This is a genomic window from Bartonella sp. ML70XJBT (assembly GCF_028618425.1).
In the GTDB taxonomy this organism is placed as follows: domain Bacteria; phylum Pseudomonadota; class Alphaproteobacteria; order Rhizobiales; family Rhizobiaceae; genus Bartonella.
Genome location: NZ_JAQISX010000001.1, coordinates 1 through 57,671 on the forward strand (window position 1 = coordinate 1; position 57,671 = coordinate 57,671).

The window sequence follows — 57,671 nt, forward strand, 5'->3', positions numbered from 1 at the left end:
GTCAAAATACAATTTTACAAAACGCGCATTTAATGGTAAAAAATAACCATAAAAACAACAAATTACCACCTATTCCTAACTAATCCCACCTCTTCCCACTTAGTACAAAACCTACTGTCAAACTACACAGAAAAAATGGTCATTACTTATATGAAAGTGATTTAAGCGGCATTTCTCTAAGAAATCATTGTAATTTGCTAGATCCTTCGTGTAAAATAAGCTTGAGACAATTCCCACTGGTTTATGACGCTATTTGGCAACGATAACTTGTAACTTTGCTAGGATTATTTTTCCCAAAAGTATTTTCCCAACAATATTTTGTATTGCCTCTTACCATCCTGAAGATAATTTTTTAGTTTTAGTATTGGCAGCAGATCTTTTGCGGACTTGGTTATAGAAGCTTATGCAAAAGAATTTTGGATTGCCTTTAAGCCAACGGACTTTTTACAGCCCCAGTATTAACAGATCAATAAGAAATGATAAGGAAAACAAATGTTAGACAAGTCAAAAGTTGACTTATCATTAGAGAATAATTTTGTTCAAAGGTGCGTTTTTTACCAAAATTGTGTCCTCAAATGCAGGTTATTGATTTTTCAAATGGCGTATCTTCTGTTAATTCAACATGTGCTTCAGACACATTCAACATTATCTCTGCTAAAAATTTACAAGAAACTATACCTGTAGACCAAGAAAAATCTATAATCGATTCCTTTAATGCACAAAAACAACCTTTAGCTTGGTGGGTTGGACCTCATTCGTCTCACTATAACATCAATGAAGTTCTCTTGTCTGTGGGCTTAGAGCATGTTGAAACAGAAGTAGGAATGGCGGCTTTAGCGCAAGATATAAACTCACATGTTACTTCTATGCCGGATAACTTCAAAATCAAGGAAGTTGAATTACTTCAAGATTTCAGAGATTACGGAAATGTTATGGCATCCGTCTTCGAGCCTTTTGATGAAGAGGCGGTAAGATTTTATGAAACCATAGGTCATTTTTATAAAAAAGATCCCAATGTAGAGATGTTCGTTGGGTATATAAATAACAATCCTGTAGCCATATGTTTTTGTATAAAAGCGGATGGCATGGATGGTGTGTATGATATTGTCACCAATACAGATTTTCAAAAAAGAGGTATTGGAACATTCATGACAAAAATTGCTATTAAGCATTTATAAAAAATTAGGTTTTATAAACTTTGGTGAATTTAAAGTTTGTTCCAATAAACACATGGTCATTTAACGGAAGACTCTTTTTTACGCATCACTTAAGAAAATTTATTACTTTCAGCAGAAATCAAATATAACCAACCAATCGATCAATAGCAAATATGATGGGATAAACGAGCTCTCGCCTTGTAAAAAGCCTTACCCTCTACCCTTTTTACCATCAAATTTTGACTTATAAGAGTCTCACACTCTCTTTTTTCACTTAAAGTTGCCTTTTATACACGATATATTAATCGTAAAAATATGTATATATGTATAAAAGCAATAAATATAACTTTTCTCTCTCATTTTTCTAAATACAAAGCAACTGTTAAGTTACAATACGCTAACATTTATCAGTCATAAATCGCAAACAGGATATAATGACGAAATAAATCTACAGAGTGAAAATTTTCACAATAAACTGTTGTATCAATCTTTCCACAATGCATAAAAATGGTGAAGTGGACCTCGTCCTTTCCCTACTTTTAAAGCATTTGAGGCCGTTAAAGCGCCATGTAAATAGTTCTTTGCTTGTTTCACAGCGCAGTCTAAAGGCTGTGTAGGCAATAAAGCTGCAATGGCAGCAGAAATGGTACACCCTGTCCCGTGATCATGTGTGGTTGAAAAACGAGAAGCTTCAAGCATAACAAGATTTTCACGATCACAATAAAGATCTGGACTAGAATAATCATAATTTTCTATCCTATTTCTGGTAAGCCTATTCAAATGTCCACCTTTTAACAAAACCGCATGACACCCTAGCGCCAAGAGTCGTGGAGCATATTGATACATAGCCTCTAAAGACCATTGCACGTCACATCCCAATAACAGTGCAGCTTCAGGCAAATTTGGCGTGATCAAAGTTGACATCGGCACAAGAATATCACGCATAATTTCAATGGCGTCAGACTTTAAAAGAACATCACCACTTTTTGCAACCATAACCGGATCAAAAACAATGAAACGCGCTTTATGATAAGCAAGACGTTCTGCAATAACCTTTGCAATTTGGGCATTTGCAACCATACCAACTTTAACGGCATCAACGTGGATATCTTCAAAAACAGAATCAATTTGATCTGCAACAAAAGAAGCATCTAATGCCTGAAAAGAACGCACACCCTGAGTATTTTGTGCAACAACAGCTGTAACCACACTCATACCATAAGTTTTCATAGCTGAAAAAACCTTCAAATCCGCCTGCATTCCAGCGCCACCAGAAGGATCTGTTCCCGCAATAGATAAAATCCGTGGAATAAAAAGTTCACCTTTTTGTAATTCCATCAACCTCTTTCCTTCTGTTTTTAAATATCAGAAAATGAACTACCGAAAAAATAGATGCTCGAAAAAAACATAAAGAAGATGTTTTCTTCTGTAAATTATATTATATACGGAGTCTTCTTATAGATATAAAATGGAAAATATAGTGCTTATCCTTCGTTCTATTCTTTTTACATTCGCTTTTTATACCACAACTTTTATACAAATGATTCTTTACGCTCCCGTTTATTTTTTCATGCCCCGAAAAAAGGCATGGATTGTCCCTAAAACATGGGCGCGCGTTACACTCTTTTTGCAAAAATACATCGCGGGTACACGTTATGAAATCGAAGGATTAGAAAATCTCCCCAAAGGGGCCTATATCATTGCTCCAAAGCATCAATCTGCATGGGAAACTTTCAGCCTTGTTCCCTATTTTGATGATCCCACTCTCATTTTAAAACGTGAATTGATGTGGATTCCATTGTTTGGCTGGTATATGGCCAAAACACAAATTATCCCCATTAACCGTACAACGCCCATAAAAGCCTTAAAAACAGTTATACAAAAAGCAAAAGAGAAAGTAAAACAAGGGCGCCAAATCCTCATTTTTCCCGAAGGAACACGCCGACAACCCGGTCAAGAACCAGATTATAAGTCAGGAATTGTCGCACTCTATAATGAATTAGAACTTCAAGTGGTTCCGATTGCGCATAATGCCGGTCTATATTGGCCCCGCAATAATTTCCGCCGCTATCCTGGAACAATTCGTGTTCGTATTCTTCCTCCAATAGAAGCTGGTTTAAGCAAACGTGACTTTCTAAATAAACTGATCCAAAAAACTGAAGAAGCGTGTGATGAACTGCTTCTCTTAGCAGCTCAAGATTCTAATCCTCCACCGTTACCCGCTTGTGCTATTAAAAGGCTTCAAGCACTGAAATATCACGATAAAAATATTGATTGATAAAATAATAATCGCTTTTTAGATGAAACTCAAAGTAACAAATACAGGGGCATTTTTTCATCTTACTTAACCTATAAGGAAACACTAAAAATTTGCTTGCAGCTTATTCCAGAAAAAGAGAGTAATGTGTGAAACACAAAATATTGTTTAATATACTGGTTATAAACCGTATCAAGAGAAGAGCAGTTGCAATATTAGAAGTTAATAAGTAGAATACGGTGGTTATCTATACATCTATAAGCATAAATATAAGCACAAAAATTGTAATACCTAGTAGACTATAGATAATATATTACAAGCTGTGCAAAGAGATGGGGTGGGAGACAAGATAAAAAAATCTCTTTAAAAGAAATGCGTAGCTAAACAATAGCATGCTCTTTTTCAATGAAGAACATGATCAACGAATAAGGCATAGCGCAATATCCATGATTGAAAAGATATTGCATGAGGGGCTTTTGCAAGCCACGAAGTTGAACACAAAGGGGAAAATTAAAGAATGATCGTCTTTTTATCTCAGCAAAAAACGCATACGGCATTAACCATCTACCCTCTTCTATCATAGACTTAAAAGCTTTTTGTACTAAATTAAAACAGTTCTAAATCACTGATAAGAAGGTATTGGATTTAAACTTAATGCAACGGCTCTTTATTAATCTTTTTTTGTCTCTTATTTTGATCTTTATAAGCACTTTTGCTCTGTCTCAGCCTTTTATTTCTGTTGATGTTACAACGGGACATATCTTAAAACATAATCAAGCTTTTGAACGTTGGTATCCTGCTTCCTTAACAAAATTAATGACCGCTTATGTTATTTTTCGTGCCATGAGTCGAGGAGAAATTTCACCCAACAAACCTATTACCATCAGTACATATGCCGCAAAAGCTCCAGCATACCGTTCAGGCTATAAAGCTGGTTCTGTTCTCACACTTGATACAGCCTTAAGCATCACCATGGTTAAATCGACTAATGATTTGGCTATTGCCATGAGTGAAGCCGTTGCTGGTTCACAGAAAGCTTTTGTGCGCAAAATGAATAGCGAAGCTAAACGTTTAGGCATGTTTGGCACCCATTTTGCAAATGCAAGTGGGTTACCAGACCCTCAAAACTACTCCACGGCACGTGATATTGCTCTTTTAGCTGTCCAAATACGTCGGGAATTTCCACAATATGCTCATTATTTTTCTATTCCAGCCATTGATTTTGGTAATAACCGAAAAATCCAGCATAACTCAAACAACCTCATTGGCCGCTTTTATGGAATAGACGGTATGAAAACAGGCTTTATTTGCGCCTCTGGTTTTAATCTTGTTGCATCAGCCACCCGCAATAAACGTACAATTATTGCTGTCATTCTAGGGGCAAACAACATAAGTGAAAGGGAAGAAAAAGCGGCGCAACTTCTTGAAATAGGTTTTTTGCATCAAGGAAGCGCCCAATTAACACTAGCAACATTAAAACCTTATGGGAACAACATAACACAAGCCAACAATATGAGACAACAAACATGTACTCCTGAAGCCATAAAAATGCATGCCAATTCATATGATGATCAAGGAAATATTATTCTCACCTCACCTTTTATCACTGCTCCACCTTCTTTTTCTCATCCTTTAGTAGTACATCTCATTCATACGCCACAAGCACCTAAAATAACAGTAAAACCACTAAAAAAACCCCATAGTCCGCATAAAAAACGCACAAACTATCCTATAAAAAAGCCGTAAGCCATAATTTATGATTAATTATTTTGCCCCATTTTCTCAAAACCACAAATATCGTAAAATTCTCTCATTTCAAATCCATCGCTGTTAAATCGATTAAAATCTATCTCTTTCACGTCACAAAGTGGATAAGCATATATAGATAAAATAATTAAAGTAAGGAATTTAAGGAATTAAAACTCTTCCTATAAGGGCTTTCAAGTGCCAAGAATGATCATAAATACAAGCACTAAAAAGTAGTATGATTACACCCGCTCTCACCTTTATAAACTTAAAAGTGGTGATAAAATAGATTTCATAGGCAATTGTCCATCACATATCTTTCACGAGCCCCATTATAAATGGGGATTGACGTCATAAGGTATGTTTCCTTAAAATAGAACTGCAGTTGATGATTAAAATGAAAATGAAGCGCATTCCTCTCACGCTTATTACTGGTTTTTTAGGCTCTGGTAAAACAACTTTGCTCAACCGTATGCTACAAGACCCTCTCTTAACGGAATGTGCTGTTATCATCAATGAATTCGGCGAAATTAGTATTGACCACCTTCTAGTTGAAAAGGCGACAGAAGGAATTATTGAGCTTGCAAATGGTTGCTTATGCTGCAATTTACGCAGTGATCTCATTGATACATTAATGGATTTAATCAATCGCATCCAGACAGGACAAATCAAACAACTCAATCATATTATCATTGAAACAACAGGAATGGCTGATCCCGCCCCTATTTTACAAATATTTTTAAGCCACCCACTGTTTATTCAAACACTGTCCATAAATGCTGTTCTTGCAACATTTGATACATTAAGCACTCTTTCCATATGCGAGCGCTATCCTGAAATATATAAACAATTAATCCTTGCTGACAAAATCATTCTCACCAAAACAGATCTCACAGCCCCACAAACCCTTTCAAATAAGCTCCTTAACACACTCAAAAGAATGAATCCTACAGCACAAATCATTGATGTCCACTCTGAAGATTTCTGCTCAAATATATTAATAAATCACACATTATGGAATGAAACAGGAGAAAACACACACTTTAAGCAAAATCTTACGACGGCTCTACATGATCACCCTCCCCATAAAACCATTCGTACCTTTTCACTAGACTGTGAAGATCTTGTTGATTATGCCACAATTGAAACTTTTTTAGATCTCCTACAAAACCGTTATGGTGCAAAGTTACTCCGTATTAAAGCAATTATTGCATTGCGTGATGATCCTCATCGCCCACTTGTATTACATGGCGTACAAACATTTTTCCATCCCCCTATAAGGTTGCCAGCATGGACAAAAGGAATAAAACAAACACGTTTTGTCATCATTGCCGATGGTGTTGAAAAAGAAGCGATACAAAAACTTCTCAATGCTTTTTTTAATAAACCAGCAATAGATACTGCCGACAAAACAGCTCTCTTAGAAAACCCTCTCATCATTCCAGGAATAAAGTTTTAATGCTTCCCTTTAATGACATAACATTAAATCCATTGAGCCATAACTTCTTTACGCTTTAAAAAAACAAAAAAGCTCCACCATAGATTTTTCCATCCCCCAATTTTTAGTAGCTCTTAGCACGTGAGAGGATTTCATTAGAGGCATTTTTATTGATTAAAGATAAACAGATTTTCAGATAAAAGATCTCATGATATTCAAGCTCTTATTCAAATGGAAAAAAGTTATAAATTATTATTATAAATTAAATTGTTATGATAAATTTTTTTAATATTTACTAATCTGTAATTAGGTTGTTTTTTCTCAACATAAACTTCATCTGCAAATAACTTCATGTGATTCATTTCACAATCCCATTGGACACATTTTTAGTTTTAAATATTCCGCTAAACTCTATATTTCCCGAGCTAATTGAAACAAAATCCTCTTAAGTTTAAGCAAAAAACTAATATCAAACAGAAATATCGTCTTTTTAGATGTATGTATATATCTTATAACCCAAGCAGGATAAGATAATATTTTACAGCATGAAATAATAAAACCATAAAATATTATCTTATTGAAAATAAAAAGAGAGGTGCGTTTTATATTAACCTACTCTCCACTAAAAAAACCAAATTGCCCCCATATAGGTCTGCAAACAACCCACCTTCTCTGAGCCAATTGCTCTTAGTCCTCCCACACTTTATTTGATTTACTGACATAAAACTCTATAAAAAACTCAGCACTTTAAAGTATGGACGCCCCCTTAAACATTCCATATATAAAGTTTTGCATATCCTATACGGCCATCATCATAAGCAATGATGTTTCACAATATAGACGAATAAAATAATACTCACTTCATTAAAGAAACTGAATTTTTATCAATATCGCGATTAAAAATGTAACGTTTTTCATACACTTCAACGACTGGAGGTTGACGATTTTCTTCAAAAAAATCATAACCTTTCTTAAGCATAACCCAAAATGGGTAATGAGGATCATTGCTATGACGTAACATGTTATCCTTGGTCATGCGGAAAGGAAAAGCCTGCAATTGGAATGCTCTTTGTCCTCCTTTAAAAGCATCCCGCGCAAAAGCATAAATTTGAGCCATATTCTTATCACTCATAGAATAACAACCGGCAGAAAAGCAAGAACCATGCACCATAAGATTGCTCCCTGTCCGACCATTTTCCTGATCATAAAGGTTAGGAAACCCTATATTAAAAGAAAGATAATATTTTGAATAAGGATTCATTTGCTTTGCTGTAATCGTATAAAAACCTTCTGGTGTCTGAAGATCCCCTTCTTTATATTTAGGTCCAAGCTTACCAGACCACTTACAAATACCATAGCGTGCAACCAAGATAAAAGGACCGGAACGAGATTGCTTCCAAACTTCAGCAAGATTTTCTTCTTTGAAAAAGCGCATTACAATTGGTGCATAAGGATCAATATCATACAAAGCCATTCTATTCTGGATTTCTTGCGGAAGAGGCTGCTCAACTTTAGCGCGAATAGAAGCTGGTAATCTCCCTTCACAGGCTGTCAATATTCCCATTACAAACAACACACACACAGCAAGGAATCTGTTAAATGTCATCGAAAAAACTCCAATCCAACACCCCTCATAAAAAACAACTTATGTTAATGACCGACCAATTTGAAGATACTTTTCCCTTCGCTCTTGTTTAAGAACTTCACCATCTTTTCCAGCCATAGCTTTTAAAGCCTCTGAAATAATTTCACCTGTTGCATCAATGGCAATCTCTTTATCACGATGTGCTCCTCCTAAAGGCTCTGAAATAATGCCATCAATAATCTTTAAGCGAAGTAAATCTTGAGCGGTAATACGCATATTCATTGCAGCATCTTTTGCACGCGCTGGATCACGCCATAAAATAGAAGCTGCTCCTTCTGGAGAAATAACCGAGTAAATCGCATGTTCCAACATATAAACTTTATTGGCAGCCGCAATTGCTATTGCCCCCCCAGAACCACCTTCTCCGATAACAACGGATACAACAGGAACCTTTAGGCGCAAAGTTGCGGCTGTTGATTGAGCAATTGCTTCTGCTTGCCCACGTTCTTCAGCGCTTACCCCAGGATAAGCACCCGCCGTATCGACAAAAGTAAGGAGTGGCAAACCAAATCGGTCAGCCATTTCCATAATACGAACAGCTTTACGATATCCTTCTGGACGTGCAGAACCAAAATTATAGCGCAAACGTGTTTGCGTATCGTGACCTTTCTCTTGACCAATGTAAGCTACTGCTTCCCCCTTAAAGCGTGCAAACCCAGCTTGAACAGCCTCATCTTCAGCAAACTTTCGATCTCCTGCCAAAGGTGTAACATCACTCAATAAGCGTTTAGAATAGTCCATAAAATGCGGACGGTCAGGATGACGAGCAACTTGTGTTTTTTGCCACGGCGACAATTTTTTATAGAGATCGCGCAATGCCGTTTTGGAACGTGTTTCAAGACGTGCAATCTCGTCACTCATATCAAGACTGCCTTTTTCCTGAGAAATTTTTTTTAATTCAAGAATTTTTCCATCAAGATCAGCAACTGGTTTTTCAAAATCAAGATAATTATGCATTCTGTACCAACTCATTCAGTGTCACTTATACACTTATAATTTTCTTTATAAAGTCTTTTCTAAAACATCACCTTTTCTTTAGCGAGCCTTTTGCACATCGGCAAGTGGATGATGCTCATTAACGAGACGATAAAGTCCTTCTTCTAACACATGGGTATAAATCTGAGTGGTAGAAATATCAGAATGACCTAACAAATGTTGAACGGCCCGCAAATCAGCACCATTTTGCAAAAGATGGCTAGCAAAAGCATGACGCAACACATGGGGAGAAAAGCTTTCACTTTTTATTCCAGCCCTTTTAGCAAGATTCTTCAATTCTCGCGCAACAACTTGACGTGCAATATAGCCTGTTTTTGAATGGGCTGGAAAAAGATAAAGACTTTTCGCATCTTCTCCCTGATCACGTAAATTCAACCACTGCAAAAGAACTTGATAGGCTTTTTTTGATAACAGCACCATTCGTTCTTTTTTTCCCTTACCGCGAACCAAGATACTGTATGCTTTCCCTCGAACAGCCTGCACAGGCAGACTCACCAACTCACTAATGCGTAATCCTGTTGCATAAAGCATTTCGCTCAATAGCTGAAGACGCAATGCGCGCAGATAATCCTTAGATCCATAATCTGCTTGATTAACCTCCACCTGCGCCAAATCAAGAAATTTTGTCACCGCATCTTCACTGATAATTTTGGGCAAAGGACGCCCTTGGCGAGGGGCATCAATATCATTGGAAGGATCATCTACTCTTAATCCCTCTGCATAAAGAAACTGATAGAATTGACGCAATGTTGATAAACGGCGTGCTTGTGACGTTGCAGTAAAACCAAACGTATGCATGAGCGACAAAAGAGCAATAAGGTCCTCTTTTTGTGCTGAAAGGAGCGAAACCGAATGCGAAGACAATTCCTCTTGCGCCCATTGTAAATCACGCTGATAAGCCGCAAGCGTATGAGCAGAAGCGCTTCGCTCAGCACTCATCATTTCAAGAAAACGCTCTATCACAATGTTACTTTTCATTAATTCATTCTCAAAGAAAGAGCCAGTGAATCCAAAGGGACATCAACAGACATATCCACAGTTACAGGTTCAACAAAAATGACAAGAATGATCATTATACTAAAAAGAATAGCAAGCAAAATGAAAAGAATCATCAAAAGTCTGGTTAATGTTGGCATAAAATAATAAACTTCCCCAAATACTCTATCTCTTATTTTATCCTATAAAGATTAACAGGAATTGACTTTAAAACAGATAAATGCCGAAATAAGCTATGAAAAGTAATAGACCCCAACATCAGCCTCTCTCACAAATAAAAAGACAAGTCTCATCATCTCTTGATAAACGCGCTCTTGTGTTTGTTGGTCTTATGGGAGCAGGAAAATCAGTCATCGGAAAACGCGTTGCCACTATGCTTGATTTACCCTTTTATGATTCTGATCAAGAAATTGAAAAAGCTTCAAAAATGACCATCACCGAACTCTTTAAAATTTATGGTGAATCAGAGTTCCGCGCTCTTGAACAGCGTGTTATTCTCAATCTTATAAAAAAAAGTCCTCTCATTTTAGCAACTGGTGGCGGTGCATACATAAATCAAAACATCCGAAAAGCCATTCATCAAAATGCTATATCTATCTGGCTCAAAGCCGACCTTGATATCCTCATGCAACGTGTCTCAAAGCGTAAAACGCGGCCCCTTCTCCAAACAGAAAACCCTAAAGAAACCATGCAAAAGCTCATGGACCAGCGTTATCCTATTTATGCAAAGGCAAACTTAACAATTCACACACATAAAGAAAGCTGTCTTACCGTAGCAAAAAATGTCATACGATCTATACATCACTATCTCGATACAGAAAAATAACCACAGGAACAACAAGCATGCAAACCAAAACCGTTACTGTTAAACTGGACAAGCGCTGTTATAATATCATCATTGGACCAAATCTCATTGCGCAAGCAGCTTTACAAATTAAGCATTCTCTTCAGAAAACGGATTTTCATCAAACGCGTTTAGCAATTGTTACAGATACAAATGTTGCACCTCTCCATTTGGATCCATTACAAGCAGAGTTAACAAAAAATAAAATTCACACTGTCCCTATTATTGTAGAAGCAGGAGAACAATCAAAATCATTTTCAACCTTGCAAACTGTTATCGACCAAATTCTTGCCGCACGCTTAGAAAGAGGTGACTGTGTGATTGCTTTTGGTGGCGGTGTGATTGGAGATCTAGCAGGATTTGCCGCAAGTATGATACGCCGCGGAATGAATTTCATTCAGATGCCCACAACGCTTCTTGCACAAATTGATTCTTCTGTTGGTGGAAAAACGGGCATCAACAGCCGATATGGTAAAAATCTTATTGGTGCTTTTTATCAACCGCAATGCGTTATTTCTGACACATCTGTTCTTGATACACTCCCACCACGCCAATTTCGCGCAGGTTATGCAGAAATGGTTAAATATGGTCTTATTAACCAACCTGAATTCTTTGCATGGCTTGAAAAAAACGGACAAAAAATTTTCTCCAATGGCCCCATGCGAACAGAAGCTATTGTCCGCTCATGCCAATTTAAAGCTGCCATAGTCGCCCGTGACGAATACGAAACAGGGGAGCGCGCACTCTTAAATCTCGGTCATACCTTTGGGCACATGCTTGAAACAGCAACCGCTTATGATTCCAAGCGCTTAATTCACGGTGAAGCTGTAGCAATTGGAATGATTCTGGCACATCAATTCTCTGCACAACTGAATCTATGTGACCCCACACTCATACATCGTATCGAAACACACCTTAAAGCTGTAGGTTTACCTATACGGTTAAAGGATATCCCAGGAGATCTACCAGATGCTGAAACATTGATGAATCTCATTGCTCAAGATAAAAAAGTTTCACAAAACAATTTGACCTTTATTTTAACACGGGGACTTGGCCAATCATTTATTGCAAAAAATGTTCCATCAGATGCAGTTTTATCCTTTTTGGAACAAAAATTAACAGAAATTCGTTAATTCATATTGAATATAATTGATTCGTTTTTATACTTCTATTAAAGGAATAGTTATGATGATGTCTACGTAGCTCAGTAGGATAGAGCACAGGATTCCTAAAGAAATTGGGCGCCTTGAGGAGAAATCCTCAAAGTGGATCTGCTCAAATTCGGGGAAAGCTTCATGGGCAAAACTATATGCCAATCCCGAGCCAAGCCTCTCTTAACATGAGAGGAAGGTGTAGAGACTGAACGGGCAGCACCTAAAAGGCGCAAGCTTTACGGTGAAGAGACAGTCCAGACCACAAACAGCTTTTAACGCTGGCGGTGAAAATCGAAGTGGTATGAATCCTGGGGTCGCAGGTTCGAATCCTGCCGTAGACACCATCTTATTAAGACAAATTACTTTTCATATAGGGAAGCATTATGAAAAAAACTCTACAAATTTTAGGATTTTTTTCCTCTTTATTATTTTTCAATGTTAGCAGCACCTTAGCTGCAGCTTTAGTCATTGAAGTGTCAGGTAATCCAGAAACACAAACCGTAACCTATCAATGTGATATGGGTACAAATAAAGAACGCGTTGAAGCAACTTATCACAACACTGACGATTTTTCATTGGTTGATTTCAAATGGAAAGGCGATCGTATTATCGCTGCGAATGTTATTGCTGCTTCTGGAGCAAAATATGTAGGGGAGCAGTATATCTGGTGGGAGAAAAATAAAGAAGTAACACTTTATGATCTTATCCAAGATCCAGAAGAAAAAAAGCCCATCCTCTGTAAGGATGAATCACTGTTATTATTTTAAATAACTGAGGAAATATCATGAAAAAAATTGCTTTTATTGTGGGATTTTTTATTTCTTTAAGCCTACCGCTATTCGGTTCACTTAATGCTTTTGCAGGCTCTTTAGTTATTGAAGTGCCAGATGATCCAGAGCCAACAACAGAAGTTACTACCTATCAATGTGAAACAGGTACAAGTAAAGAGCATGTTGAAGTAACCTATCTCAATGCGGGTAATATTTCGCTTGTTGATTTCAAATGGCAAGAAAAGCGCATCATCGCTTCCCGCAGCATAAGTGCTTCTGGAGCAAAATATATGGGAGGACCCTATATATGGTGGACAAAAGGAAACGAAGCCACACTTTCTGATCTCATTAATGATCCAGAAGAAAAAAATCTTATTCAATGTGTAGAAGAACAAAAAACAGAATAAAAAAAGCTTATAGTGTCTTAAAAATCGCTCTGGCTCGTGTCACGTGACATTTCGTCGGAAACAGAGGTTTTTTTTTCCCTCTGACGTGATAAAAGAGCCAGCGGTTTTTCTAATTTATTTTCTGAATAGTGTCGGTAAGCCGCTGCTTGCGATATCAACATAGAAGCGGCCGGTATAGTTACAAGTAAAAAAATCATCAACAAAAATTCATGAAAAACAAAATGATGATCTACAAAAATTGAATAAAGAAACGACGCAACAAGAATACTACCAGCGCCCCAACTTGTACTGAGTGAAAGCATATGTAAACGCTTATAAAAACTGGGAAGACGCACCAATCCTATCGTTCCAATCAACGTAAGACCCGATCCTAAGATCAAAAAAACCGTAACAGCAACAGCAACAATAAGCGATACATCATCCTTCATTCAATAATCTCCCCTCGCATGAGGAATTTTGCCAACGCAATACTTGATACAGGGCCCAATAAGCCAACAATGAGAGCTGCCACAAAATAAATAGTTGTGCCTGAACGGATATCAAATGTCAAAAATAAAAGAATAGTGATTATATAAAGAGCATCCAACCCCACAATCCGATCTTGCGCTCGTGGACCACGAATCAGCCGAAACAGTGCGAGAATCATTGCCAAACTTAAAAAAAATTGCGAAAGATAAAGCCCCCAATAAAGGATCACCATACTCATTAAAAAATCTCCAAAAGTAATTGCTCATAGCGTTTTTTGATCAATTTTTGGTAATCAAATCCATTTTCAAAATTTAAGACATGAAGCAAAAGTTCACTATTCTTTCTATTATAGGCAATCCAAATAGTCCCTGGAGTTGCTGAAAGAATACATGCCAAAACAGCTAAAGCTGTGCGACTTTCAAGCGAAATAGGCACCACAATAAAACCAGACTGCTGTGTTCGAGATCTTTTGGTTAAAACGAAGTAAGCCACAACAATATTTGAAATAATAGAATCAATAAACACACGAAAAAACAGCTTAAAAACGGCACGCCAACTTTTAATCGTTATTTTTTCCGGCTCAAGAAGCCGCATCATCCAGCCCCCAAATAAAGCAATGATAACGCCTAAAAGCAGTTGACCAAAACTAAAGCCATTTAAGATCAGCCACATAAAAATAATTGCTAAGCTAGAAAAAGAGAAAAAATAACGGTATTTCACTGATAAATTCCCCTATTTTCAAGAGAAAAATCATCTAAAACGCTGCCAATATAATTTTGAGGTTCATGCAAAGTTTTAGCTGTTTCAAGCATATAACGACTAACAGGACCAGCGATAATTGTAATAAGAAAACACAAAGCAAGTAGAACGGCAATGGGGGCAAATTCAATCACTTGCACCCGTGGAATCCTTCCTTCAAGAGAGATCCAAAAAGTTCGAATGCCCGTTCGTGTCATCGCAATAAAAGCCGCAAAACCAGAGAGATTGATAAAAGTTATAAAAAGCCAATCGTAATAAACGGGTAGAGAGGGAGAAATATTTTCTTTACTATGGTTTAAGAGTGCCACAAACATCATAAATTTAGCAACAAAACCAGAAAAAGGAGGCAGACCAATAATCAAAAGTGCACAAAAACCAAAACAAGCTCCAAGAATTGCCAAAGTTACGGGTAAATAAGTCCCTACTTCATCTTCTTCCTCTTCTTCATCGTCCCCATAAACTTCCATTGTCACCGTCAAAACATTAGCTGCGACATCTTGACAGCGTTCAACCAATTCCACCAAAAGAAAAAAAGCGCCCAGTGCTAAAGTTGAGGAAACAATATAAAAGAGTGCTCCTGCGATCAGTGCTGTATTACCGATCCCGATTGCGCTCAACAATGTCCCAGAAGAGATCAAAATGCTATAAGCTGCCAAACGTACCAAGATTTGGCTTGCCAACACCCCAATAAAACCAAAAGCCATAGTGGCAAGCCCACCATAAAACAAAACCGTCTGACCAAAATGGTTAAAATGTCCACTTTCTGGTCCAAACCATAACAATGTTAAGCGTAAAATAATATAAATACCGACTTTGCTTAAAAGTGCAAAAGAAGCCCCAACAGGTGCTACTGCTGCACTATAAGTTGGCATCAACCAAAAATTCAATGGCCACACCCCTGCTTTAATTAAGAAAGCAATTCCCAAAAGAGCAGCCCCTATTTCAAATAAAGTCATATCGCTAGAAGCTATATATTGCATTTTTACAGCCAAATCAGCCATATTGAGGGTACCTACGATTCCATAAATAAGTGCCGCACCAATGAGAAAAAACAACGAAGCAACCAGATTAATCACGACATAATGCAACCCAGCACGCACACGTAGCGGACCAGAACCATGCAACGCAAGCCCATAAGAGGCTGTTAACATCACTTCAAAAAATACAAATAAATTAAATAAATCACCTGTTAAAAAAGCGCCGTTTATTCCAACCATGAAAAATTGCATCAATGACTGAAAATGAGGACCCGCTTTATACCAATGAGCCCGGGCAAAAACCAACGAAGCACTGATCAACAAGCTAGAAAGCAAAAGCATCATAGCACTTAAGCGATCAAGCACCAAAACAATACCAAAAGGAGAAGGCCAACTACCAAGCCGATAAACATCCACAGCTGGTGCAACTTCAAGAGCACGCATCACCAGTAAAACAGCAATAACAACCAACAATGCGGCAGAAAAAATACTTATAAGTGATTTCAGTTTTGAACGACGTTCATCATAGAAAAGAAGAAGGGCTCCAGTACTTAACGGCAAAAGAATTGGCATGATAAGAAGGTGATGCACACAAGCTTCCATCACTGTACCTCACGTCCATCAACGTGATCTGAACCTGTTAAACCGCGTGAAACCAATAAGATAACCAAAAAGAGGGCTGTCGTTGCAAAACCGATCACAATTGAAGTTAAAACCAAAGCCTGTGGAAGAGGATCAACATAATTCGCCGGATTGATAGCCATCGTAGGATCAACAATTGGCGCTGCATTACTGCGTGGTCTACTCATTGCAAAGATGAAAAGATTAACACCATAGGATATCAAGGATAAACCAAGAATGACTTGAAAAGTTCGGGGGCGCAAAATGAGCCAAATTCCAGATCCAACAAGAACGCCAATGGCCAAAGAAAGAATAATTTCCATTAATTTTCCTTCTCTTTTAAAGTAGGTTTTTTACCGATTCGGTAACTACGAATGGATTGATGTGCAAGGGCAATTAAAATGAGAATTGTTGCTCCCAACACAAGAGAAAACACACCAAAATCAAACAAAAAAGCAGATGCTATAGGAATCTTTCCAATCAATGGCATATGAATATATTGGAAAAATGATGTTAAAAAAGGGTACCCAACAAACAAAGCCCCTGCTCCCGTGACAACCGATAGCAATAAGCCAAAGCCCATCCAGCGTAAAGGCAAAACTCTTAAATGATTTTCTACCCAACGAATATCCCGCGCAAGATACTGCAAAATAAAGCCTATCGCTAAAGTTACCCCTCCTACAAATCCCCCTCCAGGAAGATCATGTCCTCGCACAAATAGATAAAAAGAAAAAGCAATAATAACGGAAAAGAGCCACCCCATAATAACAGAAGGAATAGCGAGATAGTTTAAGATTGTATCCCCCACGTTTCGATCCGGTTGTGCTTTATCAAAAGCTTCCTGAACACGTTGTTGAAACGGCGGCTCAATACTTTCAGGAGCAGGACGGAATCGACGCAAAAGAGCAAAGACAGTTAAAGAAACACCCCCCAAAACCACAACCTCTCCCATCGTATCAAAACCACGAAAATCCACTAACAATACATTCACAACATTGCGACCACCTGCACCAGAATAAGCATTTTTCAGAAAAAAATTAGAAACCGTTGTCCCTTGAGGACGTGTCATCATCGCAAAAGAGAGCCATGCAACACCAGCACCTCCTATAATTGCTAAGATGAAATCACGGGCGCGACGTAAACGTACCCAAAAATGAACAGATGTTGGAGAAGAATTATACACACGCTTAGGCAACCAACGCAAACCAAGCAATAATAAAACAACTGTCACCACTTCAACAACCAATTGCGTTATAGCCAAATCGGGCGCAGAAAGCCATAAAAAGGTTGCACATGTCATTAACCCTGCTCCCCCCAAAAGCATGAGAGATGCAAGACGATGAAACTTTGCTTGCCAAGCGACTAAAAGCGCGCACAATCCACCGACCAGCCAAATAACAAGAAAAGGAATATCAAGTGGAAAAAGCGGCAGCCCTCCTAGTGCAATTAAACCATCATGCCAAAGCAAAAGACCAACAAAAATAAAACATACAGTAAAAATCCAGTGCAACTGGATTTGTAAACGACGTGTTGACAAAAGAGCTTCCACCGCACGTGCCCATTTCCAAGAAATAATCACAAGAATGCGTTCAAAAATACGCGGTCCTTTCAAATGACGAAAAAAGGGAGCACCATCATCACAAGATAAAAAATAACGCCGCCCAACAACATAGAGCAAGCCTCCCCCTAATAAAGCCACCAAGCTCATCATTAATGGTGTATTAAACCCATGCCAAACAGCCAAGCTATAAGAGATCGTCATCGGTCCTAAAACAGATACAACAGCATTATCTAAAATAGGCCCGATTGTAAAATTAGGAAAAATACCAACAGCCAAACAAATAAACACCAAAAGTTCCATGGGTAAACGCATAAAATGCGGTGGTTCATGCGGTATTTTAGGTAATTCGTCCGATTTTGGTCCCCAAAAGACTCCATGAATAAAACGTATAGAATAGGTCACGCTAAATAGGCTAGCAAGTGTTGCTACATAGGGAGAAATCCAGTCAAGCCATGATTCCATGTGCGTTTCAACAGCTTCAGCAAAAAACATTTCTTTTGATAAAAAACCATTGAGCAAAGGAACACCAGCCATTGCCGCACTTGCTACTAAAGCAAGTGTTGCTGTAATCGGCATAGAGCGATAAAGACCTGTTAACTTGCGCATATCACGTGTTCCCGTTTCGTGATCAATAATGCCGGCAGCCATAAATAGAGACGCTTTAAAAGTAGCATGATTGGCCATATGAAAGATTGCTGCAACACACGCAAGGGGACTCCCAAGACTTAAAAGCGTGGTAATCAATCCAAGATGACTAATCGTTGAGTAAGCAAGCAGTCCCTTTAAATCTTGCTGAAACATAGAAAAATAGGCGCCAAGCAACAATGTTGAAAGTCCTGAAAAGCCAACCATCCAAAACCAAGTTTCTGTCCCAGAAAGCACAGGCCATAAACGAACTAACAAAAACAACCCTGCTTTTACCATCGTTGCCGAATGCAAATAAGCCGATACGGGTGTTGGAGCTGCCATCGCATTAGGCAACCAAAAATGAAAAGGAAACTGTGCGCTTTTTGTTAATCCACCCAATAAAATACAAATAAGGGCAGGGATATAAAGCGAACTTGATCGGATTACATCTCCAGACTGTAAAATTTTATCCAGATCAAAACTACCAACAATATACCCAATCAATAAAACCCCAATAAAAAGGGCAAAACCACCAAAACCTGTAATCGTTAAAGCCATACGCGCCCCTTCACGCGCACTGGCATTATGATACCAATAACCAATCAACAAAAAAGAAAAAATACTGGTAAGTTCCCAAAAAACAACCAAAAAGATGAGGTTACCTGATAAAACAATCCCTGTCATTGAGCCCATAAAGGCTAGAAAAAAAGAAAAAAACCGTGGTACAGAATCCGCAGGATCCATATAATAACGGGCATAAACAACGACAAGCAACCCAATTCCTGTAATGAGCAAGCAAAAAAGCCACGATAAACCATCCATTCGGAGGATCAAATCACCCCCCCATTCTGGAAGCCAAGGAATATTTAAACGGATAACGTGATTGCCGCGAATTGCTGGATAAAGCATGATTGTAAAAAGAAGGCTAAAAAGAGCAATGCCCCCAGCAAACCACGCTTCATTATTTTTTGCTGTCGAACGAAAAAAACCAATAACAGCACTTCCACAAAAGGGAAGCAAAATGAGCAATATCAACATTGCTTCCCGTACCGTCATTCTTTAAGCTCCATCCTGTCTTTAATATTTTGTCATTGACAAAACAAAAGTTTATATTTCTCCCCCATTCTACACTTAACGATAATAAGATTTAATAAAACTTAAAAGTATTTAAATTTTTCAAAAAAACAATGCTCGCACAGAAACGCTGCACACCAAACAAGCTTTCTTTTTTATTGTAAGAACAATAACACTCACGACAAGAAGCAATTAAAATTTTATTTAATTATTTCTATCCTTTAAAAAAACGCGATAAACACTGTTTACGCGGACCATGAAAAGGCTGAAAACTATTATCATTTTTATTATAAGAGCGATAACGGGAACGACAAGATTCAATATGCTGTTTCAGCATCCATGGCTCTTTTTTTTCTAATCTTTCCGAAGAAGACGTTAAAAAGATTCTTTTAGCATCTGATACAACTTTTAATGATGCGCCTTTTGTGCTTAAGTGCGGTGATGTCACAAAAGCCGCTTCAGGATACCACCAGTTATCTTTATACTTAACATAACCACGCCGATAATGATGATAACCCTTAAAACCATTAAGTTCTCTACGCCCCGTAAAAATCAAAGGCTCCGAACTCTCTTGGACAGAGATCTGAGAAACCAGTTCGGCTTTAGCATCACCCCTATTTTGCCCCAAATGAACAAGAGCAGTTGTTATAATGAAAAGAATGCTCATAAATAAAAAAGCTAAAGCATAATATAATTTTTTTTTCATACGCATAACGCAAAACTCAAACTAATAAATGACAGCCGTTACAGAAAATCTTTCTATTGCTAGACAGAAACAGATTCTTTTCTTAAGATTCTTTTTTCTTAAGACATTCTGTTACTCTTTGTACTAAACGCTGATCTCAAGAATAAGATCCTTTAAAAAAGAATGAATAAATGATGATAAAAACCCCATACTATCTTATAGACAAATCGAAACTCATCAAAAATATGCAAATAATTTCTCGTTTACGAGAAATGTCCGGAGCAAAAGTTTTGCTTGCTTTGAAATGTTTTGCCACATGGAGTGTTTTTGATGTCATGTCTGAATTTATGGATGGAACCACCTCATCATCTCTTTATGAACTGCGTTTAGGAAGAGAAAAATTTGGCAAAGAAACCCATGCCTATTCGGTTGCTTGGGCTAATCACGAAATTGATGAAGCCTGTGGTTATGCAGATAAAATTATCTTCAACTCAATCCAGCAACTTCAACGCTTTTCTGATGCAACAAAAACCATTCAACGAGGTCTAAGATTAAATCCAGGAATAAGCGCATCCAATTTTGATCTTGCTAATCCCTCCCGCTCTTTTAGTCGCTTAGGAGAAACAAATCAAAGTGCTATTAAAGAAGTTCTACCTCTCATCAACGGCTTGATGATCCATAACAATTGTGAAAATGCTAACTTTAATCTTTTTAACCAAATGCTTGGGGTTATGGAAGAAAAATTTTCAGAACTTTTTTCTGCCGTAGATTGGATAAGCCTTGGTGGTGGAATTCATTTTACAGCTGAAAATTATCCTCTAGAAACTTTCGCAAAACGCTTAAAACAGTTTTCAGAAACCTATGGTGTCACTATTTTTCTAGAACCAGGAGAAGCTGCTATAACAAAAAGTACCACTCTAGAAGTCAGTGTTCTTGATACATTGTATAATGAAAAGAATCTTGCCATCGTTGATAGCTCAATCGAAGCACATATGCTTGATCTTCTCATTTACCGCGAAAATGCGAAATTAGAACCAAATCAAGGTCCGTACGAAATTATGGTCTGCGGCAAATCTTGCCTTGCCGGTGATATTTTTGGAACATTTCAATTTTCAAAACCTCTGAAAATAGGGGATAGACTGTCTTTTCAGGATACAGCAGGTTATACAATGGTCAAGAAAAACTGGTTTAATGGCGTTGCAATGCCTGCCATTGTCATAAAAGAATTTGATGGTACACTAACGCTTCAACGTCAATTTAACTATCATGATTATCAGATAAGTCTTTCATGAAAGAATAACCGTAAAAAACGTCATACAACAGTATTAAAAAGGAGATGAACCTACAATGAAAAAAAACGTTCTCATTATTGGTGCTGGAGGTGTTGCACAAGTTGTTGCGCACAAATGTGCTCAAAACAATGACATTTTTGGTGAAATTCATATTGCTTCACGAACACTCAAAAAATGTGAAGCCATTATTGCTTCTATTAAAGAAAAAAATTCTATGAAAGAACAAGGTGTTCTCAAAAGCCATTTGCTTAATGCCATGAATGTAGAAGAAACTGTAAAGCTCATCCAAAAAAGCAAATGTGAAATTGTCATTAATGTTGGTTCAGCTTTTCTTAATATGTCTGTTCTTTCAGCTTGTATCGAAACCAAATGTGCTTATATCGATACTGCCATTCATGAAGATCCTCTTAAAATTTGTGAAACACCACCTTGGTATGGCAATTATGAATGGCCTCGGCGTCAAGAATGTGAACAAGCGGGTATCACGGCTATTTTAGGCGCTGGTTTTGATCCAGGTGTTGTAAATTCTTATGCAGCGTTAGCAAATGAATGTTATTTTGATAAGATCACTGATATCGATATCATTGACATTAATGCTGGAAGTCATGGACGTTGGTTTGCCACGAATTTTGATCCAGAAATTAACTTTCGTGAATTTACAGGACAAGTATGGTCATGGCAAAATAAAAAATGGATTTCCAATAAAATGTTTGAAATCAGCCATGAATGGGATCTTCCTGTTGTTGGAAAACAAAAAGCCTATATGACAGGACATGATGAAATTCATTCACTTTCCAAAAATCTTGATGTCCAAAATGTCCGCTTCTGGATGGGTTTTAGTGATCGTTACATCACTGTTTTTACCGTTTTGAAAAATCTTGGTCTCTTATCCGAACAGCCTGTTACAACAGCAGAAGGTCAAGAAGTCATTCCTTTAAAAGTTGTAAAAGCTGTCTTACCCGATCCTTCTTCTCTCGCCCCTGAATACACAGGAAAAACCTGTATTGGGGATCTTATCAAAGGTGAAAAAGATGGAAAACCAAAAGAAATTTTTATCTATAACATAGCCGATCACAAACAAGCTTTTTATGAAACCGGAGCACAGGGCATTTCCTATACAGCTGGTGTACCAGCAGCTGTAACAGCCCTTCTCATTGCCACAGGCGAATGGGATGTTAAAACGATGGTCAATGTAGAAGAATTACCTCCCCACCCTTTCCTAAAATATCTTGATCATATGGGGCTTCCCACCTTTATAAGAGAACAAGAAGAGAATAAAAAATTACAATTTTAAATTTATCCCTATAGAAAACATAATATTCTTATGAAGATTATATTTTTTCAAAAGTTTTAGCTATGGGTCATGTTTTGGCAATATTAGGATTTCTTAAAAATTTGAAAGAAAGATCCAGATCATCTTTTTTAAGACAGAGCAAGCAACGAGTAAAAAGGACTAAGAGGCAAAAACTAACTTAATCATATTGTATGGCCTACTATTGTCATAAAAAAAGATATAAAATACCACCTTTAAAGGTGGTATTTTTCAAAATATTTAGCACCCTCTTGATCTTAAAAAAACAAATCCTTAACCCACACTAATCATTAAACAATCAGATTTCTTTAAGAAAACGCCACTTTCCTTCACGCTTCATATGTCTCGCATAATCTATAACTCATTAATTTATAAAAATAAAATATCGTTTCTCTAAACAATGGTTTATAAATAATCCAACTTCTTATCGAATACCTTCCACTTAGCTTTCCACTGCATGAACTCTATAAGCAAACTTTTCTCTTAATATAAATTGTAAGTATAATTTATTTATTTCACACGTTGAATGAGAGCTCCTAATACCGTAGGATTCTCTTATGGCAAGTCTATTTATATAAAACCATTTTTTCCACATATCACAAGCGGCGAGAGTCCTTATAAATAAAAGAAGCAGCAAGAAAAAATACCTCTTATAAATGCTCTCAAATAGACGAAAATTGTATAACATTGAAGACCCATAAATATAACTTGGCGCCAACTTATGCCTTTTATGAAGCATAAAGATAGTGGTATATAATGCGTTTTATATACTTCACGAAGAGCTTTACAGTTACACCCTTCACGAGCACACTATCGCGAAATAGATTTGAGAGCTTTGAGAGATGTTTCCTTAAAACAAAGAACGCAAATAGACTGAGAATCCTATCCTGAAATTTATAACAGGATAAAAATACCTCATATGTAAAATTTGATATAGACTAAATATAACTGCTTTAAACAAGTGTGCACAACAGAATAAACGATCAAAACGACACAATTGAAATCTAAAACAACAATTACTGAAAAGCACACAACGAATTAAGGAGAACACCTCGTACGATTGTTTTTATTCTCTCTCAAAATTTGTTGTATGCTTCACAAATATTTACTGTCCTTTTTGGCCTTTTAAAATGTAGGTTTTAAAAGCTTTTTAAATATGAAGCGGTTTAGCAAATGTTGCCAAAGCTGCTTCACGAACTGCTTCTGATAAGGTAGGGTGAGCATGACAACAGCGTCCTAGATCCTCTGATGAACCACCAAATTCCATTAAAACTGTAATTTCGTGAATCATTTCACCGGCACCAAACCCAAGAATATGCCCCCCCAAAACCCGATCTGTTTTCTTATCAGCAAGGATTTTAACAAACCCATCACTCTTTTGCATTGCACGTGCACGACCATTGGCCATAAAAGGAAATTTACCAACATTATATTCAATACCGGCTGCTTGTAGTTCTTCTTCTGTCTTTCCTACACTCGCAATTTCCGGCTGTGTATAAACAACACTAGGAATAACATCAAAATTAACATGCCCTTTTTGACCTGCCAAAATTTCTGCCACAGCAACGCCTTCTTCCTCTGCTTTATGCGCTAACATTGGTCCTTTTACGACATCACCAATCGCATAAATTCCAGGAACATTTGTCTGCCAATGGGTATCAATTGCAACAAATCCGCGTTCATCTAACTGAATACCAACTTCACTCAATCCAAGCCCCTCCGTATACGGAGAACGCCCAGTCGCAATAAGCACAACATCAGCCTCTAAAGTTTCAGATTCACCACCTTTAACAGATTCAAAGCTCACCTGAGCCGCTGAGCCAGATTGTGTAATGGCTGTTACCTTTGCACCCGTTTTATATTCAATCCCCTGCTTTTCCATTAACTTTTGAAATTGACGTGAAACTTCACCATCCATTGATCCCAAAACCTTATTCAGATACTCAATAATGGTCACCTTAGCCCCTAAACGGCTCCAAACTGAACCAAGTTCTGAACCAATGACACCAGCACCCACGACAATCATACGCGATGGTACTTTTTCAAGAGAAAGGGCTCCGGTAGAAGAAACAATAGTCTTTTCATCAATTTCAACATTCACTCCTGGAATGCCTGAACTCTCTGAACCTGTAGCAATGATAATATTTTTTGTTTCAATTGTTTGTTTATGACCATCTCTAGCAACAACTTCCACATGACCCGCACTCAAAATTTTGGCTGTTCCAAAAAAAGTATCAACTTTATTTTTTTTCATCAAAAAAGACACGCCACTTGTATTGGCTGTCACTACAGCTTTCTTATGAAGCATCATTTGTTCAAGATTAAGCTTAGATTTGCCAATAGAAACCCCAAGCGTTTCAAAACCATGCTGGGTTTCAGCAAACACTTCTGAAGCATGCAACAATGCTTTAGAAGGTATACAACCAACATTGAGACATGTTCCCCCTAATGTTGTACGCTTTTCAATAATCGCTACTTTAAGCCCTAGTTGTGCCGCCTTTATTGCCGCTACATAACCACCTGGACCCGCTCCGATCACAGCCACATCATAAGACATCCGTTTCTCCTTTCATCCTGAAAACTGTATTTTACAAGTCAAGAACAAGGCGTTCCGGATCTTCTAGGCTTTCCTTAACACGCACAAGGAAAGTTACAGCTTCTTGCCCATCCACAATACGGTGATCATAAGAAAGCGCTAAATACATCATGGGGCGGATCACAACTTGGCCCTCGATAACCATTGCTCGCTCTTTAATTGCATGCATTCCCAAAATACCAGATTGTGGTGCATTCAAAATCGGTGTTGACATCAACGATCCATACACACCACCATTGGTAATGGTAAAAGTTCCGCCTTGCATATCAGAAACGGCTAATTTCCCATCACGCGCAAGACGTCCCAAACGGCCAATCTCTTTTTCAATCTCTGCCAATGACATTTGATCTGCATCACGCACCACTGGAACGACAAGACCTTTATCCGTTCCAACAGCAATTCCAACGTTGACATAGTTTTTGTAAACAATGTCTGTTCCATCAATTTCGGCATTAACAGCGGGAAGTTCTTTTAATGCATGACAAACAGCTTTGGTAAAAAATCCCATAAAACCAAGTTTAACACCATGCTTCTTTTCAAAAAGATCCTTATAACGCTTGCGCAAATCCATTACCGCAGACATATCAACCTCATTAAATGTGGTTAACATTGCTGCTACATTTTGCGCATCTTTAAGACGACGAGCAATTGTTTGACGCAATTTAGTCATACGAACCCGCTCTTCACGCGTTTCTGGAACAGAAACCATTGAAGAACCTGTTGCAGAGGAAGAAGGAGTAGGCGTTTTTGTTCTTTGTTCTAATCCACCAAGAACATCCTCTTTAAGAATTTGTCCACGTTTTCCAGAACCTGAAATATCACTTTTTGCTACATTATTTTCAGACATCAATTTTGCTGCTGAGGGTGAAGGAGGCATAGTACTACTCGAAGCAAGCTTCTCCGTTTCAGATGAAGTCGCTGGCACAGGTGTCGCAGAAGCTGAAAATGATTGGGAAGCACCGGCTTGGCCAGCTTCCACCATTCCTAAAAGAGCTTTCACTTCAACCGTATCGCCTTCTTTTGCGATGATTTCAGATAATTTTCCAGCAACAGGAGAAGGAACTTCAACAGTTACCTTATCAGTTTCTAATTCAACCAAAGGCTCATCTATAGCGACAGCTTCGCCCAGTTTTTTAAACCATTTGCCAACCGTTGCTTCGGTAACCGATTCGCCCAAAGTAGGAACACGGATTTCAGTAGTCATAATATTTTTCCATACATCAGAGTAGTAACAAATTAAGAACCTAACGCGTCTTTAAGAAACGCAGCCAGTTGTTCAAGGTGTTTCACCATTAACCCAGAGGCCGGTGATGCACTCGCCGGACGTCCTGCATAACGAGCACGTGAATATTGCGCATTAATATGCGTCAAAACCCATTCCAAATAAGGCTCAATAAATGACCAAGCCCCCATGTTTTTTGGCTCTTCTTGGCACCAAAAAACTTCTGCCTGCAAAAAGCGTGATAACACACTCACCAAAACCTTTGCAGGGAAAGGATATAACTGTTCAATACGAAGAAGATAAACATCATCAATACCCTTTTTTTCACGTTCTTCATAAAGGTCGTAATAAACCTTACCCGTACAAAGAACGACACGGCGAATTTTATTATCTTTTTGCAACTTCACGACAGAATCTTTGAGACATTCTGCATCATCAAGCAATACACGAGAGAAACTCGCTTCTGGTCCCATTTCATTGAGAAGAGAAACAGCTCGCTTATGACGCAAAAGTGATTTAGGTGTCATTAAAATCAATGGCTTACGGAAATCACGCTTAATTTGTCGACGCAAAATATGAAAATAATTTGCAGGTGTTGTACAATTAGCAACCTGCATATTATCTTCCGCACAAAGCTGAAGAAACCGCTCCAAACGTGCAGAAGAATGCTCCGGCCCTTGTCCTTCAAAACCATGAGGCAATAAGCACACAAGACCAGACATACGAAGCCATTTACGTTCTGCAGATGAAATAAATTGATCAAAAATGACCTGTGCACCATTAGAGAAGTCACCAAATTGTGCTTCCCAAAGGATTAATCCTCGTGGTTCAGCAAGAGAATATCCATATTCAAAACCAAGAACAGCTTCTTCAGAAAGCATAGAATTAACAACTTCATAAAGTGCTTGCCCCTTTTGTAAATGATTCAAAGGAATATAACGCGCTTCATTTTCTTGGTCATAAAGAACTGAATGACGTTGTGAAAAAGTTCCCCGTTCAACATCTTCACCCGAAAGACGAACCGGTGCTCCTTCTAAACAAAGTGAGCCAAAAGCGAGAGCCTCAGCGGTGGCCCAGTCAACGCCCTCACCGGTTTCGAAAATTTTAGCACGATTGTTTAAAAAACGCTGTATCGTTTTATGAACATGAAAATTCTCTGGAATTTCGACAAGTTTCTGACCAATTTTCTTTAAAGTCTTTAATTCAACACCCGTTTCTTTAGAATGTTGCTCTTCAGCATTACTAAAAGCTTTGAGCCCCGTCCAACTTCCATCAAGCCAATCAGCCTTATTGGGCTTATAAGAAGCACTTGCTTCAAGCTCGCCTTCAAGTTTATCGCGCCATAACTTTTTTTGTTGCTCAATCTCTTCTGAAGAAACCAATCCTTCTGCGATCAATTGATCACTATAAAGCTGAAGAGTTGTTTTATGATTACGAATTGCTTTATACATAAGTGGCTGCGTAAAGGAAGGTTCATCACCTTCATTATGTCCATAACGGCGATAACAAAACATATCAATGACCACCGGTTTATGGAAAATTTGACGAAACTCCATTGCTATTTTTGCAACAAAAACAACAGCTTCAGGATCATCACCATTCACATGGAAAATGGGAGCATCAATCATTTTTGCAACATCAGATGGATAAGGCGAAGAACGTGAAAAACGTGGCGCTGTTGTAAAACCAATCTGATTATTAATAATAACATGAAGTGAACCTGCAACACGATAACCTTTGAGACCTGAAAGACCAAAGGTTTCTTGGATAACGCCTTGACCTGCAAAAGCAGCATCACCGTGAATAAGCAATGGCAACACTTTTGAACGCTCACTCAATGGGAGTGAATCAGTGTGTGTGGGTCCGACAAGTTGATCTTGTTTAGCACGTGCTTTTCCCATAACAACCGGATCAACAATCTCAAGATGAGAGGGGTTAGCCAAAAGTGATAAATGCACTTTATTACCATCAAAGTCCAAATCAGCCGTCGTTCCTAAATGATATTTAACATCACCTGATCCCTCTACATCATCAGGCTTATAAGATCCCCCTTTGAACTCATGAAAAATAGCTCTATGCGGTTTAGCCAAAACCTGTGAAAGAACATTTAAACGACCACGATGAGCCATTCCTAAGATAACTTCCTGCACCCCTAAAGCACTACCGCATTTAATAATCTGTTCAAGAGCAGGAATCAGTGCTTCACCACCATCAAGTCCAAAACGTTTTGTTCCTTTATATTTAGTGTCTAAAAACTGTTCGAATCCCTCTGCTTCAATAAGCTTATTCAGAATAGCTTTCTTGTCTTGCTGGGTGAAAGCAATTTTTTTATCTCGCCCTTCAATACGCTCTTGAAGCCATGCTTTCTGGATTGGATCAGAAACATGCATATATTCCACACCGATTGTTGAACAATAGGTACGATTGAGAATTTCAAGCATTTGCGGAATAGTTGCATATTCCAACCCTAAAACATTATCAATAAAAATGGGACGTTCATAATCAGCAGGAGTAAAACCATAAGCTTCCGGAGAAAGCTCTTTATAATCTTCCAGCTTTTCGGCCAATCGAAGAGGATCAAGCTTTGCCCGAAGATGCCCCCGTGCTCGAAATGCCCGAATCATCATAATGGCATGAACAGAATCACGCGTTGCACGAATAATATCTTGTTCACTGGAAGTTTTTCCCTTTTGAGCACTCCCCGTTGCTGCTTTTTCTTTTAATTTGTCACCAAGATATTTTTCAAGAGAAGACCAATCACCATCAAGAGCAGAAACCAATTCACCATCTGGCTTTAATGGCCAATGATCACGCTGCCACGTTGCTCCTTCAGCATTTTTGAGAACATCTTCTTTGTTATCATGGAGACCTTCAAAAAAAGCACGCCACTGCGAATCAACACTGGTAGGATCTTTTTCATACTGAGCATAAAGTTGATCTATATAATCCGCATTCCCACCATAAAGAAATGACGTTTGCGCAAAAAGACTATTTATCTCGTCCTGCCTTGCCATATATCTCTCCGGAACATATATTCCGTCTCCTTATATCTTTCTTCGACCCTTAAATGCTTACAAAACAGATGAGGGGTCGAACATTCAAAAAAGTTTTGCTTTTTATACTCAAGCTTTTTCACCTGAATTTAAGAAAATATTCCTAATTCAGGTGAAGTTTTCTTTTAGCCTTTCAAAACTGACATCAAAGTCTTACCTATCTGTGATGGTGAAGGAGACACACGAATCCCTGCTGATTCCATTGCTGCAATTTTATCTTCTGCCCCACCTTTACCACCAGAAATAACAGCACCAGCATGCCCCATTGTACGTCCTGGAGGAGCCGTACGACCAGCAATAAAACCAACAACTGGCTTTTTACGACCTTTTCTTGCTTCATCTTGCAAAAACTGTGCTGCTTCTTCTTCAGCAGATCCTCCAATTTCACCAATCATAACAATAGACTGGGTTTCATCATCTGCTAAAAACATTTCCAACACATCAACAAATTCAGTTCCCTTAACAGGATCACCCCCAATCCCTATAGCGGTTGTTTGTCCAAGACCTTCCTGACTCGTTTGAAAAACAGCCTCATAAGTTAAAGTTCCAGACCTTGAAACAACACCAACAGAACCTTTTCTAAAAATAGAACCAGGCATAATACCAATTTTACATTCGTTTGGAGTGAGAATACCAGGACAATTAGGACCAATAAGACGAGATTTTGAATTTTCTAATCGCGCCTTTACCTTGACCATATCCATAACGGGAATGCCTTCCGTAATACAGATAATTAAACGAACTTCAGCCTCAATTGCTTCTATAATAGCTGCCGCAGCCCCTGAAGGAGGAACATAAATAACGGAAGCATCAGCACCTGTTTTTTCTTTTGCTTCTGAAACACTAGCAAAGATAGGAAGAGTTTCACCTTTTGACCCCCCCCATGTCTCACCCCCCTTTTTAGGATTAACACCACCAACCATTTGCGTGCCATGATAAGCAAGAGCCTGTTCTGTATGAAATGTTCCTGTTTTTCCTGTAAGCCCTTGAACGAGAATTTTCGTCTCTTTATTCACAAGAATCGACATAACTTAAGCTCCCTTCACGGCTACAACAATTTTTTTAGCAGCATCATCTAAATCATCAGCGGGAATAACATTCAAACCACTGTCCTTGATAATTGCTTTACCCTGCTCAACATTCGTTCCTTCAAGACGAACAACTAAGGGAACCTTTAAACCAACTTCACGCACAGCAGCAACCACACCTTCAGCAATAACATCACAACGCATAATACCACCAAAAATGTTAACCAAAATGCCTTTAACATTTGGATCAGCTGTAATAATTTTAAAAGCAGCTGTCACCTTTTCTTTTGATGCGCCACCACCAACATCCAAAAAATTTGCCGGTTCAGCTCCATAAAGCTTAATGATATCCATGGTTGCCATCGCAAGCCCCGCACCATTGACCATACAACCAATTGTGCCTTCAAGAGCAACATAAGCAAGATCATGCTTTGAGGCTTCGATTTCTTTTGGATCTTCTTCTGAAAGATCGCGTAGTTCTAAAATATCTGGATGACGAAACAACGCATTATTATCAAAAGAAACTTTTGCATCCAGAATGCGCAAGTGACCATCTTTCATCACAATAAGTGGATTAATTTCTAAAAGACTCATATCTTTTTCACAAAATGCCTTATAGAGAATTGGAAAAAGCTTTTCACCATCTTCTCGTGCACACCCTTGCAATCCCAATGCATCACAAAGTCTTCCACAATCAGCTGAGGTAACACCCTCGACCACCTCAATGGGCAGAGTGAAGATTTTTTCTGGTGTCTCTTCAGCAACCGTTTCAATATCCATTCCACCTTCTGTTGAAACAACAAAAGCGATCCGACCAACACTCCGATCAACCAAAAGAGAAAGATAAAGCTCGCGTTCAATATCGGCACCATCTTCAATATAAAGACGATTGACTTGTTTACCTTCTGGACCAGTTTGTTTGGTTACTAAAGTTTTGCCCAACATTTCTTGAACATTTGCAACGACTTCTTCAACAGATTGTGCAAGCCGAACACCCCCCTTTGCATCAAGACCAAGTTCTTTAAACTTACCCTTACCACGACCACCAGCGTGTATCTGACTTTTAACTACATAGAGAGGTCCAGGCAGTTTCTTTGCCCATTTTTCAGCTTGTTCTACAGAATAAATAGCAACACCATTTGCAATGGGTGCTCCATATTCATGAAGAAGACGTTTGGCCTGATACTCATGGATATTCATGCATTTATCCTTTTCTTTTATAGATTATTATTAATCCTAAAATTCTAATATTATCAATACTTTATTTTAATGAAAGAAAATTTGTTTTTTTACTTGAGACTAGGCACAAGAGCAATACAAGCTTCACAAAGCTTTTTAACCGCATTTACGGAATAATCAAAAGCCTCTCTTTCCTCTTTATCAAGCTCAATTTCAATAACCCTTTCAACACCACCTGCACCAAGTACAACGGGAACACCAACATAGGTATCATTAACTCCATATTCCCCTGAAAGATAGGCTGCAACAGGCACAACACGCTTAGAGTCTTTCAAATAGGCTTCAGCCATGGAAACAGCAGAAGCAGCTGGAGCATAATAAGCAGAACCTGTTTTTAACAAACTAATAACTTCTGCACCACCATCACGGGTACGTTGAATAATTTGATCTATCTTTTCCTGTGTTGTCCAACCCATTTTAACAAGATCAGGCAAAGAAATACCACCAACTGTGGAATAACGCACCAAAGGTACCATTGAATCACCATGTCCACCTAAAACAAACGCTGTTACATCTTTAACAGAGACTTTAAATTCTTCAGATAAAAAATAACGAAAACGCGCTGAATCCAGAATACCAGCCATACCAACTACTTTATGGACGGGAAGACCTGAAAATTTCTGTAATGCCCATACCATTGCGTCAAGGGGATTAGTAATACAAATAACAAAAGCTGAAGGCGCATATTTTTTAATCCCAGCACCAACTTGTTCCATGACTTTTAAATTAATACCTAAAAGATCGTCACGGCTCATACCAGGTTTGCGTGCAACCCCTGCTGTTACAATAACAACATCAGATCCTTCAATTGCTTCATAAGCATTTGCACCTTTTAAATTGATATCAAAACCATCAACGGGAGAAGATTCAGCAATATCAAGAGCTTTGCCCTGTGGTGTACCTTCTGCAATATCAAATAAGACCACATCACCAAGCTTTTTAAACGCGATAATATGTGCTAAAGTACCCCCGATCATACCTGAACCAATGAGAGCTATCTTTTTTCGTGTCATTTTATTTTTTCCTAACTTTTAGATAATTCAGCGCACACTCATCAGCGCTCATATACTGAAAATTTTTGACTTAAACCACATTTAAACAATATCATAAAAAGCAGTAAAGAAATGAATTTTACAAATTTCTCTTCTTACAGAAACAACAACCCTCCGCAGAAACAACTATTAGAAAATTATCATGATGTATCGATAAAGTGAATTTAAAAAAAATACAACAGAATTATTACATTTCTTTAATTTCAAAGAGTTATTGTTTTTACAGTTTACGTAAAGGTAAAAGTATAATCAAAGCTTCTTCTTCAAAAGAAAATGTTCTTTCCAAAGCTTCAAATAATCGTAACTTTGCATTTCAAAAAGACGTGACTGTGTTCTTTGAAATTCAAATGTTTCCGCAGTCTGAGCATAGCCCTTATACAAATCCTCCACCCTTGCTGCTGCCGACATAAATAATCGGATGTGACGTTCATAAAGAATATCAATAAGCAAAATAAACCGTTTTGCTTCATTGCGACATGTGTCATCCATAATCGGTACATTATCGATAAAAATCGTATGATATTGCTCCCCTAACACCAAATACTCAGATGCAGCCAAAGGCTTTACACACAAGTCTCGATAATCAAAGCGTGCACAACCCGCAGCAAAACGTGGAATAGGAATAAGGCGCCCTCTTATAGAAAGCTCATCAGATCTTTCTTTATCTCCTTGCAACACAAGTGCCCATGCTTGGTTCATACATTCATCTGCTTTTTTCCCTAATGGCGTTACATACACAGGCTGTAGATTCGATTTTTCAAGACGATAATCTGTTTTTGCGTCAAGATTAACAACACGAACATATGTTTTCAAAACTTCAATAAAAGGCAAAAAAAGTTCACGATTTAAACCGTTATAATAGAGGTTATTCGGCGCCACATTTGAAGTCGCAATAAAGAAAATTTTTTTATCAAACAAAGCAGAAACAAGCCGCCCCAACACCATAGCATCAGCAATATCTGTTACACTAAATTCATCAAAACAAAGTACCTTTGCTTCTTGTGAAAGATCTTCAGCAACAGCTAAAATAGGATTATCTTGTTTAGACTTTGCACGCCCAGGTGCTTGACGATAAAAATTAATACGTTCATGCACATCAGCCATAAAATCATTAAAATGAGCGCGTTTTTTATTACTCTTAGGCAAACAAGAAAAAAACAAATCCATCAGCATGGTTTTGCCTCGTCCTACTTCACCATAAATATATAAACCCTGAAAAGAGCTACTTTCATCATCTTGTTTTGTAACACGAGCAATATTTTGTCTTTTCCTTTTAAATATTTTTTTTAAAAAAGACCAAAACATACAAGACCAAGAACGAGAAGTATTTTGTTCCAAAATTTTTTTTAATAAATGATCAAAGTACTCTGTTACAGCCAATTGAGCTGGATCAAAACTAACTTTTCCTTTAGAAACCAGCTCCTTATAGCGCGTTGAAACGAGAATCATCCAAACAACCTTTTTCCAACCGTTTTCAATAAAGAATATAAATTCTTTTCACGAATCTGCTCATATAGCTTATTTTTTTATAAACGGTCAAAAATGATCTAACGGCTTAAAACAACGGGATGATCATCAAGTGTACGTCCCTCAAAATGATCAACATTTGAAGAATAAAGAGAAACGATAACACGTCCAGAACTATTATAAAAATATAATCTTTTTCCTTTAACAGCCCACGACCTCACCTGGGAAATGATTCCTGAGCAGTGTAAAGGACCAGCTCTGTATCCTTGTCCAAACTTTGTTTGTGGCGTTGCAATCCGACAAACTTTACCCCCCATAGAAAGATTCCATACCCCAGCAATACTTGCAGGAAACAAATCAGTAGCATTACTTGGTAATTCGAGACTAGCCATTCGTCCATCGCTCTGAGAATCTCCTTTCTCATACATCGAAGCATTTGCAGCTTCAGATTCCAACGAAGAAGCAGATACTTCCAAGGTTGTCATTGGTTGAGATGGATAAAAAACTTCTAATGCGTTACTATTATCATTACTGTCAAACCGCGTTGTTGAACATCCCCCTAAAAGCATTACAGTTGACATTGCAACGAAAAACGAAATTTTTGAAAACGACATATCTGTACTCTCTCCCATGACAATAAATAAACTCACAAAAAATTAAGTGAATATTTTTATAATTACAAAGATAAATTAACAAATTAAAAAAACAGGATTAAAATTCCTTATTTTAAACGAAATAATTTATGTACCTGGGTTTATATTTATTAACACTAGAAATTTATAAGATTTTTAGTCATATATCCTTTGATAAGTAATCTTTGGAATAGAGAAGTTTCATGAAAACGCCATTTAGCAAAATGGATGGTCTTGGAAATCAAATTATTGTTGCCGATATGCGCGAAAACACACAGGCTCTTACACCACAAGCAATTCTTGCTTTATCAGCAGATCCTGAAATGCATTTTGATCAAATCATGACTATCCACACACCAACCCAAAACGAAGCCGACTTCCGCATCGAAATATGGAATGCAGATGGTTCAAAGGCTAAAGCTTGTGGCAATGGTACCCGCTGCGTCATTGCATGGCTTAAAAATCACAATTTTGGTGAAAATTTTCGTTTAGAAACCCCCGCTGGAGTAATCGAAGGAAAATACCAAACAGACAATCTCATTTCTGTTGATATGGGATGCCCAAATTTCAATGCAAAAGAGATGCCTGTTTCACGTGAAATAGTTGATACCAATCATGTAGAAATTACAGCTGGTCCCCTAAAAGATGCTTGTCTTGTCTCTATTGGCAATCTCCACGCTATCTTTTTTGTTGAAAGTGATCTTCAACATATTCCATTAGAAAAATACGGACCAATACTTGAACATGATTCCCTTTTTTCAGAACGGTGCAATATTTCCATTGCTTGCATAATGTCAAAGAAAAGTCTAAATTTACGTACATGGGAGCGAGGAGCAGGCCTAACACAAGCATGTGGGAGTGCTGCGTGCGCCAGTGCAGTGGCCGCTTATCGACGTGGTCTGACACAGCGCCATGTTGATGTAAACTTACCAAGGGGAACACTTAATATTTTTTACCGAGAAGATAATCACATTATTATGACAGGGCCCATAAAATATCAATTTAGTGGTTTTTTAAACCCTTTAACGGGGTGTTACAAAAAGGATCACTTTTGATGACGATAGAAATTGTAACTTTCGGTTGTCGACTCAATAGCTACGAATCGGAAATTATCCGCAAAGAAAGTGCTTCTTCAGGTTTAGAGCAGCTCAAAGATGGTGCTATTATTTTTAATACCTGTGCTGTCACAGCTGAAGCTGTGCGACAAGCAAAACAAGCTATCCGCAAAGCGAGAAGGAAAAATCCTCATGCCCGCATTATTGTCACAGGATGTGCAGCTCAAACAGAAGGACAAAATTTTGCCTCTATGACAGAAGTCGATCTCGTTTTAGGGAACGAAGATAAACTTCACGCCCATTCTTATCGTCAACTTCCTGATTTTGGCATAAACCATTCCGAAAAGGTGCGTATCAATGACATCATGGAAGTGCAAAAAATTGCTCCCCATATGGTCAGTGCAATGCAAGAACGCACCCGCGCTTTTGTACAGGTACAAAATGGATGCAATCATCGCTGTACATTTTGCATTATCCCTTATGGACGCGGACCATCACGTTCAGTCCCTATGGGGGCTGTCATTGAACAAATTAAAAAGCTGACAGGCGAGGGGATTCAAGAAGTGGTCCTTACAGGTGTTGACCTTACAAGTTATGGTCACGATCTTCCTGGAAAAGCAACTCTAGGAAAATTAACATCAGCCATTTTACATCATATCCCCGATTTGGCCCGATTACGCCTCTCATCAATTGACTCCATTGAAGCAGACGAAGAACTTATCAATCTTTTAGCCTATGAGAAAAGGATCATGCCCCATTTGCATTTATCCTTGCAAGCAGGCGATAATATGATTTTAAAACGGATGAAACGTCGTCATTTGCGTGAACATGCTATTCAATTTTGTCAAGAATTGCGTTCCAAACGTCCTACAATGGTTTATGGTGCCGACTTAATAGCTGGTTTTCCTACGGAAACAGAAGAGATGTTTCAAAATAGTCTTGCTTTAATCAAAGATTGTAATTTAACCCACCTTCATGTTTTCCCCTTTAGTCCAAGAGAAGGAACACCTGCCGCACGAATGCCACAAGTCAACCGTAGAATAGTTAAGGTGCGCGCTGAAAAATTGCGTAAAGCAGGTGAAGAAGCTTATCAAAAACATCTTGCTCGCTTACAAAATAGCCAGCAAACAATTCTCGTTGAAAAAGATGAAATTGGACGAACTGAAGATTATACTCTGACACAAATTAAAAATGCAAAAGCAGGAACAATTGTTCAAGCTCTTATCATTGACCATGATAGCAATAAATTGATTGCTGTCCTTCCAAAATTAAATGCTGCTTGAACAGGAAAACTCTTATGACTAAATCCTTCATAAAAAAAATATTTTCTTTTAAAAAATCTGAAGAGCAGGAAATAGAACAAATTTCCACTCCTGATAAAAGCAATATAATAGAAAAAAATGAAAGGACAAAAAATAGTCAAACCTCTATAGAGGTAGAAAAAGAAGAAAAATCAGAAAATCAAAAATCAACACCAATAAAACGCGATGCCCCCCCCTCATCTTTAGAACTCCATAAAGCTCCTCTTTCTGGTAAAATTCCCTCTTATGGCAAAGTTATTGTCACAAATACTATTCATGAAAAAAAGAGCGAAAAAACTTTACCTGCATCCTCTGTTGAACAAAAAAAGACAGCGTGGTTTGGACGCCTTAAAAAAGGTTTAGCCCTTTCTTCACAACGCCTAAGCGGATCAATTAGCGACCTCTTTGTTAAAAGAAAACTTGATGAAGAGACATTGCAAGAGCTCGAAGATATTCTCATTCAAGCTGACCTTGGTGTAGAAACGGCAACACGTATCACAAATACTTTAGCTTTCAGTCGCTATGAAAAAGATCTCTCCCCAGATGATATTCATATGATTGTTGCTGATGAAATCAAAAAAGTCTTAGAACCTGTAGCAATACCATTAGAGCTTGATCTCAGTCATAAGCCTCATGTTATTTTGCTGGTCGGTGTAAATGGTACTGGAAAAACGACAACTATTGGAAAACTTGCAGCCAAATTAACGGAGGGAGGACTAAAAGTTATGCTTGCTGCTGGTGATACTTTCCGAGCAGCAGCGATTGAACAATTACATATTTGGGGTAAACGTACAGGTTCTCCTGTTATTTCCACCAAACTAGGAGCAGATGCGGCTAGTTTAGCTTTTGATGCTTTTGAGAAAGCAAAAACAGCAAACAGTGATGTATTAATTATTGATACAGCAGGACGTTTACAAAATAAAACTGAATTGATGGATGAGTTGGCAAAAATTATTCGTGTTTTAAGAAAACACTCCCCCCAAGCGCCGCATACAATCCTTCAAACGCTTGATGCAACCACCGGGCAAAATGCACTCAGCCAAGTAGGTATTTTCTGCGATATTGCCGGTGTAAATGGTTTAGTCATGACAAAACTAGATGGGACTGCACGCGGGGGAATTCTTGTCGCGATCGCAGCAAAATATAAATTACCCATTTATTTTATCGGTGTAGGAGAGAATATTGAAGACCTTCAACCTTTTTCTGCTTCTGACTTTGCCGAAACTATTGTAGGAAAACATGTATGAAACAACCTTTAACGAACCCTAATTCACACAATAATTCTGAGAAAAATATGAACGACAATAAAAAAACGCATCTCACACCAACATTTAAATTTCTCTTAGAAATGGGACCATTGGTCGCCTTCTTTTTTGCCAATTATAAGGGAGAATGGTTAATAAAAAACATTGAACTTTTTCAAAATTTTAGCAAACCCATTTTCCCAGCAACAGCTATTTTTATGGTAGCTATTATTATTTCTCTAAGCTTATCATGGATCCTTGCAAGACAAATTCCTATTATGCCTCTTATTTCGGGGATATTTGTTCTCGTTTTTGGCTTTTTAACGCTCTGGCTTCATAATGAAACTTTCATAAAAATGAAGCCAACAATCATTAATAGTTTATTTGCTGTTATTCTTTTTGGTGGGATGTTTTTTAAAAAACCACTGTTGCGTTATGCGCTTGATTCTACTTTAACACTTGATGATTTAGGATGGCAAAAACTAACCTATCGTTGGGCATTTTTTTTCGTTTTTCTTGCTCTTTTGAATGAAATAATTTGGCGCAATTTTAGCGATAATTTTTGGACGAGTTTTAAGGTATTTGGTGTGATGCCTATAACAGTTATTTTCATGCTTACCCAAATGCCTCTTATCTTAAAACATTCACAGGGACTTTTTACAGAAAAGGACAAATCTGATTCTTAAACAAAATGCATCCATCATTATAAATCACATTTTAGATTTATCACTTTATACTGTTCATGGAGAAAAGACATGTTAATTGAACAGTTTATCTGTAGAGAAGATAATTTCGGTGTACTCATTCATGATGAAAAAAGCGGCTATACAGCCGCTATTGATGCTCCTGAAAGTAAAGCTATCCATAATGCTTTAAAACGCCGTAATTGGACACTTCAGACTGTTTTTATAACACACCATCATCATGACCATGTGGAAGCACTAGCTGAGTTAAAACAAGTCTATAAGACTATTGTTATCGGACCAGAAGCAGAAAAAGAAAAAATTCATCACCTTGATAAAACACTTCAGCCTGACGAAAGCCTTTTCTTTGGCAATCAAACAATTTTAGCGCTTTCAACACCTGGTCATACATTAGGCGCCTTATCTTATTATTTTCCTGAAAAAAAACTCCTCTTTGCTGGAGATACGCTCTTTTCACTTGGCTGCGGACGTCTTTTTGAAGGAACCCCAGCACAAATGCTGGATTCTTTTAAAAAACTTCGTCAACTTCCCGATGAAACGCTTCTTTATTGTGGCCATGAATACACCAAAAACAATGCTCTTTTCGCATTGATGCTTGATCCACATAATCAAAAACTTCAACAAAGAGCAGAAGAAGTTTTTTTATTGTGCAAAAAAAATGCCATGACTCTTCCTGTTACTTTAGGTCAAGAAAAAGCAACAAATCCCTTTCTTCGTTGGGATGATCATACAATCAGAAAAAATCTTGCCATGGAGGATGCAACAGATGAAGAAGTTTTTGCTGAAATTCGGAAAAAAAAGGATAATTTTTAATCATATTTAGTTTTACATTATGCTTTCTGTTCCTTTTTTCTTTCACATCATATACTAAAATATACTAAATAAAAAAACAGATAATCGCTTTCCTCCATAATCTGTCTTTGCAAATGATCTCTTAACAGCGTATTTTATTTTAAAGGCAGAGAAAATGGAAAAAGAATATAAAAATCTCTCTCCAAATTCAAAAATAATCAACAGAAAAAATGACACTTCCTATATTTCTAACAAACTAAGAATCATGGTCATTTTAGAAAAAACAACCTAAGATCTAAAGATTTTGTTGCTTATACCTTAACACTTATAGAAGTATAGATGTCCTTGCATTTATATCCGAAAAAGAGTTTTTACCTCAGTAAAAATATTCTATCTCTAAACAATCTTAAATTTTTAAAAAACATTTAAGATAACCACTCTCCTAAGAAGCTATGAAGAGCTCTTTTTTTAGATGAATTTATCAATTCTGAAATATAAAAAAAAAGAAACAGATAATCATTCTTCTCTATTACCCCTCGTTGCCAATTATCCTTTAACAGAAGATTTTCTTTTAAAGTTGGAAAAAATAGGAAAAGAATGTCAAAATTTATCTCCAGAGCCAGAAACATCTAAGATCAAAAATGATCCAACCACTCATAATGAGTGTATTGAAGGATATATCGCTTATATTTTTCGTAAACCACAACTTGTAAATTTTTTAAGAAAAAATAATCTTACACTTAAATATTTTGTTGTTGGTCACTTAGCACTTCAAGGCAACACTAAATATCCTTACAAACGAAGAAAACTCCCCTCATAAACAAAACATTATACCTTTAAGCAATATTGAATTTGATAAAAAACTTTTTTATTTTGAATAATTGATTAGCTTTGCAAACGCCGACAGATATCATCTAATTGTTCTAACGAAGAGTAGTGTATTTTTAAATCACCACCTTTCTTCCCATGCCTAATAATAACTTTCATTCCGATGACATCTGCAAGCAACTTTTCTAAAGATTTAGTTTCCGCATCTTTTTCTATAGAGGTTCGTTTTTTGACCTTCGGGTTAGCCTGTTCATAGGCAAGTACTTCAGTTTGACGCACAGAAAGACCTTCACTAATAATTTTTTTAGCCAAATTTTGTGGATTATCGACGGTTATAAGACAACGCGCATGACCAGCAGAGAGTTGGCCATCAGTTAAAAATTGTTGTACTTTTTCTGGCAATTTTAACAAACGAAGCGTATTTGCAACATGACTTCGACTTTTTCCAATGACCTGCGCCAAATCTACTTGCGTATAACCATGTTCATTCAGCAAAAGTTCATACCCCATTGCTTCTTCAATAGGATTAAGATCGGCACGCTGAACATTTTCAATAATTGCCAATTCTAAAGCCGTTTTATCATCCACATCGCGAATAATTACTGGCAATTGACTTAAATGAGCACGCTGTGCAGCACGCCATCGCCGTTCACCAGCAATTAATTCAAATAACTGAGGATTTTTGCGTGAAGGTCTTACAATAACAGGTTGAACAACACCATGCTGACGAATTGATTGTGCTAAATTATCAAGTTCTGCTTCAGTAAAATGGCGCCGTGGATTATGTGGATTACACGAAATAGCTTCAAGTGAAACAAACCGCTCAGAATGTGGAGAAACTGAACCAAACTCTGCTAATTTTTCAACACCTGGCGAACGTGTAAGACTGTTATTCAAACTCATATCACCAATCAATGCTGCTAATCCACGTCCCAGTCTTTTTTTTGATTGATCATCATTCATAATTTCACTCTTTGAGTTTTCTTTACAAAAATTATTTTTACATTTCTAAGCAGCAGCATGTGCTTGTTTTTCACGTTGTATGACCTCTGATGCTAGACGCAAATAAGCCTGACTTCCTGCACATTTGAGATCATAAAGCAATACGGGTTTACCAAAAGAAGGTGCTTCTGATACCCGCACATTTCTTGGAATAACGGTACGATAAACTTTATCTCCCATAAAAGAACGTACATCTTCAACAACTTGATTTGAAAGATTATTCCGTCCATCATACATGGTAAGAACAATGCCTTGAATTTCCAGAGATGGATTGAGTACGGATCGTACTTGTTTAACCGTTTCAAGCAATTGACTTAATCCCTCAAGTGCTAAAAATTCACATTGCATAGGCACCAAAACAGAATCTGCAGCTCCCATAGCATTCAATGTCAGAAGATTAAGAGATGGGGGACAATCAATCAAAATATAACTGAATTTTTTCTCCATTTTTGGATCATCGTAGAGAGCTTTACGTAACCGTTGAATACGATCTTTTGATGAAGAAATTTCCATTTCAACACCTAACAAATCAAGTGTAGAAGGAACAATATAAAGATTAGGTACCGCTGTTTTTAAAGCAGCTTTTGTTACTGAAACCCCTGAAACCAAAACATCATAAGAAGATAAAGGACGGTTATTACGATCTATTCCCAATCCTGTACTCGCATTTCCTTGTGGATCAACATCCATAATAAGAACATTTTCCCCAATGGCTGCTAAAGCTGTTGCAAGATTAATTGCTGTGGTTGTTTTTCCTACCCCACCTTTTTGGTTTGCAATAGCGATAATTCGTGTTTCGCTCATTTTGCTTTACCCTCTACATGATCGAAGATGAGAAATTTCCAAAATAACAGAATTTTCATCAATTTTGCTTTTATGTTTTAGCAGATCAAATTGCCAATTGGCAGAGGCTTTTTTTATTTCTGTAGAGTAATCCCGTCCTTTTTGCAAAACAGCGATTGTTTTTTGTGTGAATAAAGGAAAAATAAGCCTTAAAAGTTCATCAAGTGAAGCTAATCCCCGTGCTGTTATAACCTCTGGTTTTGCTATTTTTTTGTATACATCCTCAATTCTGTGGTGATAAACTGTCGCTGGAAGATCAAGTTCAGCAATGACTGTACGTAAAAAAGCGACTTTTTTTCCATTACTTTCAATAAGATCAATATGTCCGCCTTTTTTTTCTTTCATAAAGAGAGCAATAACAATTGCAGGAAACCCACCACCTGATCCAAGATCACACCAATGTAGTAAATCACTATATAAAGGATAGATTTGTGCTGAATCCAAAATATGACGTGTCCACAGCAGAGGTATTGTTGAAGAAGATATTAAATTAATATGCTTATTCCACTGCATTATTAAAGTCTCAAATTGTATTAATTTTTCCATCGTTTCACGTGAAACAGAAGGAACGATATCTGAGAGTAGTTGATATTTTTTTTCTATAGAAAGATTCATTAAGCTATTTTAGCCTTTTCACGTCGTTGACGTTGAATATATGTAACAATAAGCGATAATGCTGCGGGTGTCATACCATCAATTTTTTGTGCATCAGCAATTGAACGCGGTGAAATTTCTTGAATTTTCGTTTTAAGCTCATTTGAAAGACCAGAAATTGACTGAATATCAAGCGAAGAGGGAATTTCTAAACGCTCATCACGTTGAAGAGACGCTATATCTTGTGCTTGTTTTTCTAAATAAACCGCATATTGTGCTTCAATTTCTAAAGCTTCAACAGTTTTAGAATCAATTGACTGTAATTGTGGCCAAAAATGTGAAAGACGCTCTAAAGTCATATGAGGATAAGCAAGAAAATCATAAGCCGAACGCCGAATTCCATCATGATTTACATGTAATCCATAAGCAGAAGCTTCATTTGGTGTTAAAAAGAGATTTTGGCATATTGATCGTGCTTGATCAAGACGTTGTTGTTTTTTCTGATAACAATTCCAACGTATTTTACTGACAATTCCCCATTCTTGTGCCAAAGGTGTCAAACGTGTATCGGCATTATCAGATCGTAAAGATAAACGAAACTCAGCACGTGATGTAAACATTCTATAAGGTTCACACACCCCACGTGAAATTAAGTCATCTACCATAACACCAATATAAGCTGTAGAACGACTTATAAGTATTTCATCTAAACCACCCACCTTACGTGCCGCATTTAACCCTGCCAAAAGCCCCTGTGCTGCTGCTTCCTCATACCCTGTTGTACCATTAATTTGCCCCGCTAAAAAGAGTCCTGGCAAACAGCGTAATTCTAAATTTCTCGTCAACTGCTGTGGATTAACAAAATCATATTCAATAGCATAACCAGATTGTAAAATTTTCACATTTTCCAACCCTTCAATAGTTCTCAATAAAGAAATTTGTACATCCTCAGGAAGAGAAGTAGAAAGCCCATTTGGATAAATAGTATCATCATTTAATCCCTCTGGTTCCAGAAAAATCTGATGTCCATCGCGTTCACCAAATTTAATAATTTTATCCTCAATAGAAGGACAATAACGCGGACCTAATCCTTCAATATTTCCAGAATACAAAGCAGAACGATGAATATTTTCACGAATAATTTGATGTGTTTGCGCGTTTGTACGTGTTATTGCACATTCAATTTGTGGTTGTTCAATTTTCTCTGTTAAAAGAGAAAAAGGAACAGGATTTTCATCTGCTTGTTGTTTTGCAAGAGATTCCCAAAGGATTGTCTTTTTACTAAGACGCGCAGGCGTTCCTGTTTTTAACCTCCCAAGCTTTATATCATAACTTTTCAAACGTTCAGCAAGTTGAACGCTTGACTGATCCCCCATACGTCCAGCTGCCCATGTTTTATCACCAATATGAATAAGACCATTTAAAAATGTCCCCGTTGTTAAAACAACAGCCCCAGAAAAAACTTCTCCTTGATTTTTTAAAACAACACCCGAAACACTCTTATTTTTAACAATTAAATCAATAGCCTCATCTTCAATGAGAATAAGATTATCTTGTTCTTTCAAAAGTTTTTGAATCGCTTTTTTATAGAGTTGTCTATCAGCTTGAGTACGTGGTCCTCTTACTGCTGGTCCTTTCCGTCGATTAAGAAGTCTAAATTGAATTCCAGCAGCATCTGCTGCACGTCCCATAAGACCATCCAAAGCATCTATTTCACGAACCAGATGCCCTTTTCCAAGCCCACCGATAGCAGGATTACACGACATTGTTCCCAATGTTGCTATTTTATGTGTAACAAGAGCCGTTTTTGCCCCAACACGTGCCGAAGCACAAGCTGCTTCACAGCCAGCATGGCCACCACCAACAATGATAACATCATACGAGTGCATTAGAATTTATCCTATAGAAAATCTATTTTCAAGTTTCACGTGAAACAGAATTTATAAAATACATAATCTTTTGAATCTGTCTATGAAATAATCAATGTTTCACGTGAATCATTATTTACCAATACAAAATTCCGAAAAAATAATATCAAGTAAATCCTCAACATCTATATCACCCGTAATTTTTCCAAGAAAATCACTAGCACGACGAAGATGTTCTGCACGTAAACTGAGATCAAGAGATGGATAATTTATAGAAACCTCAATTTCTTTAACAGCTTCTTTTAAGAGCTGAAGTTGTCTTTTACGCGCTGGAACAAGATTTCCAATTTCAGCAGCACGACGTGAACAAAATGTCTCAAGTTCCTTAATAAAATAGTTAAAATTCAAACCTGTTGATGCAGAAAACTGTATAAAAAAATCAAATTCACTTTTTTCACAAAGATCAAGTTTATTACCAACATACCATATTTCAGCTGAAGTTTCTGGTAGTTCAATTTCCTTTGGCTTTGTCATATCATAAACAAAAATAACCAAATCAGCTTCTCTAACATGCTGCCTTGCAACTTCTATTCCTAATTGCTCAATTTTGTTTTCTGTTTCTCTAAAACCAGCAGTATCTGTCAAAAAAACTGGTAAACCACCAAAAACAAGTCTCATCTCTAAAGCATCACGCGTTGTTCCTGCCTCATCTGTCACAATAGCAACAGATCTTCCAGCCAAACGATTCATGATACTTGATTTTCCAGAATTTGGAGCACCAGCAATAACAATTTTTAACCCATCACGTAAGATACTTGCACGTTCTCCCTCATCAATATGTTTTTGAAGAGAACTACAAAGATCTTCCACATCTTTCCAAACTTTATCAGAGAGCGAATTTGGAACATCAGCTTCATCAAAAAAGTCAAGTTCTGCTTCAATAAAAGCACGTGCTTTCATAAGTTTATACCGCCAATCGCGATAAAGTTCTGTTAAATGCCCACTAGCACCCATAACTGCCAAACGCCGCTGACTTTCCGTTTCTGCTTCTATTAAATCAGCAAGACCTTCTGCTTGAACAAGATCTAATTTTCCTTCCATAAAAGCACGACGAGAAAACTCACCTGCTTCAGCCATACGGCATCCAGAAAATGTAGACAATTCATCAATAAAACGATTTACAACCGCTTTTCCTCCATGCAAATGAAACTCTGCACAATCTTCTCCTGTAAAACTATGAGGAGAAGGAAAAAAAACAGTCAAAGCAGCATCCAAAAAGCTACCATCACGAGCGGTAAGGTTTCCATAATGCATAAAACGCGGCTTAGGCAAACAGCCACAAAGCGTTTTAACAACATTTACAACATGAGGACCAGAAACTCGAATGACCGCAACCCCTGAAGGTAACAATCCACTCGAAACAGCAAAGATTGTATCCACAGGATGTATCCTAACCAAAAAAACTTATTTTTTTTATGTATTCATTGAATCAAAGAATTCACTATTGTTTTTCGTTTGTTTTAATTTATCAATTAAAAATTCAATTGCATCCGTTACATTCATAGGTGCTAAAATACGACGAAGTACGAAAATTTTATGTAAATCTTGCCGTGCTACTAAAAGCTCTTCCTTACGTGTTCCTGACTTCAAAATATCCATAGCAGGAAAAATACGCTTATCAGCAACTTTACGATCAAGAACGATTTCCGAATTACCTGTTCCTTTAAATTCTTCGAAAATAACCTCATCCATACGACTACCGGTATCAATCAAAGCTGTAGCAATAATAGTTAAAGACCCACCTTCTTCAATATTGCGCGCTGCACCAAAAAAACGTTTAGGACGCTGTAGAGCATTTGCATCCACACCACCTGTTAAAACCTTACCAGAGGAAGGAACAACCGTATTATAGGCACGCCCCAAACGTGTAATAGAATCAAGAAGAATAACAACATCACGCCCATATTCAACAAGACGTTTTGCTTTTTCAATAACCATTTCAGCTACTTGTACATGACGTATTGCTGGTTCATCAAAAGTAGAAGAAACAACTTCTCCTTTTACAGAACGTTGCATATCGGTAACTTCTTCTGGTCGTTCATCAATTAAAAGGACGATAAGATAACATTCAGGATGATTAGTCGTAATAGAATGAGCAATATTTTGAAGGAGAACTGTTTTTCCCGTCCGAGGTGGTGCAACAATTAATCCTCTTTGTCCTTTTCCCAATGGAGATATCAAATCAATCACACGCGATGACATATCCTTCTCTGTAGGGTCTTGTATTTCCATTTGGAAGCGCTCATTTGAATAAAGAGGCGTAAGATTATCAAAGTGAATTTTATAACGAATTTTTTCAGTTTTTTCAAAATTAATGGTATTAATTTTAAGAAGAGCAAAATAACGTTCCCCTTCTTTTGGACTCCGTATAGGACCTTCAATGGTATCACCTGTTTTTAAAGAAAATGATTGAATTTGTGCAGGTGAAAGATAAATATCATCAGGTCCAGGAAGATAATTAGCATCAGCAGATCGCAAAAATCCAAATCCATCTTGCAAAACTTCAACAACACCTTCTCCTATAATTTCTACATCTTGTAGAGCTAGTTTTTTCAAGATAGCGAACATTAATTCTTGTTTACGCATCAGGGAAGCATTTTCAACTTCTAATGTTTCAGCAAAAGAAACAAGTTCAACAGGATTTTTACTTTTAAGTTCTTGTAGTTTCATTTTTTGCATGAAATATGCTCTTTAAATTAAGGAGAGAATTACCTTGAACAATTTATGGAGATTTTATAGAACTAAATATTCTCAAGAAAGGAACATTTTACACTCAATTTCTTTAATCTGCAAGTACCATTTATATGAAATTTATTCGTATAATATTAAGAATATTATATAAAAATACAAAATTCAATATAATCTCTAATTATCCTATAACAAAAATATGATTTTAACTTATAGCATTCATTAAGTACCATTCAAGAGTATTTTTTACAGAATTTTTTATTAATAAATTTATATTAAAGATAAGGATTCTTTTTATTTAAAACTGTGTTTAGTGTGAATTATTATTTACACTTTATTTATCCTCAATTTTATCCACAAAAGAGAAGGAAAAAAAGATAAAAATAACACTCTCTTAAAGATGTTATCCCCTCTTTTCTCTTAAAAGAGGTTTTAGATTATCACAAGGGATTTATCTGTGTATAATAATGGAAGATTTTTTCTAAATTTTAGTTTTATAAAAAAGGCTAAGGATATATGCACATGTCTTAACAAGGAGTTAAAATTTTTGTGACAAAAGAAAAAAAATTCTTTCATTTACACATGCTTTCTGATGCAACGGGGGAAACATTAATTTCTGTTGGAAGAGCTGTAGCATCGCAGTATACAACGAGTCAGGCAACAGAGCATATCTATCCTATGATTCGTAATAAAATACAGTTACAAAAAGCTCTTGATGAAATACAACAAGAGCCTGGTATTGTTCTTTACACAATAATTGATGAAAAACTTAAACTTCTTCTTCAAAAAAGATGCGAAAAAATAAAAGTTCCTTATATTGATATATTACATCCTGTTTTAAATGCTTTTCAATCTTACCTTGGGATGCCAACCAACTTACGTGCGAGTGCACAACATGATCTTAATGCAGATTATTTTCGCCGTATTGAGGCATTGGATTTTACAATAGAGCATGATGATGGACAATCTTTCAGTAGCTTATCTGAAGCGGATGTAATTCTTGTAGGAATTTCAAGGACATCTAAAACACCAACAAGTATCTACTTAGCAAATCGTGGAATTAAAACGGCAAATGTTCCTCTTATTCCTAATATTGATTTGCCAGAATCCCTTTTAGAGGCAAAAAATTCTTTAATTATTGGTTTAATTGCTTCAGCTGAAAGAATCTCACATATTCGCCAAAATCGTGATTTGGGAGAAGGTTTTGCTCTTGATAATTATACAAATCGTATCAACATAGCTGAAGAATTAATCTATGCAAAACGCATTTGCGAACGTTTTAATTGGCCTATTATTGATGTCACAAGGCGCTCTATTGAAGAAACTGCAGCGGCAATATTTGAACTTTTATCACGATTTCGTGAAGGAAAGTGAGAGAATCTAATGGCAATAAATAGTTTAATATTAGCATCTCTTAGTTTTCATCGTGCACAATTATTAAAAAAAGCGGGTTTAAATTTTTTGGTTGAAGGAGCTTCTTTTGATGAAAGAGAAGTAGAAAAAAAAGCAAAAGAAAAAACACCTAAAGAACTCAGTTGTTTTCTTGCGAGTGCAAAAGCAAAAAATGTTTCTGATCGTTTTCCTGATGCTTTCGTTATTGGTTGCGATCAAGTGCTTGATTTGGAAGGTCAAGTTCTTCATAAAGTCATAAATAGTAAGGAAGCACATCAACGTTTATGCGAATTATCAGGAAAAAAACATTCTCTTCATAGTGCAGTAGCTTTATTTCATAATGGTCAAGAAATTTGGGTAGAATCTTTTAGTGCACATATGTTAGTACGTTCTCTTTCATCAGAGTTTATTGAACGTTATTTAGCGCGCGTGGGAATAGATGTCTTAAATAGTGTGGGAGTCTATCAAATTGAAGGAGAAGGAATTCATCTTTTTGATCAAATTGAAGGGGATTTTTTTACCATTATTGGTTTACCTTTGTTGCCCTTACTTATAAAACTGCGTCATTTAGGGGTTATTGATGGTTAATTTAACAAGAAAGCACGAAACAACAAAAGCTCCATGTGCTTTTGTTGTTGGTACTCCTATTCACCATTCAAAATCGCCAAAAATTCATAATTTTTGGCTTAAACAATATAATCTGCAAGGTGAATATATTGCGCAAGAAGTAACATCTGAAGAATTTAGAGGTTTTTTCACATCTATAAAAAAAAGGGGGTTTTGTGGAGGGAATATCACGCTACCCTATAAACAGGAAGCGTTTCATTTAGCGAATTATAAAGATGATGTAGCAACAATGATTGGTGCTGTTAATACGCTTTGGTATGAAGAAAATAAACTTTGTGCTACAAATAGTGATGCCTATGGTTTTAGTGCTAATCTTGATGATTTTTATCCTGATTGGGTAGGAGAAACAGCAGTTATTTTTGGGGCAGGTGGTGCTGCACGTGCTGTTCTGTATGCCTTAAAAAAACGTGGGTTTGAACGCATTTGCTTAGTTAATCGTACAAAGGGGCGAGCAGAAGATTTAGCACAGCATTTCGGGAAACCTGTGGAAGTTCACGATTGGCAGAATATAGATAAAATACTTTATCAAGCTGATTTAATTGTCAATACAACCTCTATAGGTATAACAACTCCATATGAGGAAAAAGAAAATTCTTTTTTTTGTGATTTTCATAAAGCAAAAACAACGGCATTGGTAACAGATATTGTTTACACACCATTGCTAACACCTTTTCTACAACAAGCAAAAGCACATGGTTTAAGGACTGTTGATGGGCTTGGTATGCTTTTACATCAGGCTGTTTTCGGATTTGAACGGTGGTTTGGAATAAGACCACAGGTTACAAAAGCATTACGAGCAGAAATTTTACAGGGTATGGGTGAAAAGACAGAATGAAAATCATAGGGCTGACCGGATCAATTGCTATGGGAAAATCGACAGTTGCTGTTTTTTTTAAACAAGCGGGTGTTCCTGTTTTTAGCGCTGATGAAGCAGTACATCAACTTTATAAGAGTGAACCGGCTGTATCACTTATAACACATATATTTCCCAATGTTATTGAGGATGGGAAGATTAACCGCCAAAAGCTTTCTAAAATTTTGATTGGTGATAAGAAAAAATTACAAATATTAGAAAAGATAATACATCCTTTAGTACAAAAAAAAGAAGAAGAATTTATTGAGACAGCACGTCAACAGGAAAAAAAATTAGTTGTTCTTGAGATTCCACTTCTTTTTGAAACAAATGGTGAAAAACGTGTAGATAGTGTTGTTGTTGTCTCTACAACACGAGCAATACAAAAAGCACGTGTAATGATTCGCCAAGATATGAATGAAGAAAAATTTTCTTTTATTGATGCTAGACAAATGTCTGATGAAGAAAAACGTAAACGTGCTGATTTTATTATTGATACAGGAAAAGATTTAGAGAATACCCGTAAACAAGTTTTGTACGTGATAAAAAATTTACTAAAGAATTGAAGTCATGCGTGAAGTTATTTTTGATACAGAAACAACAGGTTTAGATAAAGAGAAAGATCGCATAATCGAAATCGGTTGTGTTGAGATGGTTGATCGTTATCTTACAGAAAGCCGATTCCATGTTTATTTGAATCCACAAGGTGTTCTTATACCTGATGAAGTTGTAGCAATTCATGGATTAACCAATGAACGCCTAAAAAATGAAAAAAGCTTTAGTGATATTGCTGATGAATTTTTGGAATTTATCAATGGCGCAACAATGATTGCCCATAATGCAAGTTTTGATATAGGTTTTATTAATGCAGAATTAAAACGCGTCAATAAGCCGCTTATCAGTGTTGATAATATTCTTGATACATTGGCTATGGCGCGGCGTAAATTTCCTATGGGTCCTAATTCTCTTGATATTTTATGCAAACGTTTCGGAATTGATAATAGTCATCGTGTTCTTCATGGCGCTTTGCTTGATGCGGAGATTTTAGCCGATGTTTATATTGAACTGATTGGTGGAAAGCAGGGTGTATTGGGTTTTGAGAACAAAAGAAATGTTAATGAACATATCAAAAATGATAAAGATACACCTTATGCAGTTAAATCTCGTCCACAAGCTTTACCTTCAAGGTTGAGTGCACAAGAGAAAAAGTTGCATGCTGATTTTATCAATAAAATGGGTGAAAAAGCTCTGTGGAATAATTTCAAAATTCATGAATAACATTCTTACCTTTTTTCTAAAAAGGTTATTTAAGATTAAAAATATAAAATACGGATATCAAAAAAACGGTCGTTGTGGGGAGGGGAACACCACAACGACCTTGTCGCTACATCGTACCTCAGCTATCATAGGAGGAGCAAAATGAAAGCTATTAATCCTGTAACAGCAAAGAAAAGCTCTAGGTACATAATATAAAATGCAACGACTTCACGTCTTATGGAAAGAAAAAATGGCTTTTTAGAGGCAAAATGAAAAAAATATATTAAGGGGAATGTATTTTTTAGCTGAAATGGAGAAATAAAATTGTCATGAAAGCAACAGATCATCTTTTGTTGGTTGATGGATCAGGCTATGTTTTTCGTGCTTACTATGCTTTACCACCTTTAAAACGTAAAAAGGATGGACTTCCTATAGGAGCAGTAGCTGGTTTTTGTAATATGTTATGGAAATTACTCTGTGATGCTCGTAACACAGCGACAGGTATTATTCCAACACACTTTGCTGTTATTTTTGATTATTCATCTGATACTTTTCGAAAACAAATCTATCCTCAGTATAAAGCGAATCGCTCTGAACCTCCCGAAGATTTAATTCCTCAATTCGCTTTAATACGCCAAGCAACAAAGGCTTTTAATTTGCCTTGTATTGAAAAGGAAGGATTTGAGGCAGATGATTTGATAGCGACCTATGCACAATTGGCAACAAAGGTTGGTGCAAAAACAACCATTATCTCTTCTGATAAGGATCTTATGCAACTCGTCAATAAGCATGTTTCTTTGTATGATGGGATGAAAAACAAGCATATAGGTATCTCAGAAGTTATAGAAAAATGGGGTGTTCCCCCTGAAAAGATGATCGATTTACAAGCATTAATTGGAGATGCAACGGATAATGTACCAGGTGTTCCAGGCATTGGTCCTAAAATTGCTGCCCAATTATTGAATCAATTTGATTCTCTTGATCTTTTATTGCAACGTGTGACTGAAATTAAACAAACAAAACGACGTGAAAACATACAAACTTATAGTGAACAGGTTAAAATTTCTCGTGAACTTGTTAGACTTAAAACAGATGTTCCTATAGACAGCGATTTAGATGATTTTATTTTGGAGCCACAAGATGGACCACGCTTAATTTCTTTTTTGAAAGCGATGGAATTTTCCACACTCACGCGTCGCGTGGCAGAAGCAACGTTATGTGATGCAGCAGCTATTGATGCCCTTGATATAGCTGTTGAGTGGGAAAAATCTGAAAAGGAGCGTGATTCTAATGTAAAGAAAGAAGATAGCATACTTCCTCATAACTTTTCTGAGAACTCTCCACAACAGCTAGCAGAAAAACGCAAAGATCAAGCACTAACTCAAAAAATTACAAGAGATGCTTATACAACGATTCTTGACGAAGGCGTTTTACAAGAATGGTTATGGCAAGCAGAAGAACAAGGCTTTTTTGCATTTGATACTGAAACAACATCCCTTGATCCCATGCAAGCAAAGCTTGTTGGTTTTTCCTTAGCATTACAACCGGAAAAAGCAGCTTATATACCTCTTGAGCATGTTGAAGGGAAAGATGATCTGTTGGGAGGCGCACGCATTGCAGAACAGATTAAAACCGAGAAGGCTTTAGCACTTTTAAAGCCAATATTGGAAGATTCTGCGGTGTTAAAAGTTGGTCAGAATGTAAAATATGATTGGTTGGTGATGAAACAATATGGCATCGTGATGCGCTGTTTTGATGACACCATGTTGTTTTCCTATGCTTTAGATGCTGGAACATTGACGCATAATATGGATGATTTATCTAAGCGTTGGCTTGGACATACAACAATTGCTTATAAAGATTTAACACATAATGGAAAAAAAATCACTTCTTTTGCACAAGTAGATTTGAAACAAGCAACGCTTTATGCGGCTGAAGATGCTGATGTAACACTCCGTTTGTGGCAAGTTTTAAAACCGCAACTTGTCTCTCAAGGAATGACTAAAATCTATGAACGTCTTGATAGACCACTCATAGAAGTTCTTGCAAGAATGGAAGAACGTGGAATTCTTGTTGATAGACAGATTCTGTTGCGTCTTTCAGGAGAATTAGCGCAGGCTGCTGCTTTTCTAGAAGAGGAAATTTATCAACTCGCGGATGAGAAATTCAATCTTGCTTCACCAAAGCAATTAGGTGATATTCTTTTTGGTAAAATGGGATTGCCTGGAGGAGCTAAAACCAAGGGGGGACAGTGGTCAACTTCTGCACAGACCTTAGAAGAATTAGCGGCCGAAGGTCATATTTTGCCACGTAAAGTTATTGATTGGCGCCAGCTTACAAAACTAAAATCGACTTATACAGATGCTTTACCCTCTTATATTTTACCAAAAACAGGACGTGTTCATACGAATTATTCTTTGGCAACAACATCAACGGGGCGGTTATCATCATCAGAACCAAATTTGCAAAATATTCCGGTACGGACTGTGGAGGGACGTAAAATCCGCACAGCTTTTATTGCTCCAAAAGGACATGTGTTGCTTTCGGCAGATTATAGCCAGATTGAATTGCGTATTCTTGCACATATTGCTGATATAAAAGCATTAAAAGAAGCTTTTGCTCAAGGACATGATATTCACGCTATAACGGCGTCAGAAATGTTTGGCGTTGTGATAGAGGGAATGCCTTCAGATATACGAAGGCGTGCAAAAGCGATTAATTTTGGTATTATTTATGGTATTTCAGCTTTTGGATTAGCCAATCAATTAGGGATTTCACGTCAAGAAGCAGGTCGTTATATTCAACTTTATTTTGAAAGATTTCCAGAAATTAAAGATTATATGGAAAAGACTAAAAGCTTTGCGCGTGAGAATGGTTATGTAGAAACAATTTTTGGACGTCGTATCCATTATCCAGAAATAAAAGCAAAGAATGTAAAAATTCGTTCTCTTAATGAGAGAGCGGCCATCAATGCTCCCATTCAAGGTTCTGCGGCCGATATTATTCGCCGCGCCATGATACAGATGGAAGATGCTTTAAAAGAAAAAAATCTATCAGCAAAAATGTTGCTGCAAGTGCATGATGAATTGATTTTTGAAGTACCAGAAGAGGAGAGTAAAAAAACCATGGCTGTTGTTAAAAATGTTATGGAAAATGCTACAATGCCTGTTCTCTCTTTGTCTGTACCCCTTGAAGTGAAAGTCATGACGGCTCAAAATTGGGATGAGGCACATTAACTTTTTTCATTTATTTTTAAGGATATTTATTGCATTAGCAAGATTAAGATAAGCTTTGATTGGCAAATGATCTGAGGCAATACGCGCAAGTGGTGAATGGTGATTTTCAAGACTTGTTACCAATTGGTGAGGAAAGGCAAAAATTCTATCAAGAGCAAGAAAAGGAAAGCGAGAGGGAAAGCTTGGTACAACTTTAAATGTGCTATCAAAATAGGGATAAAAATGGTTTAAAGATGAGCCTTTTCCCATCCGCCATTCGTTAAAATCTCCGATAAGAAGTGTAGGCATAAGGGAGCGTTTTTGCAAAATTGCAAGGAGCATTTTTGTTTGTTGTTTACGAGAATAACGTAATAAGCCAAAATGAGCCGCGATAATACGAATAGGGCCTGCTGCCATTTCCAGCTCGACAATGATAGCACCACGTGGTTCAATACCAGGAAGAGAGACTTGTAAAGTATCACGTACATATCCCTTTCGCAAAAAGAGAGCGTTCCCATGCCAACCGTGACCATGAGGTGACATAGTATTGAGAGGTACAGGGATCAAATTGGTTTCAGCTTTTAACAGCTGAAGATTAATCAAACCAATACGTTCTCCAAAACGTTTATCTGCTTCTTGAAGAGCAAGGATATCAACTTGTAATTCATTAATAACACGGACAATTCGTGTAGGATTAAAAATTTTATCAACACCTACACATTTATGCACATTATAAGAGGCAACGGTCAGGTCATAATGATTATTTGGGTTGAGGATATTTGACGTATGGTGAGAACGGCTATGGATTGCTTTTAAAAGGGTTTTATGGAGCTTTTGTTGAATAAAATCGCTAAACCAAGGGAGTTTTTGCTTGTAAAGTATTTTTGTCATTTTACGAAAAGAATAATCCCTAAAAGGCAAAGGATAAAAATTTACACTAAAAACGAAAGAACCTTGTCTCATTTAGAAACAAGGTTCTTTCATTAAGCGATGATTTCTGCAATCAATCACGGTTTGAACCGAGAAATTGTAGCAAGAAAACAAACATATTGATGAAATCAAGATAAAGACTCAACGCGCCCATAATAACTTTACGACCTCTGGTGTCGCCTTGATCTCCTTCATAATACATCAACTTAATGTTTTGAGTGTCGTAAGCTGTCAAACCAGCAAAGATAAAAACACCGATAACGGAGATAGCAAATTGCAAAGCGCTTGATCCAAGAAAAATATTCACAACCATGGAAAGCATCAAACCGATCAAACCTATGAAAAAGAATGAACCCATTGCTGTAAGATCACGCTTTGTTGTGTATCCATAAAGTGAAAGAGCTCCAAAAGTTGCAGCGGAAATGACAAAGGTTTGTACAATACTCTCTGTCGTATAACGTAAAACGATTGAAGATAATGAAAGCCCAACCAGAGCAGCATAGCCAAAAAAGAGGCTACGAGCAGCATTTGTACTCAATGTATTAATTTTAAAACTAAGGAATAAAACTGCAATGAGGGGCGCAAACATCACAATATAAGAGAATGGTGATGTATAAAATGTTACTCCAAATGATGTTAAATAAACACTGCTATTGATCTGAGCGGCTGCTTGGCTCATATCGGTTGTTGTTGCTAATGATACAATTGCATAGGCAGCAGCAGCTGTAATAAGCAAACCAATGGCCATTGTATTGTAAACACCCAACATATAGTCACGCAATCCCTGATCAATTGATGCATCAGCATGAGAAGCAGGCGCTGAACGTAAATTTTTAAAATTAGCCATAATATAAAATCCTTTAGCATATGTCCCGTCAGGCACTGGTTTTTTTAAATGTCTCTGTCTTTAAAGAGACAAGCTTTGTATAAGCCTTAATTTGGCGAATACAAAAAACCTTCAGAATCACTGGCGGAATTCCAGCATATCTCCTCTTATTATGGAGATTTATTTTAAAATTACAAGAGATTTATCAAAGCAATGAACCTTACAAATTGGTAAGGAAAAAGTTCATTTCCATGAAAAATATTTCTGTCTTCACCGTATTTTTGCAAAAGAAAAAGACGAAGCTAAGAAGCTTTTTATATTCACAGGAACCCTATAATTTCCACCTATAAAATATCTACCTTCACAGTGATGAGGAAAGTGGCGCGTAACATCGCGCTATTTTTCAATTTTCAAGATTGCATCTGCTCTACCCAGCCAGAAAATCTAATTGGGTTGAGTTTTTATATAACATATTGATATATAAAGATATATTAATTCTAAATACCCCTAAAAAAAT

49 protein-coding genes and 1 pseudogene are annotated in these 57,671 nt (G+C 37.1%); 22 read left to right on the forward strand and 28 right to left on the reverse strand.

The genetic code is table 11. The features are described from left to right. Nucleotides 1–575 precede the first annotated feature (575 nt). A complete protein-coding gene (locus PVV65_RS00005; protein WP_273788748.1) occupies nt 576–1,178 on the forward strand; it encodes an N-acetyltransferase in 603 nt (200 codons plus the stop codon). A 462-nt stretch (nt 1,179–1,640) separates the two neighbouring features. Here PVV65_RS00005 and thiD read toward each other — a convergent pair whose 3' ends face one another. After that, the gene (gene thiD / locus PVV65_RS00010; RefSeq protein ID WP_273788749.1) at nt 1,641–2,495 is read right to left on the reverse strand and encodes a bifunctional hydroxymethylpyrimidine kinase/phosphomethylpyrimidine kinase; all 855 of its coding nucleotides are present in this window, start codon (nt 2,493–2,495) and stop codon (nt 1,641–1,643) included. A 130-nt stretch (nt 2,496–2,625) separates the two neighbouring features. Between thiD and PVV65_RS00015 the strand changes: the two genes are divergently transcribed. The 3 genes from PVV65_RS00015 to PVV65_RS00025 all read left to right on the forward strand — a co-directional run bounded on the left by PVV65_RS00015 (nt 2,626) and on the right by PVV65_RS00025 (nt 6,619). Continuing rightward, nucleotides 2,626–3,435: a 1-acyl-sn-glycerol-3-phosphate acyltransferase gene (locus tag PVV65_RS00015; RefSeq protein WP_273788750.1), complete on the forward strand. Its 810-nt coding sequence runs from the start codon at nt 2,626–2,628 to the stop codon at nt 3,433–3,435. Between the two features lie 633 nt (nt 3,436–4,068). After that, nucleotides 4,069–5,160: a D-alanyl-D-alanine carboxypeptidase family protein gene (locus PVV65_RS00020; RefSeq protein ID WP_273788751.1), complete on the forward strand. Its 1,092-nt coding sequence runs from the start codon at nt 4,069–4,071 to the stop codon at nt 5,158–5,160. Between the two features lie 397 nt (nt 5,161–5,557). Then, complete coding sequence (locus tag PVV65_RS00025; protein ID WP_273788858.1) at nt 5,558–6,619, forward strand: GTP-binding protein; 1,062 nt, start codon at nt 5,558–5,560, stop codon at nt 6,617–6,619. A gap of 835 nt (nt 6,620–7,454) precedes the next feature. Here PVV65_RS00025 and PVV65_RS00030 read toward each other — a convergent pair. The 4 genes from PVV65_RS00030 to PVV65_RS00045 form a co-directional block, all read right to left on the reverse strand. Then, on the reverse strand, nt 7,455–8,204 hold the full coding sequence (locus tag PVV65_RS00030; protein ID WP_273753994.1) for a murein L,D-transpeptidase family protein: 750 nt from the start codon (nt 8,202–8,204) through the stop codon (nt 7,455–7,457). 39 nt (nt 8,205–8,243) lie between these two features. Next, a complete protein-coding gene (locus PVV65_RS00035; protein WP_144752305.1) occupies nt 8,244–9,200 on the reverse strand; it encodes an acetyl-CoA carboxylase carboxyltransferase subunit alpha in 957 nt (318 codons plus the stop codon). Nucleotides 9,201–9,278: 78 nt separating this feature from the next. Then, complete coding sequence (locus tag PVV65_RS00040) at nt 9,279–10,217, reverse strand: tyrosine recombinase (protein WP_273788752.1); 939 nt, start codon at nt 10,215–10,217, stop codon at nt 9,279–9,281. Next, nucleotides 10,217–10,375: a hypothetical protein gene (locus tag PVV65_RS00045; RefSeq protein WP_273788753.1), complete on the reverse strand. Its 159-nt coding sequence runs from the start codon at nt 10,373–10,375 to the stop codon at nt 10,217–10,219. Before PVV65_RS00045 ends, PVV65_RS00040 begins: the two co-directional genes overlap by 1 nt. Before the next feature lie 95 nt (nt 10,376–10,470). Between PVV65_RS00045 and PVV65_RS00050 the strand changes: the two are divergent. The 4 genes and pseudogenes from PVV65_RS00050 to PVV65_RS00065 all read left to right on the forward strand — a co-directional run bounded on the left by PVV65_RS00050 (nt 10,471) and on the right by PVV65_RS00065 (nt 13,410). Beyond that, nucleotides 10,471–11,104: pseudogene (locus PVV65_RS00050) on the forward strand (shikimate kinase). Continuing rightward, nucleotides 11,079–12,212, forward strand: coding sequence for a 3-dehydroquinate synthase (aroB, locus tag PVV65_RS00055; RefSeq protein ID WP_273753990.1), 1,134 nt, complete (start codon nt 11,079–11,081; stop codon nt 12,210–12,212). Before PVV65_RS00050 ends, aroB begins: the two are co-directional and overlap by 26 nt. Nucleotides 12,213–12,616: 404 nt before the next feature. Next, nucleotides 12,617–13,000 (forward strand): MliC family protein, encoded by a 384-nt coding sequence (locus PVV65_RS00060; RefSeq protein WP_273753989.1) that lies wholly within the window; start codon nt 12,617–12,619, stop codon nt 12,998–13,000. 17 nt (nt 13,001–13,017) lie between these two features. Next, the gene (locus PVV65_RS00065) at nt 13,018–13,410 is read left to right on the forward strand and encodes an MliC family protein (protein WP_273753987.1); all 393 of its coding nucleotides are present in this window, start codon (nt 13,018–13,020) and stop codon (nt 13,408–13,410) included. A 17-nt stretch (nt 13,411–13,427) separates the two neighbouring features. On the opposite strand, the gene mnhG is transcribed toward PVV65_RS00065, so the two are convergent. The 7 genes from mnhG to PVV65_RS00100 all read right to left on the reverse strand — a co-directional run bounded on the left by mnhG (nt 13,428) and on the right by PVV65_RS00100 (nt 20,209). Further along, nucleotides 13,428–13,838, reverse strand: a complete 411-nt coding sequence (mnhG, locus tag PVV65_RS00070; RefSeq protein ID WP_273753986.1) for a monovalent cation/H(+) antiporter subunit G — start codon at nt 13,836–13,838, stop codon at nt 13,428–13,430. Beyond that, a complete protein-coding gene (locus PVV65_RS00075; protein WP_120121498.1) occupies nt 13,835–14,116 on the reverse strand; it encodes a K+/H+ antiporter subunit F in 282 nt (93 codons plus the stop codon). Before PVV65_RS00075 ends, mnhG begins: the two co-directional genes overlap by 4 nt. Further along, a complete protein-coding gene (locus PVV65_RS00080; protein WP_273753984.1) occupies nt 14,116–14,598 on the reverse strand; it encodes a Na+/H+ antiporter subunit E in 483 nt (160 codons plus the stop codon). The genes PVV65_RS00075 and PVV65_RS00080 overlap by 1 nt, the downstream gene beginning before the upstream one ends. Then, entirely contained in the window at nt 14,595–16,217 is a 1,623-nt protein-coding gene (locus PVV65_RS00085) for a monovalent cation/H+ antiporter subunit D (RefSeq protein ID WP_273788755.1), read from the reverse strand. The genes PVV65_RS00080 and PVV65_RS00085 overlap by 4 nt, the downstream gene beginning before the upstream one ends. Continuing rightward, nucleotides 16,217–16,558 (reverse strand): Na+/H+ antiporter subunit C, encoded by a 342-nt coding sequence (locus PVV65_RS00090; RefSeq protein WP_005774297.1) that lies wholly within the window; start codon nt 16,556–16,558, stop codon nt 16,217–16,219. Before PVV65_RS00090 ends, PVV65_RS00085 begins: the two co-directional genes overlap by 1 nt. Next, nucleotides 16,558–19,479 (reverse strand): monovalent cation/H+ antiporter subunit A, encoded by a 2,922-nt coding sequence (locus tag PVV65_RS00095; RefSeq protein ID WP_273788756.1) that lies wholly within the window; start codon nt 19,477–19,479, stop codon nt 16,558–16,560. Before PVV65_RS00095 ends, PVV65_RS00090 begins: the two co-directional genes overlap by 1 nt. A 232-nt stretch (nt 19,480–19,711) precedes the next feature. Then, on the reverse strand, nt 19,712–20,209 hold the full coding sequence (locus tag PVV65_RS00100; protein WP_273788757.1) for a BA14K family protein: 498 nt from the start codon (nt 20,207–20,209) through the stop codon (nt 19,712–19,714). A gap of 167 nt (nt 20,210–20,376) precedes the next feature. Here PVV65_RS00100 and PVV65_RS00105 point away from each other — a divergent pair, with 167 nt between their 5' ends. Beyond that, nucleotides 20,377–21,474: a carboxynorspermidine decarboxylase gene (locus PVV65_RS00105; RefSeq protein WP_273788859.1), complete on the forward strand. Its 1,098-nt coding sequence runs from the start codon at nt 20,377–20,379 to the stop codon at nt 21,472–21,474. Between the two features lie 55 nt (nt 21,475–21,529). Further along, the gene (locus PVV65_RS00110) at nt 21,530–22,768 is read left to right on the forward strand and encodes a saccharopine dehydrogenase family protein (RefSeq protein WP_273788758.1); all 1,239 of its coding nucleotides are present in this window, start codon (nt 21,530–21,532) and stop codon (nt 22,766–22,768) included. A gap of 1,168 nt (nt 22,769–23,936) precedes the next feature. On the opposite strand, the gene lpdA is transcribed toward PVV65_RS00110, so the two are convergent. From lpdA to PVV65_RS00150, 8 genes are all read right to left on the reverse strand, one after another. After that, nucleotides 23,937–25,343, reverse strand: a complete 1,407-nt coding sequence (gene lpdA / locus PVV65_RS00115) for a dihydrolipoyl dehydrogenase (protein WP_273753979.1) — start codon at nt 25,341–25,343, stop codon at nt 23,937–23,939. A 31-nt stretch (nt 25,344–25,374) separates the two neighbouring features. After that, complete coding sequence (odhB, locus tag PVV65_RS00120) at nt 25,375–26,586, reverse strand: 2-oxoglutarate dehydrogenase complex dihydrolipoyllysine-residue succinyltransferase (protein ID WP_273788759.1); 1,212 nt, start codon at nt 26,584–26,586, stop codon at nt 25,375–25,377. 32 nt (nt 26,587–26,618) lie between these two features. Continuing rightward, nucleotides 26,619–29,618: a 2-oxoglutarate dehydrogenase E1 component gene (locus PVV65_RS00125; protein ID WP_273788760.1), complete on the reverse strand. Its 3,000-nt coding sequence runs from the start codon at nt 29,616–29,618 to the stop codon at nt 26,619–26,621. Nucleotides 29,619–29,782: 164 nt separating this feature from the next. Beyond that, complete coding sequence (gene sucD, locus PVV65_RS00130; protein ID WP_273753976.1) at nt 29,783–30,685, reverse strand: succinate--CoA ligase subunit alpha; 903 nt, start codon at nt 30,683–30,685, stop codon at nt 29,783–29,785. 3 nt (nt 30,686–30,688) lie between these two features. After that, complete coding sequence (sucC, locus tag PVV65_RS00135; protein WP_273788761.1) at nt 30,689–31,885, reverse strand: ADP-forming succinate--CoA ligase subunit beta; 1,197 nt, start codon at nt 31,883–31,885, stop codon at nt 30,689–30,691. Nucleotides 31,886–31,974: 89 nt separating this feature from the next. After that, nucleotides 31,975–32,937, reverse strand: coding sequence for a malate dehydrogenase (gene mdh / locus PVV65_RS00140; protein WP_273788762.1), 963 nt, complete (start codon nt 32,935–32,937; stop codon nt 31,975–31,977). Between the two features lie 288 nt (nt 32,938–33,225). Next, entirely contained in the window at nt 33,226–34,425 is a 1,200-nt protein-coding gene (zapE, locus tag PVV65_RS00145) for a cell division protein ZapE (protein ID WP_273788763.1), read from the reverse strand. Nucleotides 34,426–34,523: 98 nt separating this feature from the next. Beyond that, the gene (locus PVV65_RS00150) at nt 34,524–35,057 is read right to left on the reverse strand and encodes an AprI/Inh family metalloprotease inhibitor (RefSeq protein WP_273788764.1); all 534 of its coding nucleotides are present in this window, start codon (nt 35,055–35,057) and stop codon (nt 34,524–34,526) included. Nucleotides 35,058–35,278: 221 nt separating this feature from the next. Between PVV65_RS00150 and dapF the strand changes: the two genes are divergently transcribed. The 6 genes from dapF (at nt 35,279) to PVV65_RS00180 (ending at nt 40,991) form a co-directional block, all read left to right on the forward strand. Then, nucleotides 35,279–36,130, forward strand: a complete 852-nt coding sequence (gene dapF, locus PVV65_RS00155) for a diaminopimelate epimerase (RefSeq protein ID WP_273788765.1) — start codon at nt 35,279–35,281, stop codon at nt 36,128–36,130. Then, a complete protein-coding gene (gene mtaB, locus PVV65_RS00160; protein ID WP_273788766.1) occupies nt 36,130–37,413 on the forward strand; it encodes a tRNA (N(6)-L-threonylcarbamoyladenosine(37)-C(2))-methylthiotransferase MtaB in 1,284 nt (427 codons plus the stop codon). Before dapF ends, mtaB begins: the two co-directional genes overlap by 1 nt. 14 nt (nt 37,414–37,427) lie before the next feature. Beyond that, nucleotides 37,428–38,678 (forward strand): signal recognition particle-docking protein FtsY, encoded by a 1,251-nt coding sequence (gene ftsY, locus PVV65_RS00165; RefSeq protein ID WP_273788767.1) that lies wholly within the window; start codon nt 37,428–37,430, stop codon nt 38,676–38,678. Next, nucleotides 38,675–39,361, forward strand: a complete 687-nt coding sequence (locus PVV65_RS00170; RefSeq protein ID WP_273788768.1) for a septation protein A — start codon at nt 38,675–38,677, stop codon at nt 39,359–39,361. The genes ftsY and PVV65_RS00170 overlap by 4 nt, the downstream gene beginning before the upstream one ends. Before the next feature lie 69 nt (nt 39,362–39,430). Further along, nucleotides 39,431–40,192: a hydroxyacylglutathione hydrolase gene (gloB, locus tag PVV65_RS00175; protein ID WP_273788769.1), complete on the forward strand. Its 762-nt coding sequence runs from the start codon at nt 39,431–39,433 to the stop codon at nt 40,190–40,192. 451 nt (nt 40,193–40,643) lie between these two features. Then, a complete protein-coding gene (locus tag PVV65_RS00180) occupies nt 40,644–40,991 on the forward strand; it encodes a hypothetical protein (RefSeq protein ID WP_273788770.1) in 348 nt (115 codons plus the stop codon). Nucleotides 40,992–41,056: 65 nt separating this feature from the next. Here PVV65_RS00180 and PVV65_RS00185 read toward each other — a convergent pair whose 3' ends face one another. The 6 genes from PVV65_RS00185 to rho all read right to left on the reverse strand — a co-directional run bounded on the left by PVV65_RS00185 (nt 41,057) and on the right by rho (nt 48,045). After that, nucleotides 41,057–41,962 (reverse strand): ParB/RepB/Spo0J family partition protein, encoded by a 906-nt coding sequence (locus tag PVV65_RS00185; RefSeq protein ID WP_273788771.1) that lies wholly within the window; start codon nt 41,960–41,962, stop codon nt 41,057–41,059. A 45-nt stretch (nt 41,963–42,007) separates the two neighbouring features. Further along, nucleotides 42,008–42,805 (reverse strand): ParA family protein, encoded by a 798-nt coding sequence (locus PVV65_RS00190; RefSeq protein WP_208442179.1) that lies wholly within the window; start codon nt 42,803–42,805, stop codon nt 42,008–42,010. 6 nt (nt 42,806–42,811) lie between these two features. Next, nucleotides 42,812–43,459: a 16S rRNA (guanine(527)-N(7))-methyltransferase RsmG gene (gene rsmG, locus PVV65_RS00195; RefSeq protein ID WP_273788772.1), complete on the reverse strand. Its 648-nt coding sequence runs from the start codon at nt 43,457–43,459 to the stop codon at nt 42,812–42,814. Next, nucleotides 43,459–45,327: a tRNA uridine-5-carboxymethylaminomethyl(34) synthesis enzyme MnmG gene (gene mnmG, locus PVV65_RS00200; protein ID WP_273788773.1), complete on the reverse strand. Its 1,869-nt coding sequence runs from the start codon at nt 45,325–45,327 to the stop codon at nt 43,459–43,461. Before mnmG ends, rsmG begins: the two co-directional genes overlap by 1 nt. 111 nt (nt 45,328–45,438) lie before the next feature. Then, nucleotides 45,439–46,746 (reverse strand): tRNA uridine-5-carboxymethylaminomethyl(34) synthesis GTPase MnmE, encoded by a 1,308-nt coding sequence (gene mnmE, locus PVV65_RS00205; RefSeq protein WP_273788774.1) that lies wholly within the window; start codon nt 46,744–46,746, stop codon nt 45,439–45,441. Nucleotides 46,747–46,779: 33 nt separating this feature from the next. Next, nucleotides 46,780–48,045, reverse strand: a complete 1,266-nt coding sequence (rho, locus tag PVV65_RS00210) for a transcription termination factor Rho (protein ID WP_007347262.1) — start codon at nt 48,043–48,045, stop codon at nt 46,780–46,782. 558 nt (nt 48,046–48,603) lie between these two features. Between rho and PVV65_RS00215 the strand changes: the two genes are divergently transcribed. The 6 genes from PVV65_RS00215 (at nt 48,604) to polA (ending at nt 55,419) form a co-directional block, all read left to right on the forward strand. Beyond that, on the forward strand, nt 48,604–49,428 hold the full coding sequence (locus PVV65_RS00215; protein WP_273788775.1) for a pyruvate, water dikinase regulatory protein: 825 nt from the start codon (nt 48,604–48,606) through the stop codon (nt 49,426–49,428). Nucleotides 49,429–49,437: 9 nt separating this feature from the next. Next, entirely contained in the window at nt 49,438–50,034 is a 597-nt protein-coding gene (locus tag PVV65_RS00220; RefSeq protein WP_273788776.1) for a Maf family nucleotide pyrophosphatase, read from the forward strand. Then, complete coding sequence (locus PVV65_RS00225; RefSeq protein ID WP_273788777.1) at nt 50,027–50,908, forward strand: shikimate dehydrogenase; 882 nt, start codon at nt 50,027–50,029, stop codon at nt 50,906–50,908. The genes PVV65_RS00220 and PVV65_RS00225 overlap by 8 nt, the downstream gene beginning before the upstream one ends. After that, a complete protein-coding gene (gene coaE / locus PVV65_RS00230; RefSeq protein ID WP_273788778.1) occupies nt 50,905–51,492 on the forward strand; it encodes a dephospho-CoA kinase in 588 nt (195 codons plus the stop codon). Before PVV65_RS00225 ends, coaE begins: the two co-directional genes overlap by 4 nt. Before the next feature lie 4 nt (nt 51,493–51,496). After that, nucleotides 51,497–52,204, forward strand: a complete 708-nt coding sequence (dnaQ, locus tag PVV65_RS00235; RefSeq protein WP_273788779.1) for a DNA polymerase III subunit epsilon — start codon at nt 51,497–51,499, stop codon at nt 52,202–52,204. Nucleotides 52,205–52,512: 308 nt separating this feature from the next. After that, nucleotides 52,513–55,419 carry a DNA polymerase I gene (polA, locus tag PVV65_RS00240; RefSeq protein ID WP_273788780.1) on the forward strand — a complete coding sequence of 969 codons (2,907 nt, stop codon included), beginning with the start codon at nt 52,513–52,515 and terminating at the stop codon, nt 55,417–55,419. 6 nt (nt 55,420–55,425) lie between these two features. Here the strand turns inward: polA and PVV65_RS00245 are convergent, their stop codons facing one another. Both PVV65_RS00245 and PVV65_RS00250 read right to left on the reverse strand, forming a co-directional pair. After that, entirely contained in the window at nt 55,426–56,289 is an 864-nt protein-coding gene (locus PVV65_RS00245; RefSeq protein ID WP_273754075.1) for an endonuclease/exonuclease/phosphatase family protein, read from the reverse strand. A 112-nt stretch (nt 56,290–56,401) separates the two neighbouring features. Next, nucleotides 56,402–57,175: a Bax inhibitor-1/YccA family protein gene (locus PVV65_RS00250; RefSeq protein WP_120122721.1), complete on the reverse strand. Its 774-nt coding sequence runs from the start codon at nt 57,173–57,175 to the stop codon at nt 56,402–56,404. Between the last annotated feature and the right edge of the window lie 496 nt (nt 57,176–57,671).

Coding starts and splice junctions, on each gene's coding strand:
- rho (WP_007347262.1), bottom strand. CDS start 48,045: ATGCAAAAAATGAAACTACAAGAACTTAAAAGTAAAAATCCTGTTGAA.
- rsmG (WP_273788772.1), bottom strand. CDS start 43,459: ATGAATCTTTCTATAGAAAAAAAATATCAACTACTCTCAGATATCGTT.
- PVV65_RS00105 (WP_273788859.1), top strand. CDS start 20,377: ATGATAAAAACCCCATACTATCTTATAGACAAATCGAAACTCATCAAA.
- PVV65_RS00170 (WP_273788768.1), top strand. CDS start 38,675: ATGAAACAACCTTTAACGAACCCTAATTCACACAATAATTCTGAGAAA.
- PVV65_RS00025 (WP_273788858.1), top strand. CDS start 5,558: ATGAAAATGAAGCGCATTCCTCTCACGCTTATTACTGGTTTTTTAGGC.
- PVV65_RS00125 (WP_273788760.1), bottom strand. CDS start 29,618: ATGGCAAGGCAGGACGAGATAAATAGTCTTTTTGCGCAAACGTCATTT.
- sucC (WP_273788761.1), bottom strand. CDS start 31,885: ATGAATATCCATGAGTATCAGGCCAAACGTCTTCTTCATGAATATGGA.
- PVV65_RS00005 (WP_273788748.1), top strand. CDS start 576: ATGCAGGTTATTGATTTTTCAAATGGCGTATCTTCTGTTAATTCAACA.
- PVV65_RS00045 (WP_273788753.1), bottom strand. CDS start 10,375: ATGCCAACATTAACCAGACTTTTGATGATTCTTTTCATTTTGCTTGCT.
- polA (WP_273788780.1), top strand. CDS start 52,513: ATGAAAGCAACAGATCATCTTTTGTTGGTTGATGGATCAGGCTATGTT.
- PVV65_RS00075 (WP_120121498.1), bottom strand. CDS start 14,116: ATGAGTATGGTGATCCTTTATTGGGGGCTTTATCTTTCGCAATTTTTT.
- PVV65_RS00220 (WP_273788776.1), top strand. CDS start 49,438: ATGGCAATAAATAGTTTAATATTAGCATCTCTTAGTTTTCATCGTGCA.
- mnmG (WP_273788773.1), bottom strand. CDS start 45,327: ATGCACTCGTATGATGTTATCATTGTTGGTGGTGGCCATGCTGGCTGT.
- ftsY (WP_273788767.1), top strand. CDS start 37,428: ATGACTAAATCCTTCATAAAAAAAATATTTTCTTTTAAAAAATCTGAA.
- PVV65_RS00100 (WP_273788757.1), bottom strand. CDS start 20,209: ATGCGTATGAAAAAAAAATTATATTATGCTTTAGCTTTTTTATTTATG.
- PVV65_RS00185 (WP_273788771.1), bottom strand. CDS start 41,962: ATGAATGATGATCAATCAAAAAAAAGACTGGGACGTGGATTAGCAGCA.
- mtaB (WP_273788766.1), top strand. CDS start 36,130: ATGACGATAGAAATTGTAACTTTCGGTTGTCGACTCAATAGCTACGAA.
- odhB (WP_273788759.1), bottom strand. CDS start 26,586: ATGACTACTGAAATCCGTGTTCCTACTTTGGGCGAATCGGTTACCGAA.
- PVV65_RS00060 (WP_273753989.1), top strand. CDS start 12,617: ATGAAAAAAACTCTACAAATTTTAGGATTTTTTTCCTCTTTATTATTT.
- PVV65_RS00250 (WP_120122721.1), bottom strand. CDS start 57,175: ATGGCTAATTTTAAAAATTTACGTTCAGCGCCTGCTTCTCATGCTGAT.
- PVV65_RS00065 (WP_273753987.1), top strand. CDS start 13,018: ATGAAAAAAATTGCTTTTATTGTGGGATTTTTTATTTCTTTAAGCCTA.
- mdh (WP_273788762.1), bottom strand. CDS start 32,937: ATGACACGAAAAAAGATAGCTCTCATTGGTTCAGGTATGATCGGGGGT.
- mnhG (WP_273753986.1), bottom strand. CDS start 13,838: ATGAAGGATGATGTATCGCTTATTGTTGCTGTTGCTGTTACGGTTTTT.
- dnaQ (WP_273788779.1), top strand. CDS start 51,497: ATGCGTGAAGTTATTTTTGATACAGAAACAACAGGTTTAGATAAAGAG.
- PVV65_RS00085 (WP_273788755.1), bottom strand. CDS start 16,217: ATGGAAGCTTGTGTGCATCACCTTCTTATCATGCCAATTCTTTTGCCG.
- dapF (WP_273788765.1), top strand. CDS start 35,279: ATGAAAACGCCATTTAGCAAAATGGATGGTCTTGGAAATCAAATTATT.
- PVV65_RS00040 (WP_273788752.1), bottom strand. CDS start 10,217: ATGAAAAGTAACATTGTGATAGAGCGTTTTCTTGAAATGATGAGTGCT.
- PVV65_RS00150 (WP_273788764.1), bottom strand. CDS start 35,057: ATGTCGTTTTCAAAAATTTCGTTTTTCGTTGCAATGTCAACTGTAATG.
- PVV65_RS00190 (WP_208442179.1), bottom strand. CDS start 42,805: ATGAGCGAAACACGAATTATCGCTATTGCAAACCAAAAAGGTGGGGTA.
- PVV65_RS00225 (WP_273788777.1), top strand. CDS start 50,027: ATGGTTAATTTAACAAGAAAGCACGAAACAACAAAAGCTCCATGTGCT.
- PVV65_RS00020 (WP_273788751.1), top strand. CDS start 4,069: ATGCAACGGCTCTTTATTAATCTTTTTTTGTCTCTTATTTTGATCTTT.
- sucD (WP_273753976.1), bottom strand. CDS start 30,685: ATGTCGATTCTTGTGAATAAAGAGACGAAAATTCTCGTTCAAGGGCTT.
- PVV65_RS00095 (WP_273788756.1), bottom strand. CDS start 19,479: ATGACGGTACGGGAAGCAATGTTGATATTGCTCATTTTGCTTCCCTTT.
- PVV65_RS00030 (WP_273753994.1), bottom strand. CDS start 8,204: ATGACATTTAACAGATTCCTTGCTGTGTGTGTGTTGTTTGTAATGGGA.
- gloB (WP_273788769.1), top strand. CDS start 39,431: ATGTTAATTGAACAGTTTATCTGTAGAGAAGATAATTTCGGTGTACTC.
- PVV65_RS00015 (WP_273788750.1), top strand. CDS start 2,626: ATGGAAAATATAGTGCTTATCCTTCGTTCTATTCTTTTTACATTCGCT.
- PVV65_RS00110 (WP_273788758.1), top strand. CDS start 21,530: ATGAAAAAAAACGTTCTCATTATTGGTGCTGGAGGTGTTGCACAAGTT.
- PVV65_RS00090 (WP_005774297.1), bottom strand. CDS start 16,558: ATGGAAATTATTCTTTCTTTGGCCATTGGCGTTCTTGTTGGATCTGGA.
- coaE (WP_273788778.1), top strand. CDS start 50,905: ATGAAAATCATAGGGCTGACCGGATCAATTGCTATGGGAAAATCGACA.
- lpdA (WP_273753979.1), bottom strand. CDS start 25,343: ATGTCTTATGATGTGGCTGTGATCGGAGCGGGTCCAGGTGGTTATGTA.
- PVV65_RS00180 (WP_273788770.1), top strand. CDS start 40,644: ATGAATTTATCAATTCTGAAATATAAAAAAAAAGAAACAGATAATCAT.
- zapE (WP_273788763.1), bottom strand. CDS start 34,425: ATGATTCTCGTTTCAACGCGCTATAAGGAGCTGGTTTCTAAAGGAAAA.
- PVV65_RS00035 (WP_144752305.1), bottom strand. CDS start 9,200: ATGCATAATTATCTTGATTTTGAAAAACCAGTTGCTGATCTTGATGGA.
- aroB (WP_273753990.1), top strand. CDS start 11,079: ATGCAAACCAAAACCGTTACTGTTAAACTGGACAAGCGCTGTTATAAT.
- PVV65_RS00245 (WP_273754075.1), bottom strand. CDS start 56,289: ATGACAAAAATACTTTACAAGCAAAAACTCCCTTGGTTTAGCGATTTT.
- thiD (WP_273788749.1), bottom strand. CDS start 2,495: ATGGAATTACAAAAAGGTGAACTTTTTATTCCACGGATTTTATCTATT.